The following is a 56701-nucleotide window of genomic DNA, read 5'->3' as shown; positions in this document are numbered from 1 at the left end:
TCCGGCGGAACTGCGCAGCCTCGTCGGGGCTGGCTGTGGAGACGCCGCGCACGCGTGCAATCGCCTCTTCGCGGGCCATGACCCAGTTGTTGAACAGGACCGGATGGTTGACGATATAGGGCGCCATGCCCAGACCGGTGGAATTGCCGATGCCCATCCGCCGCGCCAGCGCCGGGTCCAGATCGACCGCGCCTTCGCCGCCCTTGGCCCGCGCCATATGCTGCACCAGATCGCGCACGAAAACACGGGTCAGATAGACCGACAGCATCTCGGCCTGAAACGGCACCTGCATCTCGGGGCGGTCGGCAATCTGCTCACGATCCGCCGCGCCCAGTTTGCCCGAACCATAGACGGCGGTGGTGCGCATCAGATAGCCCACCTTGTCGATTTCGGCGCGGTCGGGCTGCTGTCCGCTCGCCAGCGCATCGACCACATGCGCCCAGAGCCGCACCGACCGGTTGGCCCGGCTGACCGAGATCTCGCGCTCGCTGACCCGGCCCGCCTCTTGCAGCGGCACGTTCTGCGACAGCCGGTTGATATCATCCTCGGTCGGGATGCCATCGAACAGGGTGAATGTCGCATCCCATGCGGTGGCGATCACCCGGTCCGAACGCATCTCGGGAGGCAGGTCATGGGCAAATGCCACCAGCGAATAGGCGCGGTCGGGTCCCTGCGCGGTATAGACCGCATGGCCCACGCCCGCCGCGTCGATGCCGAACACGGGGCGCGAAAAGCTCCAGTTCTCGCGCGCCATGCGCCGGGTCAGGATGCGCATGAAGCTGAGGCGGCATTGATGCAGCGACCCCAGGCGTGACAGCCGCATGACTGTCGCCGGATCCCTGCGCTGGATTTGCCTGTTCGGGGCGGTGTCCATCTCTCTCATCCTTGCGAGACGAAGTTCTGGGCAAAGAACCTGTACCAGTTCCCGCCCATGATCCCGGCCACTTCGTCCTTGCTCAGGCCGGTCGCGCGTAACCCGTTCTCGATATTTCCAAAATCGCGATTGTCCTGGAACCAGTGCGGCATCGGGGGGAAGCCCGGCGCGCTGGCGGACCCCTCGCCAAAGTCGACCTCCTTGGACCAGCGGCCAGTGCGCATCCATTCCACCACGCTGTCGGGCTGGTCCTGACACAGGTCGGTGCCGATCCCCAGATGCTCGACGCCGTACCGCTCGGCGGTGCGCGCGATCATCTCGCAGAAGCTGTCCCGCGTGCAGTCGGACTTGTCCTTCAGGTGATGGGGGTAGACCGAAAAGCCCAGCATCCCGCCGTTTTCCGTCACCGCCCGGATCACGTCGTCATGCTTGTTGCGCAGGGCCGGGGCCCAGTCATGCGGGTTGGCATGGGTGATCGCGATGGGGCGCTCCGAGATCTCGGCGGCCTCGATGGTCGAGCGGTCGGCGGAATGGCTCATGTCCACCACCAGCCCCACCCGGTTCATCTCCTTGATGACCTGACGGCCCATCCGGGTGATGCCGGCATCCTCGGCCTCGTAACAGCCGGTCGCTAGCAGCGACTGGTTGTTGTACGTCAACTGCATGAAGCGCGCGCCCAGCGTATGCAGGATCTCGACCAGGCCGATATCGTCCTCGATCGGGCTGGGGTTCTGAAATCCGAAAAAGATCGCGGTGCGCCCGGTCTCGCGCGCGATGTCGATATCCCCGGCCCATTGCCCCTTCATGATCAGGTCGGGGTATTGTTCGAACCAGCGGTTCCATTTCTCGAAATTCAGGACCGTCTCACGAAAGCTCTCGTGATAGGCGATGGTGACATGCACCGCATCGACATTGCCCGCGCGCAACTGGCGAAAGATCTTTTCCGACCAGTTGGCATATTGCAGGCCGTCGATGCGATAGCTCATTGTGGCGCCCCCGCGCTGATGTAAGCGGTCTTGACCGTGGTATAGAACTCGGCCGCGGCCTTGCCCTGTTCGCGCGGCCCGTAAGAGCTGTCGCCGCGGCCACCAAACGGCACATGGTAATCGGTGCCAGCCGTGGGCAGGTTCACCGTCACCACCCCGGTGCGCGCGTTGCGGCGGAAATGGGTGGCACGCGCCAGCGACTGGGTGACGATCCCCGAGGTCAGGCCGAAATTGGTATCATTCACCACGCTCAGCGCCTCGTCATAGCTGCCGACCTTGATCACGCTGGTGAGCGGCGCGAACATCTCTTCGCGGTTGATGCGCATGGTGTTGGTGGTGTTCAGGAACACACCGGGCGACATGTAATAGCCGTCCTGCGGCATATCGAGCCGCTGGCCGCCGCAGGCCAGTTCGGCGCCCTCGGATTTGCCCAGATCGACATAGGCAAGGTTCTCGGCCAGTTGCTGCTGGCTCACCACCGGCCCCATCTGGGTGCCCTCGGCCAGCGCATGACCCACCTTCATCACCTGTGTGCCTGCCACCAGCTTCTCGACAAAGGCGTCGTGGATGGCGGCATGGACCACCAACCGTGAGCTTGCGGTGCATTTCTGCCCGGTGCCTCCAAAGGCCCCGCCCAACGCCAGCGTCACGGCCAGATCCAGATCGGCATCATCCATCACCGCCAGCGCGTTCTTGGACCCCATTTCCATCTGCACCTTGGTCAGGTTCTGGATCGCGGCCGATGCGATGCCCTTGCCCACCGGCACCGAACCGGTGAAGGAAATCGCGTTGACCAGCGGGCTTTCCACCAGCCGTTGACCGATGCTGCGACCCGAGCCCATCAGCAGGCTGAACAGGCCCTTGGGGATATCCTGGCGCGCGATGATCTCGGTCAGCGCCACGGCGCTGGCGGGGGTGATATTGGCCGGTTTCCACACCACCGCGTTGCCATAGCAAAGCGCCGGCGCGATCTTCCACGAGGCGGTTGCGGTGGGAAAGTTCCATGGGCTGATCACCGCAACGACACCCACCGCCTCGCGGCGCACGTCGACCTCGACACCCGGACGCACAGAATCGGCATTCTCGCCCAGTTGGCGCAGGCATTCGGCGGCGTAATAGGTAAAGAACTGACCGGCGCGATAGACCTCGCCCTTGCCCTCGGCCAGCGGTTTGCCCTCTTCGCGGCTGAGCAATGTTCCCAGCTCCTCGGCCCGGGCCATCAGCTCGGTGCCGATGGCCATCAGCACCGCCTGCTTGCGCTCCATCCCGTAGGCGGCCCATTCCGCCTGTGCGCGCCGGGCCTGTTGCAGCGTCGCGTCAAGCTGATCGGCGCTGGCCTGTGCGAAAATGCCAACCAGATCGCTCAGGTCCGACGGGTTGCGGTTTTCGATTTCGGCTTCGCCCGCCAGCCATTCGCCCGCGATGAGATTCAGTTTTGTGTCCGACATGCCTCTGGCCCAGTTCCTCGAATGAATTGGGTCATGGTGGACTCTGCCCGCCACATCGGTCAAACTTAAACTTCTTAAGGAAATTTCAAATTTTCTGAACCCATGATCAAGATCGAGATGCTACGCTGTTTCAGCACGGTCGCGCAGACCGGCAACCTGGCCGATGCCGCCATGCGGATGGGGCGGACCCAGTCCGCCCTTTCGATGACCCTGAAACAGCTCGAGGAACATCTGGGCCAGCGCCTGTTCGAGAGCGAGCGCAAGAACCGCCTGACCCCGCTGGGGCAAGAAGTGTTCCGCTTTGCCCAACAGCAGTTGCGCCAGTTCGATGACACCGTGCAGGCGATCGAGGCGGCGGCGCGGGCGCCACAGGGGCTGCTGCGGGTGGCCTCGATCCCTTCGGCCTCGGGCCTGGCGCTGCCAGCCGCGATCGAGACGATGATGCAACGCCATCCCGCGCTCGAGTTGGAGCTGCGCGACATGGACAGCGGCCGGGTGGTTGACGCGATGCTGCAAGGGCAAGCCGATCTGGGCATTGTCTCCGGTCGGCCGGTTCTGAACGGGGTCGAAAGCGAGATCCTGTTCGAGGATGCCTTTGGCCTGCTCTGCGCACCCGGTCACCCGCTGGCGCAACAGCCGCAGCCGCCCGATATCGAAGCTATCCTTGCCTCAGGCTTCATCCGCAACAACCTGTGCGCATTGATCGAGGCGCCCGAGATAAGCGCCGCCCTGCCCCGCGCCCGGATCACCGTGCACAACACCCATTCGTTGCTGGCGATGGTGCGCACGGGGAAATGGGTGACGATCCTGCCACGCTCGGTCGCGCAGGTGCAGCCGAAAGAGCTGGCGTTCCGCCCCATCGCCGGGCTGGAGGAGCAGCGCAGCGTGTCACTCTTGATCCACACCCGGACCCAGTTTCCGCAGCTGGTCGAGGAATTCGCCGAAATCCTGCGCCACAGCCCCTGGACCGGCTGAGGCTCAGATCACCCCGATCTCGGCCAAGGCCCGGTTCAGGTCCTCGGGCAGCGCATCGTCCTGCGCGCGTCCCTTGGGCAGGTCGGGCGGCGTGTCGGCAGGGTTCAGATAGCGCCAGCCCTGGAACGGGCGTTTCTGCGTGCTGTGGGTGCGGTGCAATTCGGGGTCAAGCACCAGCGCGCAATGCCGGGTGCCATCCTGTCCGGTGACCTCGTCCATCCGCAGCACCCGCTGTCGGCACTGGATCAACCCCTTGATCACCCAATAGATCGACCCGCCATTCAGGATCTCCCCCTCGCGCTTGGGCCACATACGGGTGACATGGCGCGGCAACCCGTCCGGCGTCTGCGCCCGCCGCGTCGCCTGCCATTCGGCCAGGCTGTCGACGCTTTCCGAACCGACGCTGAGCTTGATCAAGTTGACGTAGTTATCCACAGCTTTCCCACAGAGTCGTCCCAAGGCTACCTTGATATTGTAGCTCACCCCGCTCCGGCATCAAGCTGTTGTGGCGCACCTCACATTTGGTTTAAGCTGGATACCTCTTCCAGCACGAGGGAATCATCCGATGAGCCGTTTCGCCGCCCCCATCGCCGAGCAGATTTGGGACATGAAATACCGTTTCAAACAGGCGGACGGCACCCCGATCGACCAGACGGTCGAGGACAGCTGGCGCCGGATCGCCCGCGATCTGGCGCAGGTCGAGAAGGATCCCCGGCACTGGGAACAGGAATTCTATACTGCGCTGGAGGATTTTAAATATCTTCCCGCCGGGCGCATCACCGCCGGTGCGGGCACCGCGCGGCAGGTGACGCTGTTCAACTGCTTTGTCATGGGCACGATCCCCGACAGCATGGGCGGCATCTTCGAGATGCTGAAAGAGGCGGCGCTGACCATGCAGCAGGGCGGCGGCATCGGATACGATTTCTCGACCATCCGCCCGCGCGGCGCCGATGTAAAAGGCGTCGCCGCCGATGCCTCGGGGCCGCTCAGCTTCATGGATGTCTGGGATGCCATGTGCCGCACCATCATGTCCGCCGGTTCCCGCCGCGGCGCGATGATGGCGACCATGCGCTGCGACCATCCCGATATCGAACAGTTCATCGCCGCCAAATCCGACCCCGCCCGCCTGCGCATGTTCAACATGTCGGTGCTGGTCACCGATGCCTTCATGGAGGCGGTCAAGGCCGATGGCTCGTGGGAGTTGCAATTCGACGGCAAGATCTATCACACGGTCGAGGCGCGCGCCCTGTGGAACAAGATCATGCAGGCCACCTATGATTATGCCGAACCGGGCGTGATCTTCATCGACCGCATCAACGCGGCCAACAACCTGAACTATGTCGAAACCATCGCCGCCACCAACCCCTGCGGCGAACAGCCCCTGCCCCCCTATGGCGCCTGCCTGTTGGGTTCGATCAACCTGGCGCGGCTGGTCAAGGCCCCGTTCGAGGCCGAGGCAGAGCTGGACCCCGAAGCGCTGCAAAAACTGGTCGCCACCGCCGTGCGGATGATGGACAACGTGGTCGATGCCTCGAAATTCCCGCTGCCCGAACAGGCCGCCGAAGCGCAGAACAAGCGCCGGATCGGGCTGGGCGTGACCGGGCTGGCCGATGCGCTCTTGATGCTGGGCCTGCGCTATGGCAGCGACGAGGCGGCAAGACAGACCGAGGACTGGCTGCACGCCATCGCCCGCGCCGCCTATCTCGCCTCGGTCGAACTGGCCAAGGAAAAAGGCGCCTTCCCGCTCTTCGATGCCGAGAAATACCTGGCCTCCGGCACCATGCGGGCCATGGACGAGGATGTGCGCGAGGCGATCCGCACTCACGGCATCCGCAACGCGCTTCTGACCTCGATCGCGCCCACCGGGACCATCTCGCTTTATGCCGGCAACGTCTCCAGCGGGATCGAACCGGTCTTTGCCTATGCCTATACCCGCAAGGTGCTGCAAAAGGACGGCAGCCGGACCGAGGAAGAGGTGGTCGATTACGCCGTGCAGATGTGGCGCGACAAGTTCGGCGACACACCCCTACCCGACTATTTCGTCAACGCCCAGACACTGGCGCCCGCCGATCACGTGCGGATGCAGGCGTCGGCGCAGAAATGGATCGACAGCTCGATCTCCAAAACCATCAACTGCCCCGAGGATATCTCGTTCGACGATTTCAAGGATGTCTACATGCAGGCCTGGGATCTGGGCTGCAAGGGCTGCACCACCTACCGACCCAATGATGTGACCGGGAGTGTGTTGAGCGTGGCGGAGAAGAAGAAAGACGACCTTCCAAATCTTAAGACATCTGCCGAACGTCTAAAATGGGCGCAGGAAAGGGCAGGATACACTACTCAACAAGAAGCCTCGGACGCTATCAAAGTTAGCCGCAGCCGATATTCCAATTGGGTAGCCCCCAATGGCTCGCAAGTACTTTCCAAAGAAGGAGCTGAGGCTGCGTCAAAAGTGTTTGGTGTTTCGGCCGGTTGGCTACTATTCGGTGATGGAGAGGCCCCCACCGTCGTCGCCAAATCCGATGACGAACCGATGACACCCCATGGCGACGTCATCTATATGTCCGAGCCGCTGGACCGGCCCGAACATCTCGAAGGCAACACCTACAAGATCAAGTGGCCCGACAGCGAGCATGCGCTCTATATCACCATCAACGACATCATCATCAACGGCCACCGCCGCCCGTTCGAGGTGTTCATAAATTCCAAGAACATGGAGCATTTCGCCTGGACCGTGGCACTGACCCGGATGATTTCGGCCGTGTTCCGGCGCGGCGGCGATATCAGCTTTGTTGTCGAAGAGCTGAAGGCCGTTTTCGACCCGCGCGGCGGTGCCTGGGTCAAGGGCAAATACATCCCCTCGATCCTGGCAGCCATCGGCGGCGTGATCGAACAGCACCTGATCGCCATCGGCTTTCTCGAAGGCGAGGGCATGGGCCTGAAATCGGACCCGCAGGCGCAGGTCGTGAACGGCGATGCACCGCGCGGCAAGGCCTGCCCCAGTTGCGGCCAGTTCGACATGCAGATGGTCGAAGGCTGCATGACCTGCCGCAGCTGCGGCCATTCCAAGTGCGGCTAGGATGTCATCCGGCATGCCGGAGTATTTGTGACCAGAAAGAAGCCTGATCGCGCGCGCTTCTTTCTGGTTGAATACGCTCCGGGGCCACGCCAAAGGCGGCGGGGGCAGCGCCCCCTATTGCGACAACCGCTGCAATAACTGGTCGAGTGCGCTCTTTTCGACCGCGTCCATCGGTGCCACCCGGCTGCGCCAGAGCGTCGCCTGGCTGCGCAGGATCAACCCGTCACTGAGAATCTTCAGGTGGTTGGCGCGCAAGGTCTCGCCGGTTGAAGTGATATCGGCAATCGCCTCGGCGGTCTCGTTCTTGACCGTGCCCTCGGTCGCGCCCTGGCTGTCGACCAGCGTATAATCGGCTACCCCCGCGCCGGTCAGGAATTCGCGCACCAGCCGGTGATACTTGGTGGCGATGCGCAGACGGTGACCATGCCGCGCCCGGAACCCCGCAGCCGCCGCGTCGAGATCATCGAGCGTGTCCACATCCGCCCAGCAGGCGGGTACCGCGATGATCAGGTCGGCCTGGCCAAACCCCAGCGGCGCCACCTCCTCCAGTTGCTGATCCCAGAGCGGCAGTTTCTCATGCACCAGATCGGTGCCGGTAACGCCCAGATGGATGCGCCCCGCCGCCAGTTCACGTGGGATTTCCCCCGCCGAGAGCAGCACCAGCGACACGCCCTCGATCCCATCGACGCGACCGGCATATTCGCGGTCCGACCCGGTGCGGCTGAGCGTGATGCCGCGCTTGTCGAACCAGGCAAAGGTCTTTTCCATCAGCCGCCCCTTGGACGGCACCCCAAGCTTCAGGCTCATGTCTCGGCCTCCGCAAGCAGCAGCATCAAGCCCGGGCGCAGCACGCCGCCCACGGCGGGGATCTCGGCGCCGTTGCCCAATCGCCGGGTCAGCGCGTCATAGCGCCCACCGGTGGCGATAGGCGGCAGGTCGGGCCGCCGCTCGGCATAGAAACCAAAGACGAAGCCGTCATAATATTCCATCGAGGTCCGCCCATAGGAGGCCTCGAAATCGAGCCGGTCCACGTCGATCCCGCGCGCCCGCAGGGCGGCGATGCGCGCCTCCAGCCGGTCGAGCGCCGGGGTGATCTGCGGCAGGTCCACCGCGATATCGCGCAGATGCTCCAGCGCATAGGGCATCGTCTCGCGCACCGATAACAGCGCGTCGAGCCCGGCCATTTCATTGTCCGAAATGGGTGCGGCGGCGGCATCCGAACGCAACACCGCGATCCGCGCCTCGACATCGGCGCGGTCGCGTTTGCCGATCTCGGGGGCGCCGCCGGCCAGCGGATCAGCGGCCTTGAGCAGCGCGGCACGCGCGGGTGGCACCGGCGCGCGACCAGCGTAGCGGTCGAGCAGCGCCCGAAACCGGCGCGGGCGCCAGATATGACGCATCAACGCCGCCTTGCGCGGTTCGGTCGTTTTCAGCCCGGCCACGGCGGCCATCAGGATGCCGATATCGCCGGTGGCCGCCCGTAGCGCCAGGCCGTCGAGCGCCTGGGCGATCAAAGCGAACACCTCGGCATCGGCGGCGGCGGGATTTGTACGGTCGAACACCTCGTACCCCACCTGAATGTACTCATTGGCACGGTCCGGGTCGTGTTCCTGCCGTCGGAAAACCTCGCCCGCATAGGTGTAGCGGGCGGGTTCGGCGCCGTGTTCCATGTGCTTTTGTACAACTGGTACAGTGAAGTCGGGGCGCAGCATCTGCTCGCCCCTCAGCGCGTCCGAGGTGATATAGGCGCGGGCACGGATATCCTCGCCATAAAGGTCGAGCAGGGTTTCGGCCGGTTGCAGGATCGGCGTTTCCACCGTCTGCGCGCCTGCCGCCTCGAACCGAGCGCGCAGCTGCGCGGCCTGCTCCAGAATACTGGCGCGGGTGATCATCCCGCCTGCCCCGCCAAAATCTCGCGCACCTTGGCCACCAGATCGCCGCGCGCCACCTCGTATTGGCTGGGGCGTTCCTTCCACTCTTCCAGCGTCGCATTGGCGGCGATCTGCGCGCCAAGGATCAGGTCCTTGATCTGCACCACGCCATTGGCTTTCTCATCGCCACCTTCGATCACCGCAACGGGCGAGTTACGCTTGTCTGCATATTTGAGCTGGTTGCCGAAGTTCTTCGGATTGCCGAGGTAAACCTCGGCCCGGATGCCTGCATTGCGCAGCTCGGCCACCATCGCCTGGTAATCCGCCATGCGATCGCGATCCATCACCGTCACTACGACGGGGCCATGTTCCACGGCCTGAATGCGGCCCTTTTCGCGCAGGGCCGCCAGCAGACGGTCAACGCCGATGGAGATGCCGGTTGCCGGGACTTCCTGGCCGGTAAACCGCTTGACCAGGTCGTCATAACGGCCGCCGCCCGAGACAGAGCCGAACTGCCGCTTGCGGCCTTTTTCGTCAAATATTTCAAAGGTTAGCTCGGCCTCGTAAACCGGCCCGGTGTAATACCCAAGACCGCGCACGACCGAAGGGTCGATGACGATGCGATCAGGGCCGTAGCCGCCCGCCGCCAGCAGATCGCCGATCTGGTCCAGTTCATCGATGCCCTGTACCCCGATCTGGGATGCGCCCACCGCCGCGCGCAGGTTGGCCAAGGTGGCGGCTGAATCCGCACCTTTCGAGGTCAGGAAAGCCAGCACCGGCCCGGCCTGATCGTCGCTCAGACCGACACCGTCGATGAACGCGCCCGAGGCGTCGAGCCGTCCTTTGCCCAACAACTCGCGCACGCCGTCGGCGCCGACCTTGTCGAACTTGTCGATGGTCCGCAGCACTGCGTCGCGTTGACTTTCGTCAGCCAGACCCATGGTTTCCAACACGCCGTTCAGAACCTTGCGGTTGTTCACCCGCACCACATAGTCGCCGCGCGGGATGCCGACGGTTTCCAGCGTGTCGCTGAGCATGGCGCAGATCTCGGCATCGGCGGCCATGGAGGCGCTGCCCACCGTATCCGCATCGCATTGATAAAACTGGCGATATCGGCCCGGGCCGGGTTTCTCGTTGCGCCACACGGGCCCCATCGCGTAGCGGCGATAGGGCGTCGGCAGGTCGTTGCGGTGCTGGGCATAGACGCGCGCCAGCGGTGCCGTCAGGTCATAGCGCAGCGCCATCCAGTCGCCCGCGCCGTCCTCCTCGGATTCCTGCCAGGCAAAGACGCCCTCGTTGGGGCGGTCGACATCGGGCAGGAACTTGCCCAGCGCCTCGACCGTCTCGACCGCGCTGCTTTCCAGCGCCTCGAAGCCGTAGCGATGATAGACCCCCGCGATGGTGCGCAGCATCTCGGTCCGCTGCGTCACCTCGGCGCCGAAATAGTCGCGGAAGCCTTTGGGCGTTTCGGCCTTGGGGCGGGGCGTTTTCTTGGGCTTGGCCATGGTGGGAGTCCTTGGGCGTTCTGTTCCGCGCGCGGTCTAGCCCATGGCCCGCCCCGGGGCAAGGCGCAGTACAGCCGCAGGCGAAAAAACCCATGTTTTTAAGCTGTTTTCAGATATCGGCAAAGCTGCCCGAGCGGCCCTTGCCGGCAGCGAAGCGGGCGGCGCCGCTGCGGCCTTCGGCGGCAAAGGTGGCGGTAGAGCGCCATTCGCGACGCAGCGCTGTGGCCAGCGCGGCGGGATCCATGCGCGAAGACAGGTGATCGGCCAGCATGCAGGCCTGCGGGAACCGGGTCAGGTCGCGGGCGAGATCGCGGGCGGTGTCCAGTGCCGCGCCCTGCGGGCAGGTGCGGTTGGCAAAGCCCAGGGCCAGCGCCTCGTCCGCCTCGACCGCGCGGCCGGTTAGGATCAGGTCGCTTGCCCGCCCCTGCCCCAGAATACGCGGCAGGCGCACGGTGCCGCCGTCGATCAGCGGCACGCCCCAGCGGCGGCAGAACACGCCGGTGACCGCACCCTGGGCCATCACCCGCAGATCGCACCAGGCGGCCAGTTCCATGCCGCCTGCGACCGCTGGACCTTCGATCGCGGCGATCACCGGTTTCGACAGCATCAGCCGGGATGGCCCCATCGGGCCGGGCCGGGGATCGGTCACCGGATCGGACCAGCCCTCGGGAATATCAAGCGATCCCAACCAGTTATCCGCATCCCCGGACCCCGCTGCCTTGAGGTCGAACCCGGCGCAGAAATAGCCCCCGGCCCCAGTCAGGATGGCGACGCGCTGCTTCGCGTCAGCCTCGAAATCGAGAAACGCCTGATAGAGCGCGCGCGCGATGGCGGGGTCCACAGCATTGCGCGCCTGTGGCCGGTTGACGGTTATGGTGGTGATACCGTCGGTATGGTCGATGGTGATGGTCATGGATGATCCTCCCCGGTCAGAGTGCGGCCGCGCCCATGGGGCTGGCAAGACTGACGTTGCGCCTGTATGGGGGGAGAGAGGCCGCGGAAGGACAGAAAAACATGCAGCATCTCGAAGAGCGTATCGCGCATCTGACCCGCACGGTGGACGAGTTGAGTGATATCGTGGCGCGGCAGCACGACGAGATCGACCGGTTGGCGCGGCGGGTCGAAATGCTGATGCGGCGCGAGGCCGAAAGGGTCGCCGAAGGTAGTGGCGGGGTCATCCTGGGCGATGAGCGCCCGCCGCATTACTGAGGCGTTTGGTACGTCGAATTGACCGTTTTGTACCCGCTCTCGGGGACGGTTTGACCGTTTTGTACAGGTGTGCGGGCGCGGGTACCGCGCCGCTCAGGCCATTAATTCCGGACTGGCGTTACGGGTCAGCAACTCCTGCACCAGCGGGTTCGGGAACCGCCGCCGCTGGGTGACGGCGAAGAAGGTCTCGCGGATGCGCGGGTGCGCCCGCGCCTCGACCAGACGACCCGAGGTGAGCTCGTCCCGGACCACGATGGGGGCGACCAGCGCCAGCCCGATATCCTCGCGTGCCAGCAGGCGCATCATCGCCATGTCATCGACCTCGGCCACCACCTGTGGCCGCACCCCCATCCGGCTGGCCATGGCGTCGAAGGCGGTGCGCAGGGTGCTGTCGGTGGTGGGCAGGATGAAGGGTTGTTCCGCCAGCAGCGCCTTGATCGGGCGGTCGGGGTCCAGCCGGTCGGGCGTGCCGACGATGCTGACCGCCTGTTCGGCGACATGGTGGGTCTCGTAAGGCGTCAGGCTGTCATCGGGCGGTTCACGGTTCATCAGCACCATGTCGAGGTTCAGGGTGCCCAGACCTTCGAGCAGTTCGGTGGGGCTGCCGGAGCGGAGGATGACCTCGACATCCTCGCGTCCGAGGATGGGGCGCAGAAAGCCGATCTGGAAGTTGCGCGACAGCGTGGCCTGTGCGCCCACGCGCAGCGCCCGCCGGGTGCGGCCGGTTTCCTGAAGCGTCGCCACCAGTTCCTGCCCGGTGGCGAAGATCGCATCGGCATGGTCGAGCGCGATGCGCCCGGCCTCGGTCAGGTGCAGCTGGCGACCGCGCCGCTCGAACAGGGCGTGGCCCAGGCGGTCTTCGAGCTGCTTGATCTGCACCGAGAGAGCCGATTGCGACAGGTTCAGACGCTCGGCCGTGCGAGTCAGGTTGCCGTCATGGGCGACGGCCCAGAAATAGCGCAGGTGATGATAGTTCAACGGCATATCGTTCTGTTTAGATGAACGTTTTCGTGCAAACAATGAATTTTTATTAAAGGCACTGATAACCTAGGTCCAGTGCAAAGGGCTGTGCCCGCAAGGATCGAAGGGAATTGCCATGTGGTATCTGTATCTGCCTCTCTTGAGTCCGCTGCTGTTGCTGGCGGTTGTTGTTCAAGCGCGCCGCACGCCGGGCCTGCGCCCGGGACGCTTGCCGAAACTGGCCGAGAGCGCGGCGCTGGCCGGATTTGCGGTGGCCGTTGTCGCGGCGCTGTTTCTGGTTTTGAACGGGCCGGGCACTTCAGGCCTGATCGGGATCTGGGGGATCGGGCTGTCGGTGCAGCTGGATGCGGTCAGCGCCACGATGCTGGTTCTGGTCAGCTTCATCGGCTGGATCGTCCTGCGCTATAGCGCCACCTACATGGATGGCGAGGCGCGGCAGGGCGCCTTTACCGGCGGGATGGCGGCCATTCTGGCCGCGGTCCTGCTGCTGGTTATGTCCGGCAACCTGGTGCAGATGCTGGCGGCCTGGACGGCGACCAGCCTGGTGCTGGGCCGGCTCTTGCTGTTCTATCCCGAGCGCACCACCGCCCGGCGCGCGGCACGCAAGAAAGCTGTCGTTGCACGGCTGAGCGAGGTGGCGCTGGCGGGTGCGGTGGTGCTGTTGATCGCGGCCTATGGCACGACGGATATCGCCACGATCCTGGACGCGGCCACGCCCGGCTGGGCAACGCTGGCGGCAGCGGCGCTGCTGGCGCTGGCGGCGGCTCTCGCCTCGGCCCAGTTCCCGGTACATGGCTGGCTGACCGAGGTGATGGAGGCGCCGACGCCGGTCTCGGCCCTGCTGCATGCGGGTGTGATCAATGCCGGGGGGTTCCTGCTGATCCGGATGGCCGATGTGATGCTGACGGCACCGGGCGTGATGGCGGTGCTGGTGATGCTGGGCGGGCTGACGGCGCTGTTTGGCGGGCTGGTGATGCTGACGCAACCGGCGGTCAAGACCTCGCTGGCGTGGTCGACCATCGCGCAGATGGCCTTCATGATCATGCAATGCGGTCTGGCGCTGTTCCCGCTGGCGCTGCTGCATATCGTGGCGCATTCGCTGTACAAGGCGCATGCCTTTTTGAGCGCGGGCGAAGCGGTGCGCAACGTGGCCGCGATCCGTCGGCCCGGCCCGGTGGCGGTGCCAAGTGCGCGCAACGTGGTGCAGGCCTTTGTCATCGGGATCGCGATCTACGGGCTGGTAGGGCTGGTCTTTGGCTTTGACGGCAAGTCGGTGCAGGCCATTGCGCTGGGGGTAATCCTGATCTTTGGCGTGGCCTATCTGCTGGCGCAGGGGTTTGCCGATGCGGCGCCCGGCGCCCTGACCCGGCGGATGGTGATCTATGCCTCGGTCACCTCGGTCAGCTACTTCGTTCTGCAACTTGTAGCGCTGCATCTGACCGCCGGGACACTGCCGCCGGTGCCCGCACCGGGGCCGCTGGAATGGGCGCTGATCGTGCTGGCGCTGATCAGTTTCGGCGTGGTTGCGGTGGCGCAAGCGACCTTCCCGCTCTGGGCCATGCATCCGGCGGCCGCCGGTATCCGGGTGCACCTGTCGAACGGACTTTATGCCAATGCGATCTTTGACCGGCTGCTGGACGGCTGGTCGAAGCGGACCCCTGCCTGACCTGGAGACGAGAGAGATGTTTGCAAAGCTTGAAACCATGCCCGCCCCGCTTCTGGAACTGGTGTCCGAGGCCAATGGCGCCGCGCGCGCGATCCCGCCGCTGTTCCCGCTGTCGGCGAGCGTCGCGGTCAACCCCTTTCTGGGCCAGTCGGACGAGCCGCTGGCGGTGAGCGCCGCGCGGCTGGCGCGGGTGTCCGGGACCCTGATCATGCCCGAGCGGTCGGTCTGGGCCGAGAAGTTCTCGGCAGGCGAGATATTGGAGAGCGATCTGGCGGCGGCGCTGCGGTCGGCCCGGTTCGGGCGGCTGACGCTGGCCGAGGTGGTGGCGGCGGTGGAGACGCAGGCCGCGCAGCCCGAGGCGCTGCCCACGGTGGCCGATCTGGCCGCCGAGGTGTCGGGCGTCGACTGGCCCGGTCTGATCGAGGACCGGATCGGGGTCTGGGCGGCCAGCCATTTCGATGAAGGACAGGCGCTGTGGCAGCCGGGGCGGACCGGCGGGGCGTTCAGTGCATGGCGCGAGTTTGCCAGCCGTGACCTGACGCCCGAGATTCACGGGCTGACTGGGTTCGGTGCCTTTGTCGCGGCGACCAACCGGTCGCATTGGCGGGCAATCGGACGGGCGAGCGAGGCGCTGGGGCTGAGCACAGCGGCCTCTGACACAGCCTTTCACCGCTGGTTGATGACGCTGGGCGGTTGGGCGCAATATGCCCGCTACCTGCTGTGGCAGGCCGAGCTGGAAGGGGCGACCGACAACACGGTGACCGAGCTGCTGGCGATCCGGATGGTGTTCGACGAGGCGTTGATGGGGCTTTACGGCGCTCAGATCGCGGATCGCTGGGCCAAGGCGGTGGCCGCGCATGAGGCGCCGGTGACGCCCACGCGGGACATGGCCATCGACGCGGTCTGGCAGGAGGCCAGTGAGCGGGCGGCGCAGCGCAGGCTGGCCGAGACGCTGGAGGGCGGCGCGGCAGCGATCCGGCAGGAACGGCCTGCGGTGCAGGCCGCGTTCTGCATCGACGTGCGGTCCGAAGTGTTCCGCCGGGCGCTGGAGGCACAGGACGCAGGCATAGAGACCATCGGCTTTGCCGGGTTCTTTGGCCTGGCCAGTGCGCACCGGGCGGCCGGGTCGGACGTGGTCGAGACGCGGGGGCCGGTGCTGCTGAGGCCTGGGGTGCAGTCGCAGGCGGTGGAACCCGGCGAGGTGGACCTGGGGCGCCGGTACACTGCGCGGGCCGGGCGGGCCTGGGGCCGGTTCAAGCTGGCGGCGGTGTCGTCCTTTGCCTTTGTCGAGGCGACGGGGCCGGTCTATGCCGGCAAGCTGGTGCGCGATGCACTGGGGCTGGGCAAGGTGGCCAAGGCCGATCCGGCGCCGCAGCTCGACCCAGCGATTGGCCCCGAGGCACGGGTTGCCATGGCACGGACTGTGCTGGGCGCGATGTCGCTGACAAGCGGGTTCGCGCGGGTGGTGATGGTTGCGGGTCATGGCGCCGATGTCACCAACAACCCGCATGAAAGCGCTTTGCAGTGCGGGGCCTGCGGCGGTTATGCGGGCGATGTGAACGCGCGGCTGCTGGCCGGGCTGCTGAACGACGCGGGCGTGCGCGAGGGGCTGCGGGCGGAGGGGGTCGAGATCCCCGCCGACACGGTGTTCCTGGCCGCGCTGCACCATACGACAACCGACCGGGTGACGCTGTTCGATCAGGACCTGCCGTCAGGCGATTGGGCGGCGGATATCGCGCGGCTCAGGGCCTGGCTGGAGCAGGCCGGGCAACTGGCACGCGCCGAGCGCGCCGCCCGGCTGCCGCGTGCCAAGGGCGGGGCGGATATTGCCCGGCGGGCGCAGGACTGGGCAGAATTGCGCCCCGAATGGGGGCTGGCGGGCTGCCGTGCCTTTGTCGCCGCCCCCCGGCACCGGACCGAAGGCACCGGGCTGGCGGGACAGGCGTTTCTCCACAACTATGACTGGCGCCGCGACGAAGGCTTTGGCGTGCTGGAACTGATCCTGACCGCGCCGGTGGTGGTCGCAAGCTGGATCAGCCTGCAATATTACGGCTCGACCGTGGCCCCTGCCCTGTTCGGCGGCGGCAACAAGCTGCTTCATAACGTGGTGGGCGGTATCGGCGTGCTGGAGGGCAACGGCGGCGCGCCGCGCCCGGGCCTGCCGTGGCAGTCGGTGCATGACGGCGAAGGGTTCCAGCACGAGCCGCTGCGCCTGTCGGTGGTGATCGAGGCGCCGCGCGCGGCGATGACCGACGTATTGCGGCGGCACCCCGGGGTCAGGGCGCTCTTTGACAATGGCTGGCTGCACCTGATCGCGATGGACGATACGGGCAAGCTGGCCTGGCGTTATGACGGTGATCTGACCTGGGTGCCCTTTGCACCTGAGGCACAAGTGGATCGGGCAATCGCCGCCGAATGAGGCGGCCAATTGCCCCCGCGCGGCGGCAAGTCCCCCGCCGCTGCGCGTCTGGCCGTTACAGCCCCAGCGTGGATTTCACCGCCGTATCGACCACCCCGCCCAAAAGCGCGTTCTGGTCTGACTGGCATCCTTCGCCCAGCGCGGCGACGAAGGCTTCGCGCAGGCGGGTCTTGTCCTCCTCCGAGGTGGAGTAGGCGGTGATGTCGATCTCGCGGTTGTAGAGCGACAGCGCCACCATCTTCGACACCACGTCGAGGACATAGGCCTCGTCCCCGTCGGCCTCGTCGATGACCGACTGGCAGGTGTGGTACATCACGTCGAGCGCGTCCTGCACCATCTTCTCGGCCTCTTCATCCGCCCGCGCGGCGGTGGTGAACAGGCAGGTCGCGGCAAGTGCGGCGATCCAATGTCTTGTGTCAAACATCCCGGCCTCCCGACTGGATATCGCGTGGGTGTGTCACTTCTTGTTGGCGCCGACGATGGCGCCGACAACCGCGCCCGCGGCGGCGGTCTTGCTGTCGCCGACCAGTGCCCCGACCCCGGCGCCGATCAGGGCCCCCTTTATGGCACGGTCGGTTTTCTTGTCGGCAAGCGCCGCGCCGGGCGCGATCGCGGCAAGGCCCAGGGCAAATGCCAGCGCGGCGGTCAGGTGAAAACGAGGGTTTACTGTCATGTCTGTCCTCCCTTCAAGGGTTCTGACGAAAAACGGAGACAGGGGAAGTATCGTCTCAGATCTCCTCGACGTCCAGCACCCCGTCAAGCGACTTGATCGCGCCCTTGATCTGGGGATTGAGGGGGAAATCCTGGCCCAGGTCCATCTCGACCTCGCCGGGCAGGCCGGGATCCATCAGGCAGAGCTGGATCGGGCCGCGGGCGGCATTGCGGGCGGCCTGCGCCGCCTCGGCCAGGATATGGGCGACGGTGGCCACGGCGCTGGCATCGTCCATGAAGACGCGCAGGCCGGTGGCGCCCGCCTCGGCCACCACGGTATCGGCGGGACCGACCGAGCGGGCCAGTAGTTTGAGCTGGTCGGCCTCCATCGTCGCCTCGGCGGTCAGCACCACATGGGAACCGGTTTCGAGATAGTCGCGGCTTTTCTCCAGCACTTCGGAGAAGAGCGTCACCTCGAACGCGCCGGTGGGGTCGGACATCTGGGCAAAGGCGAAGCGGTTGCCCCGGGCGGATTTGCGCTCCTGCCGCCCGGCGACAACGCCCGCCATCTTGGCAAGAACCGGGCCTGAGCGGGCCTGTTCGGTGACCTCGTCCAGCGTCAGCACGCCCCGGCGTTTCAGCGCGGGCATATAGTCGTCGAGCGGGTGGCCCGAGAGGTAGAAGCCGATCGCCTTGAACTCCTCCGAGAGGCGTTCGGCAGGCAGCCAGTCGGGCACGGCGGCCAGACGCGGTTCGGGCAGGTCGTCGCCCGCCTCGCCAAAGAGCGAGACCTGGTTCGAGGCTTTCTGGTCGTGGATGGCGGCGGAATAGGCGCTGAGCGCCTCGATGCTTTCAAACACCCGGCGGCGGTTGGGGTCGAGCTGGTCAAAGGCCCCGGCGCGCGCGAGCATTTCCAGCGGACGTTTGCCGACCTTTTTCAGATCGACCCGGCGGGCCAGGTCGAAAAGGTTGACGAAGGGTTTGTTGCCGCGCCCCTCGACCACCAGGCGCATCGCCTCGACGCCCACGTTCTTGAGCGCGCCCAGCGCATAGACGAGCTCTCCGTTCACCACGTCGAAGGTGGCCTGGGAGCGGTTCACGCAGGGCGGCACGTAAGGCAGGCCCAGCCCCTTGCGGACCTCTTCGAAATAGACCGCCAGCTTGTCGGTCAGGTGGATATCGCAGTTCATGACGCCCGCCATGAACTCGACCGGGTGGTTGGCCTTGAGCCAGGCGGTCTGGTAGCTGACCACGGCATAGGCGGCGGCGTGGGATTTGTTGAAGCCGTAATTGGCGAATTTTTCCAGCAGGTCGAAGACCTCGCCCGCCTTTTCCTTGGTCACGCCGTTGGCGGTGGCCCCTTCGATGAACTTGGGGCGTTCCTTGGCCATTTCCTCGGCGATCTTCTTGCCCATGGCGCGGCGCAAGAGGTCGGCGCCGCCAAGGCTGTAGCCCGCCATCACCTGGGCGATCTGCATCACCTGTTCCTGATAGACGATGATGCCCTGGGTTTCTTCGAGGATGAAGTCGATCGAGGGGTGGATCGAAGCCAGATCGCGGACGCCGTTCTTGACCTCGCAATAGACCGGGATGTTCTCCATGGGCCCGGGGCGGTAGAGCGCCACAAGGGCCACGATATCCTCGATACAGGTGGGTTTCATGCGCTTGAGCGCATCCATCATGCCCGAACTTTCCACCTGGAACACGGCGACGGTCTTGGCGGCGGAATAGAGTTTATAGGTGGGCTCGTCATCCAGCGGGATGGCGTTGATCTGGTTCTGGGCCCCTTCCGCCGGGTCGTAGAGCTGGCGCCCGTCTGCGGCCACATGCAGCGGGCGGCCCGATTTGAAGATCAGATCCATCGCGTTCTGGATCACGGTCAGGGTCTTGAGACCCAGAAAGTCGAATTTCACCAGCCCCGCCTGTTCCACCCATTTCATGTTGAACTGGGTGGCCGGCATGTCCGAGCGCGGATCCTGGTAGAGCGGCACCAGCGCATCAAGCGGGCGGTCGCCGATCACCACGCCCGCCGCATGGGTCGAGGCATTCCGGAGCAGCCCTTCGACCTGCTGGCCATAGGTCAACAGGCGGTCGACCACCTCTTCCTCGCGCGCGGCATCGCGCAGGCGCGGCTCGTCGGCCAACGCCTTTTCGATGCTGACGGGTTTCACGCCTTCGACCGGGATCATCTTGGAGAGGCGATCCACCTGGCCATAGGGCATCTGCAACACCCGGCCGATGTCGCGCACGGCGGCCTTGGACAGAAGCGCACCGAAGGTGATGATCTGCCCCACCTTGTCGCGGCCGTACTTCTCCTGCACGTAGCGGATCACCTCTTCGCGCCGGTCCATGCAGAAGTCGATGTCGAAGTCGGGCATCGAGACCCGCTCGGGGTTCAGGAAGCGTTCGAAGAGCAGGCTGTAACGCAGCGGGTCGAGGTCGGTGATGGTCAGCGCATAGGCCACCAGCGAGCCCGCGCCCGAGCCCCGCCCCGGCCCCACCGGGATGTCATGATCCTTGGCCCATTTGATGAAATCGGCCACGATCAGGAAGTAACCGGGAAAGCCCATCCCTTCGATGATGTCGAGCTCGAAATCGAGCCGTTTCTGGTAATCCTCGGCGCTGACCGCATGCGGGATAACCGCAAGACGGGCCTGCAAGCCCGCGTTGGCCTGGCGGCGCAGTTCCTGCACCTCGTCATCGGCGAACTTCGGCAGGATCGGCGCGCGCTTGTAGGCCATGAAGGCGCAGCGGCGGGCGATCTCGACGGTATTCTCGACCGCCTCGGGCAGATCGGCAAAGAGCGTCGCCATCTCCTGCGGCGATTTTAGGTAATGCTGCGCGGTCAGGCGGCGGCGGCCCTGCTGCTGATCGACATAGGCGCCCTCGGCGATGCAGATCAGCGCATCATGCGCCTCGTACATGTCGGAGCTGGGGAAATAGACATCGTTGGTGGCCACCAGCGGCAGGCCCTTGGCATAGGCCATCTCGACATGGCCGCGTTCCGTCAGGCGCTCGGCCTCGGGCGCGCCACCCTCGCCCGGGTGGCGTTGCAGCTCGATATAAAGCCGGTCGGGGAACATGCCCGCCAGCTGGTCCACCAACGTCTCGGCCGCCGGGCGCTGACCCTGCTGCAAAAGCCGCCCCACCGGCCCGTCGGGCCCGCCGCTGAGACAGATCAGCCCTTCGGAATGGGCGGCAAGCTCGTCCAGCGTGACCTGCGGCAGCTGCCCGCCCTTGTCGATGTAAAGGCAGCTGTTGAGCTTCATCAGGTTCTCGTACCCCGCCTCGGACTGGGCCAGCAGAACGATCCCGGCAGGCGGCTTCGGCTTTTCCCCCGGCATCGGCGTGACATAGGCCAGCGAGACCTGGCAGCCGATGATCGGCTGGATGCCCGCGCCGCTGGCCGAAACCGAGAATTCCAGCGCAGCAAACAGGTTGTTGGTATCGGTGACCGCCACCGCCGGCATGCCCATCTTCTCGCAAAGCGCGGGCAGTTTCTTGAGCCGGATCGCGCCTTCGAGAAGCGAGTATTCGGTATGCAGGCGGAGGTGGATGAATCGGGGGTTACTGCTCATGCCAGAGACGATAGGCGATCCGGATCAGGGGCGCCACGGGGGATGTGACGACCCCGGCGAAAACCCCGATTGCGGGACGCCCGGGAATAGCTTAGCGAGATGGCAACCAGGCTCTTTTCCCCCGAGTCGCCCTTGGACCTGTTCCTGACCTTTGCCCTTGTGGGCTTTACCGCGCAGCTTGCAGACAGTGCCCTGGGCATGGGGTTCGGTGTCATCTCGGCCTCGGTCCTTTTGGCCCAAGGTGTGCCGCCGCCGCTGGTGTCCGCCAGTGTCAACGCGGCCAAGGTGCCGACCGGCATCGTGGCGGGGATTTCCCATGCGCTCAACGGCAATATCGACAAGGCGCTGTTTGGGCGCCTGGCGCTGGCCGGGGCCGCGGGGGGTATCATCGGCGCGCTGATTCTGGGCGAGCTGAAACGGCCGGTGCTGACGGTGATCATCGGCGGATACCTCTTGCTGATCGGCGGGCTGATCCTGTGGCGCGGGCTGTCTGGGCGGGCGCCGCGCCTGTTGGCGACCGGACGGATCTCGGCGCTGGGCGCCACCGGCGGGCTGATCGAGGGGATCGGCGGCAGCTGGGGGCCGGTGGTGACCAGCGGGCTGATCGGCGCGGGCCACGAGCCGCGCCGCGCCATCGGATCCTCGGCGCTGGCCGAACTGGTGGTGAGCCTGACGGTGTTCCTGGCGCTGATGGCCGGGTACCATCTGGGCCGGTGGGGCACCGGGCGCGACCTGCACGAGGTGTTGCTGCCCGTGGCTGGACTGGTGGCCGGCGGCGTGCCTGCGGCGCTGGTGGGCGGCCGGCTGGCGCCATCGCGCCGCGGCGGCCCCTGACGTTGGCGGTGGGATTGCTGGCGATCGGGATCGGCCTGCAACGGCTGGCCTCGCTGCTCTGAGGCGACAGGACGGGCCACAGACTACCACCCGTTCGCCAAAAGGCCGCTTGCGATTATTCGTTAAAACCTGAAGGTCTTTCAAACCCACGTCCGGGCCGCAGGGGCAGACCGTTGATTCAGTTGGAGTATTTTTCAGGCATCTTTTCAAACCCGCCACGGACAACGCAAAAATGTTGCAGCGCAGAATGAGTTTTTCTTGCCAGATGGCCGCTCGCGTTTCTAACCTTTTGCCATAACACAGCCCGCCTCTTCTTCTACGTCGCATCGAAGGAGGGCACCGATGGGCCAACAGGGTAAGGCGACGGGTTTCACAGTATGAAGATCACGTTTCTTCTGAACGGAGAGACAGTGGAGCTGGTGGAGGCCGACCCCACCGCGACGCTGCTCGACTGGCTGCGCGAGGATCGCGGTCTGACCGGCACCAAGGAAGGCTGCAACGAGGGCGATTGCGGCGCCTGCACCGTGGCCGTCAGCGATGCCGATGGCACCCGCGCCCTGAACGCCTGCATCCTGTTCTTGCCGCAGCTTCACGGCAAGGCGGTGCGCACGGTCGAGGGGCTGGGCGGCAGCCATCCGGTGCAACAGGCCATGGTGACCCATCACGGCAGCCAGTGCGGCTTCTGCACGCCGGGCTTCGTGATGTCGATGGTCGCGGGCCATGCCGAGGGCGCCACCGACCACGACACCCAACTGGCCGGCAATCTCTGCCGCTGCACTGGCTATGCCCCGATCATCCGTGCCGCCCGCGCGGTCGAAAGCGCGCCGAAACCCGACTGGCTCGCCACCGATCGCGCCTTCATTTCGCCGGAAATACTCCGGGGGGAGGCCGCAGGCCGGGGGGCAGAGCCCCCCTCTTCCAGTGCGCCAGTTGCCCAAGAGGCAATGGCGGGTGGGGCAAAGCCCCCCTCTTCCCCAGCATCCTCCGATGAACTCGCGGCACTCTATGCCGCCCACCCCGACGCCACGCTGGTCGCCGGGGCGACCGATGTGGGCCTCTGGGTCACCAAGCAGTTGCGCGGCCTGCCCAAGGTCATTTTCCTTTCCGGCTGCGCCGATCTGAAGGAGATCGAGGTCACCGATACCCAAGTGCGCCTCGGTGCCATGGTCGACATGAACCGGATGCGCGACACTGTCGCCCCCCTGCACCCGTCCTATGGCGAAATGATCCGCCGCTATGCCAGCGTACAGGTGCGCAATGCCGCCACTGTCGGCGGCAACATCGCCAATGGCTCGCCCATCGGTGACAACCCGCCCGCGCTGATCGCGCTGGGGGCCACCCTGCAACTGCGCCGGGGCGATACCCGCCGCGACCTGCCGCTCGAGGCGTTCTTCCTCGACTATGGCAAGCAGGACCGCGCGCCTGGCGAGTTTGTCGAGGCGGTGAGTTTTCCGCGCCAGCCCGACCGGCTGAAATGCTACAAGCTGTCGAAGCGTTTCGATCAGGATATCTCGGCCGTCTGCGGCTGTTTCAACATCACGGTCGAGGGCGGCAGCGTCACCGCCGCCCGCATCGCCTTTGGCGGTATGGCGGGCATCCCGAAACGCGCCCGCGCGGTCGAGGCGGCGCTGACCGGACAGCCCTGGACACAAGAGGTTGTTAACGCGGCCCTGCCAGAGTTCGAGTCCGATTTCACCCCGATGTCGGACATGCGCGCCTCGGCCGCTTACCGGATGGAGACCGCCAAGGCGATGCTGCGCCGCTATTTCGCCGAGGATCAGGGCCTGTTGGCCAATGTGCTGGAGGTACGGGCATGAGCGTCGCCAAACCCCTGCCGCATGACGCGGCGCCGCTGCATGTGGCAGGCACTGCCCGTTATGTCGATGACATCCCCACCCCGCGCGACACGCTGCATCTGGCCTTTGGCCTGAGCACGATTGCCAAGGGGCGGATCACCGCGATGAACCTCGAAGAGGTGAAGCGCGCGCCCGGCGTGGTCCGGGTGATGGTGGCCGATGACCTGCCCTTTGCCAATGACGTCTCGCCCTCGGCCCATGACGAGCCGCTTTTGTCGGACGGCACCGTTCACTATGTGGGCCAGCCGCTGTTCGTGGTGGTGGCCACCAGCCACCTGGCCGCGCGCAAGGCGGTACGGCGGGCGCGGATCGACTATGCCGAGGAACCCGCGATCCTGACCATCGAACAGGCGTTGGCGGCCGACAGCCGCTTCGAGGACGGGCCGCGCATCTACGAGAAAGGCGATGCCGAGGCGGCGATTGCCGGGGCGGCCCATGTCATCGAAGGCACGTTCGAGCTGGGCGGGCAGGAGCATTTCTATCTCGAAGGTCAGGCCGCGCTGGCCCTGCCTGGCGAGGGCGGCGACATGCTGGTGCACAGTTCCACCCAGCACCCGACCGAGATCCAGCACAAGGTGGCCGAGGCCTTGGGCGTGCCGATGCACGCCGTCCGGGTCGAGACCCGCCGCATGGGCGGCGGCTTTGGCGGCAAGGAAAGCCAGGGCAACGCGCTGGCGGTGGCCTGCGCCGTGGCGGCGCGCGCCACCGGGCGCGCCTGCAAGATGCGCTATGACCGCGACGACGACATGGTGATCACCGGCAAGCGCCATGCTTTTCGCATCGCCTATCGCGCCGGATTCGACACCGAGGGCCGGATTCAGGGCGTCTCCTTCCTGCATCACGCGATCTGCGGCTGGGCGCAGGACCTGTCGCTGCCGGTGGCAGACCGGGCGATGCTGCATGCGGATAATGCCTATCTACTGCCCAATGCGCGGATCGAAAGCCACCGGCTGAAGACCAATACCCAATCCGCCACCGCCTATCGCGGCTTTGGCGGGCCGCAGGGGATGGTCGGGATCGAGCGGGTCATGGATCATGCCGCGCATGTGCTGGGGATCGACCCGGTCGAGTTGAGGCAGCGCAATTACTATGCGGCGCCAGAGGGGGGCTCTGCCCCCCGGCCTTCGGCCTCCCCCCGGAGTATTTCCAGCGGAATGAAGGAGAATACCACGCCCTATGGGCAGGTGGTCGAGGATTTCGAGCTGCACGGGATGACCGAGGCGCTGCTGGCGTCTTCGGACTACGCCGCGCGAAAGGCAGCGGTGGCGGCGTGGAACGCGGCCAATCCGATCGTCAAGCGGGGCATCGCCTTTTCGCCGGTGAAATTCGGGATTTCGTTCACCCTGACCCATCTGAACCAGGCGGGCGCGCTGGTGCATGTCTATCAGGATGGCTCCGTGCATCTGAACCATGGCGGCACCGAGATGGGCCAGGGCCTGTTCCAGAAAGTGGCGCAGGTGGCGGCAAGCCGGTTCGGCATTCCGCTGGAGATGGTCAAGATCACCGCCACCGATACAGCCAAGGTGCCCAATACTTCGGCCACGGCGGCCTCGTCGGGGTCGGACCTGAATGGCATGGCGGTCAAGGCCGCCTGCGACACCATCCGCGACCGGATGGCGGCCTCTCTGGCCGAGCGGCATCAGGCGGAGGTCGCCTCGGTCCGGTTCGGGAATGGGCAGGTCGAGGTGGGCGAGGCGCGCTACAGCTTTGCCGAAGCGGCGGCGCTGGCCTATCAGGGGCGGATCAGCCTGTCGGCGACCGGGTTCTACAAGACGCCCAAGATCGAATGGGACCGGATCCAGGGACGCGGGCGGCCGTTTTACTACTTTGCCTATGGCGCCTCGGTGACCGAGGTGGCGGTGGACACGCTGACCGGCGAATACCGCATCCTGCGCGCGGACATCCTGCATGATGCCGGTGCCTCGCTGAACCCCGATCTGGATATCGGCCAGGTCGAGGGCGGCTATGTGCAGGGTGCGGGCTGGCTGACCACCGAGGAGCTGGTCTGGGACGATCACGGACGGCTGAGGACGCATGCGCCTTCGACCTACAAGATCCCGGCCTGTTCGGACCGGCCCGAGGTGTTCAACGTGGCGCTATGGGACGGGCAGAACCGTGAGGACACGATCTACCGGTCGAAGGCCGTGGGCGAGCCGCCGTTCATGCTGGGCATCTCGGCCTGGCTGGCTTTGTCTGATGCTGTGGCGTCCTGTGGCGATGCCTATCCGGCGCTGAACGCGCCGGCGACGGCGGAGGAGGTCTGGAAAGGCATCCGGAGGCATGGCGATGGCATTTGATCTGGAGGGGCTGCGCGCGGCGGTGGCCGACCATGGGGTGGTGACCCGGGTGGTGATCGCGGCGATCAGGGGATCGTCCCCGCGCGAGGTGGGCGCGGCGATGCTTGTCTGGAAGAACGGCCAGTCTGGCACTATCGGCGGCGGTGCCTTGGAGTTTCAGGCGGCAGAGGCGGCGCGGGCCGGGCGGCTGGGGCTGAGCCGGCATGCGCTGGGGCCGGAGCTGGGCCAGTGCTGCGGCGGGGCGGTGACGCTGTTGACGGAAGTCTGGGATGCGGCGCGGCTGGAGGCGATTGACGGCGAGGTTGTCGCGCGGGCGGCGAGCGGCGCGGCACCTGCCCCGCTGGCGGTCAAGCGCCTGCTGGCGCGGGCGCGCGGACAGGGAGTACTCCCCGAGGCGCAGCTGGTCGGCGACTGGATGGTCGAGCCTGTGTTGAGACCGGCGCGGCAGCTCTGGATCTGGGGCGCGGGCCATGTGGGCCGCGCGCTGGTCGATGTGCTGTCGCCGCTGCCCGAGATCGCCATCACCTGGGTCGATACCGGGGTGGAGCGGTTTCCCGAATCCATCCCTGCCGGGGTGACGCCGCTACCCGCGGCGCGGCCCGCCGATCTGGTTGCCTATGCGCCGCGCACGGCCGAGCACCTGATCCTGACCTATTCGCATGAATTGGACCTGGAACTGTGCAACCGGTTGCTGCGGCACGATTTTGCCTTTGCCGGGCTGATTGGCTCGGCTACCAAATGGGCGCGATTCCGGTCGCGGCTGGCCGCTCTTGGTCACACGCCGCAGCAGATCGATCGCATCACCTGTCCCATCGGCGATCCCGCCCTGGGCAAACATCCCGCCAGCATCGCCATTGGCGTTGCCGCCCGGCTGCTGAGCCCGGCGCATAGCGAAACGACAAGGAAGGAGCTGAGCGCGTGAGCACACCACTTCTGAGCATCAAGGGGCTGACCAAGGCCTATCCCGGCGTGGTCGCCAACGACAATGTCAGTTTCGACATTGGCGAGGGCGAGGTGCATGCCCTCTTGGGCGAGAACGGCGCGGGCAAGTCCACGCTGGTCAAGATGATCTATGGGCTGGTCAAGCCCGACAGCGGCACCATGTCCCTGCGCGGCGCGCCCTATGCGCCGCCCGAGCCGCGCGCGGCGCGGGCTGACGGGATTGCCATGGTGTTCCAGCATTTCTCGCTGTTCGACGCGCTGAACGTGGCCGAGAACATCGCGCTGGGGATGGAGAACCCGCCCGCGATGGGCGATCTGGCCGCGCGCATCCGCGAGGTTAGCGAGACCTATGGCCTGCCTCTGGATCCGTTCCGCACCGTCGGTGATCTGAGCGCGGGCGAGCGGCAGCGGGTCGAGATCATCCGCTGCCTGTTGCAGGACCCCAAGCTGTTGATCATGGACGAGCCGACCAGCGTGCTGACGCCGCAGGAGGTGGAGATCCTGTTCCAGACGCTGCAAAAGCTGCGCTCCGAAGGGACGTCGATCCTCTATATCAGCCACAAGCTGGAGGAGATCCGCACACTTTGCGATCATGCCACCATCCTGCGGCTGGGCAAGAACGTGGGCGAATGCACCCCGGCCGACACCTCGGCCCGGGACATGGCCGAGATGATGGTGGGCACGGCGCTGAAGACGCCGGAACGGTCGGGCCGGGAGTTCGGCGAGATCGCGCTGGATATCTCGGGCCTGTCGGTGCCCTCGCCCAGCGAATTCGGCACCTCGCTGAAGAATGTGCATATGACGGTGCGCAAGGGCGAGGTTCTGGGCATCGGCGGGGTTGCGGGCAACGGGCAGGACGAACTCTTGGCCGTCTTGTCGGGCGAGATCCTGACGGCGGCGGACGCGGTCAAGAAGGATGGCCAGCCGGTGGGCCGGATGGGTCCGACGGCGCGGCGGCGGCTGGGCCTGCTGACGGCGCCCGAAGAACGGCTGGGCCATGCAGCGGCGCCCAACATGAGCCTTACGGAAAACGCGCTGCTCACCGGATCGGTGCGCGAGGGGCTGGAAAGCAACGGGTTCCTGAAATGGGCCGAAACGCAGGCGTTCGCCGAGCGGATCATCAAGGAATTCGACGTGCGCACGCCGGGGCCGGAAAACGCGGCGCGGTCGCTGTCGGGCGGCAACCTGCAAAAATTCGTCATCGGGCGCGAGGTGTTGCAGAACCCTGACGTGCTGGTGGTGAACCAGCCCACCTGGGGCGTGGATGCATCGGCGGCGGCCGCGATCCGGCAGGCGCTGCTGGATCTGGCGGCCAAGGGCACGGCGGTGGTCTGCATCAGCCAGGACCTGGACGAGCTGATGGAGATCTCGGACACGTTCGCGGCGCTGAACGAGGGGCGGCTGAGCGCACCGCGCACCACCACCGGGCTGACCGTGGACGAGATCGGCCTGATGATGGGCGGCGCCCACGGGATGGAGGTGGCGCATGTCTGACCTCATCCTGAAACAGACTGACAACAAGAACACCGTGATTGGGGGGACGCGCGGATGATCGTTCTGGAGAAACGGCCGCAGCCTTCGCGGGCCTGGTCGATGGCGACGCCGCTGGTGGCGGTGCTGGCCACCATGTTTTTCGGCGGGCTGCTGTTTGCGGCGCTGGGCAAGAACCCGGTCGAGGCGATCGGCACCATCTTTTGGGAGCCGCTGTTCGGGGAATATGCGTTCTACTATCGTCCGCAACTGTTGGTGAAAGGGGCGCCGCTGGTGCTGATCGCCATCGGCCTTTCCCTGGGGTTCCGCGCGGGCATCTGGAACATCGGGGCCGAGGGGCAGTACATCATGGGCGCCATCGTGGGCGCCGGTGTGGGGCTGGCCTTTTACCCGATGGAGGCGTTCTACATCTTTCCGTTGATGGTGATCGCGGGGGCACTGGGCGGATGGGCATGGGCCATGGTGCCCGCCTTCCTCAAGGTGCGGTTCGGCACCAACGAGATCCTGGTGTCGCTGATGATGGTCTATGTGGCCGAGCAGCTCTTGGCCTCGATGTCGCTTGGGTTGTTGAAGAACCCCGAAGGCTTCGGCTTTCCCGGTTCGCGCAACCTGCAATCCTATGCCAGCGCACATAATGCCGAGCTGATCGAAGGAACGGGGATGCATTGGGGCGTGGTGGCGGCGCTGATCGCGGTGATCTTTGCCTATGTTCTCTTGAACCGGCACATGACCGGGTTCCACATCCGCCTGACCGGCGAGGCGCCGCGCGCGGCGCGGTTTGCCGGGGTGAAACCAGCCCGGCTGATCCTGTTCTGCCTAGGCGTCTCGGGCGCGCTGGCGGGGCTGGCGGGGCTGTTCGAGGTCTCGGGCCCATCGGGCCAGATCAGCATCGATTTTAACGTGGGCTATGGCTTTACCGCGATCATCGTGGCCTTTCTGGGCCGGTTGCATCCGGTGGGCATCCTGCTGGCCGGAGGGCTGATGGCGCTGACCTATATCGGTGGCGAGATCGCACAGGGCAGCCTGGGCCTGCCTGCCGCCGCGATCCAGGTGTTCCAGGGGATGCTGCTCTTTTTCCTGCTGGCGCTGGATCTGTTGACCAACTACCGCATCCGTGCGGCCCGCAAAGAGGTGGCGTGAACCATGGACCTGTCTGCAATCAATCCCGTCCTTCTGGTGGCCTCTCTCATGGTCGCCGCAACCCCCCTCTTGCTGGCTGCAATCGGTGAATTGGTGGTGGAGCGCGCGGGCGTTCTGAACCTGGGCGTCGAGGGGATGATGATCGTCGGTGCGATCAGCGGTTTTGCCATCGCGGTCGAAACCGGCTCGCCCTGGCTTGGGTTCATCGGCGCCGCTATCGGCGGCGCGATCCTGTCGCTCTTGTTCGTGGTGCTGACCCAGGTGGCGCTGGCCAATCAGGTGGCGAGCGGTCTGGCGCTGACGCTGTTCGGTCTGGGGCTGAGCGCGTTGATGGGCCAGTCCTATGTCGGGATCAAGCCACCCGCGATGGGCAAGCTCGACATTCCGGTGCTGAGCGATCTGCCGGTCGTGGGGCCGATCCTGTTCAGCCATGATCTGGTCCTGTACCTGGGCATCGCGCTGACGGGTGCGGTCTGGTGGATGCTGAAGTACAGCCGCGCGGGCCTGATCCTGCGCGCGGTGGGCGAGAATCACGACGCCGCCCATGCGCTGGGTTACAAGGTGATCCGCATCCGGGTCATGGCGATCATGTTCGGTGGCGCCTGTGCCGGGCTGGGCGGGGCCTATATCAGCCTCATTCGCGTGCCGCAGTGGACCGAGGGCATGACCGCCGGTGTCGGCTGGATCGCGCTGGCGCTGGTGGTGTTCGCAAGCTGGAAGCCCTGGCGGGCGCTGCTTGGTGCCTATCTCTTTGGCGGCGTCACGGTCGTTCAGCTTAATCTGCAAGCAGCGGGCGTTGCCATTCCGGTCGAGTATCTGGCAATGTCGCCCTACATCATCACCATCCTTGTTCTTGTCATCCTTTCGGCGGACAAGAGCAGCGCACCGGCCTCGCTGGGCCGCACCTTCCACGCCTCTCACTGACGAGAGCAAACTAACAACCAAACAGGGGAGTTCCTAAATGAAATTCACGTCTCTTCTCGCAACCGCCGCGATGGCGCTGGGTCTGGCGACCGGCGCGATGGCGCAGGACAAGACCAAGGTCGGTTTTGTCTATGTCGGCCCCGTGGGCGACGGCGGCTGGACCTATGAGCATAACAAGGGCCGTCTGGCCGTCGAGGAGCATTTCGGCGACAAGGTCGAGACCGTCTTCGTCGAAAGCGTGCCCGAGGGCCCGGATGCCGAGCGGGTGATGACCCAGATGGCGCTGGAAGGCGCCGACCTGATCTTTACCACCTCGTTTGGCTACATGGATCCGACGATCAACGTGGCCAAGAAGTTCCCGAAGGTGAAGTTCGAGCATGCCACCGGCTACAAGACCGCGCCAAACGTGTCGGTCTATTCGGCCCGTTTCTATGAGGGCCGCGCCGTGCAGGGCACCATTGCCGGGCGCATGACCAAGTCGAACGTGGTGGGCTATATCGGCTCTTACCCGATCCCCGAAGTGATCCGGGGCATCAACTCGGCCTTTATCCACGCCCGCAAGGTGAACCCGGACGTTCAGTTCAAGATCGTCTGGGCCTATACCTGGTTCGACCCGGCGAAAGAGGCCGATGCGGCCAAGGTGCTGATCGAACAGGGTGCCGACGTGATCCTGCAACACACCGATTCGACCGCACCGCAGGCCGCCGCGCAGGCCGCAGGCAACGTCATCACCTTTGGCCAGGCCTCGGACATGAGCGAATATGCCCCGATGCCGCGCGTCAGCTCGATCATCGACAACTGGGCGCCCTACTATATCGCGCGCACCCAGGCGGTGATGGACGGCAGCTGGGCCACCGTGAACACCTGGGACGGCATCGGCGCCGGAATGGTGGGCATCGGCGAGATCTCGGACGCAGTTCCGGCCGAGGTGAAGGCCGAGGCGCTGGCGCTGAAGGACGCGATCGCAAGCGGCTCCTACCACCCGTTCACCGGCCCGCTGAAGAAGCAGGACGGTTCGGACTGGCTGGCCGAGGGCGAAACCGCCGATGACGGCACGCTGGCGGGCATGAACTTCTATGTCGAAGGTATCGAAGGCGATATCCCGAACTGATCCCCGGTCTGAAACCTGGATCCAAGGCCCCGCTTCGGCGGGGCCTTTTTCACTTCGCCCACGCCTCTGGACCGGGGCGAATCGGCGGAGTTTGGCCTATGCGTGCAACGGGGTTCGGTATTCCCGCATAGGATGCTGACTGGCCATCATGTATCCTGTTCCTGCCCCGCACGTATTTTCAGGGGCGGCACTTTTCATCAAGGAGACTGACATGGCACGTTTTGTTGTCGATACTGGCGATCTGGAAATGGACCGGAACTCGGAGCTGGAGCTTCAGGCGGACATCCAGAAGATGGTTCTGGGCCATATCGCCCGCACCGGGTTCGAGAAACCCTGGGTCACCAAGTTCCCGCGCGAATGGTACGGGATCATCCTGCATCCCGAACTGGGCCCGCTGCTGGAGCGGGAAAAGGAACTGGGCGGCATGCTCGCCCGTATGGGGTGATCACGATGTCCGCCCCGGACAAGACCTGCCCGAGCGCGCGCTGCGCGCCGGGCAACCAGCTGTTGGGTGTCAAGGGGTCGGACGGGCATCTGCGCCATCTGCGCAGTTCGATGACCATCGACGCGGATTTTGTCGAGACCGCCTCTGCCCGTGGCAAGCCCGAGGCGCGCATGCGCTTCTCCTCCCCCTGTGCGACCTCGGGCTGCGCGCAATGGACCGGCAGCCGCTGCGGCGTGATCGACCATGTGCTGGAACATCTGGACCAGGCCCGGGTGCCGCTGGCGGACCATCTGCCCCCCTGCCCGATCCGCGCCAGCTGCCGCTGGTTCGACCAGACCGGCGAGACCGCCTGTCGCGCGTGCAGCATGGTGATCACCGACCAGTCGGCCATTGCCGCCGAATAGGAAAGGGGCCGGAAACGGCCCCTTTCATTGTGCTTGTGTCGGATCAGTGCCCGCCGCTGAGCACCAGCGTCTTGACCGGCATCAGCAGCGTCTGGATACGCAGCAGGATCGCATGCACCAGCCCCACGGTGTCGACCACATGCAGGAACAGCCAGCGGCCGGTGCTGAGGTCTTCGTTCTGCAAGATGTCGTGGTTGTTGGTATAGGCATTGGCCAGACAGTTCGAGCCCGCGGGGATGCCATCGGCCTGACCGGGATAGACCGGCTCCATATACACGGTCACGGTGCCCGGGCGGGCGTTGTCCTGCGGGTCGACCAGCAGGTCGGTCGGCCGGATCTGGCCCGAGGGGACCACATCCTGAATACCGACGACCACCATCGGAATCACGGTAAAGGGTTTCGACAGGCAGGTCATTTCCGCATACATGCCGGGCTTGATCACCCCCGCCGCGATCTGGTGGAACCCGGCGACGTAGCGGTGCTGGTCCACGAAATCTTCGGGAACGAGAATACCGGCGGGGCGCAGGATCGGGTTGATGTAGTCGCCGACCTGAAGACCGAACTGTTCCACCGTGCCCGCGACCCCGGCATGGACGCTGGTCTTGGCCAGTTCGGTTTCGGCCTGTTCCAGCGCCGCCTGGGCGCTGGCCCGCTGTGCTGGGATCAGCACGCGGATCTGTTCCTCGACTGCCTGCTGCTGGGCGCGGGCGGCGGCAAGTTCGCCCTCGCGGATGCCGACCTCGTTGGTGAAGCGGTCCAGTTCGGCCTGACGGGCCGCGCTGGAACCGCGATTGATCAGCTCCTGTTCGCGGGCCAGATCCTCTTGCGACTGGTTCAGCGCCGCTTCAGCGCGGGTCACGCTGCCCAGTGCCGCGGCCAGGTTCGCCTCGGCCACGACCAGCGAGGCCTCGACCTCTTCGACCCGGCGTTCGGCGGTTTCGACTGCGGCACGCTGGCTGGCGTCGTCGAGCCGGAACAGCAACTCGCCCGCCGCGACCTGCTGGTTATTGGCCACATGCACCTCGGACACCCGGCCGCCGGTTTCCGGCAGGATGGTGACGGTGCGGAAGAAGGAGCGCACGTTCGAGGTCGCGGGGTGATAGAAGAACACCAGCGTGATCAGCGAGATGGTGAGCATGGCGCAGAGCGTGATGCCATGGCGCAGCTCGTACCACATGGTGAAAAAGGTGATCTCGTGCCCCCAGCGCTTGCCCTGACGGTAGCGGCGGTAGAGGTAGTCGGGCACGATGGTGACCAGCGAACAGATCAGAAGCTCAAACATCGCGGGGCGCCTCCGGTTCGACCGGCGCGGCGGGCGGTGGTGCGTCGGATGGAGCGGACATCCGGCTGAGGATACCGCTGAGCGAGCCTGCCATCGACTGGAGCGGGGTCAGGAAATCCGGCATCCGGAAGGCGGCAAGCAGCAGGGCGGCCACCCAGAAGATATTGTTATGGGTAAAGAGCGCGATCAGCGCAAGAATGCCGATCACCTGGAACTGGGTGTGATTGCCGTGATGGGCCATGCGTTCCGGCAGGGCGTGCAGCGTGAAGTACATCGCGCCGATGAACACGATGAGCGCTATGGTAAAGGTCGCAACCCCGATGAACAGCGGGTCGCTGCCATCGGCCCCAGGCAGATAGCCGGGCAAATGCGCCGTGGCCATAGGATGCATTTCAGATGTGTTCATTCCCTCTTCCTGTCCATGCCTTTGATTTCCCGCCCGACTATGCGGTCCAGCGGGTTTTCAGGCAAGTCGCTGCGCGTGCCTGTTTGCCCTTTTCGGCCAGCGCGGGGCATGTCATGGTCTGCGGCATGACACGTATTCTGACCACACTCGATGGCACCGACGCGCGTGGATTTGCCTTTGGCACCATGCAGTTCGGGGGCCGTGCCGACGCGGCGGCAAGCCGCCAGATGTACGAGGCCTGCCGGGCGGCGGGCATCACCCATTTCGATACTGCGCATGTCTATACCGGCGGACAGTCCGAGACCCTGCTGGGCGCGATGATCGCGGCCGAGCGCGAGCGGCTCTTGATCGCCACCAAGGTAGGGAACACTGGCGGCGCAGGAGCCGCCAACATGCGGGCGCAGCTTGATGTTTCCTTGTCGCGGCTGGGGCTCGACATGGTCGATGCACTGTATCTGCACCGGTTCGACCCCGAGACCGACCTGAACGAGACGATGGAATGCTTCGCGCGGCTGCGCGACGAGGGGAAGATCCGCTATGTCGGCCTGTCGAATTTCGCCGCCTGGCAGGTGATGAAGGCGGTTTCCATTGCGGCGCGGTTCGATCTGACGATCGACCTGATGCAGCCGATGTACAACCTGGTCAAACGTCAGGCCGAGGTCGAGATCCTGCCGATGTGCGCCGATCAGGAGATCAATGTAGCGGCCTATTCGCCACTGGGCGGCGGCCTGTTGACCGGCAAGTATTCAGGCGGCGGTGCGGGAAGGCTGACCGAGGACGACAGCTATGCCAAACGCTACGGGCCGGACTGGATGCCGCGCACGGCCGAGGCGCTGATGCAGATCGGAACCGAACTGGGCGTCGACCCGGCGACGCTGGCGGTGGCCTGGGTCGCGGCCGGCCCGTTGAGCGCGCAGCCCATCATCTCGGCCCGCTCGGCCGAGCAGTTGCGCCCCTCGCTGGCGGCGATGACGTTTGAGATGTCGCCAGAGCTTTATGCGCGGCTCACGGCGCTGAGCCCGACGCCGCCCCCGGCGACCGACAGGATCGAGGAACAGGCATGATCGACTTTCTGGTAATCGGCGGCGGTATCGCCGGGCTGAGCGCGGGCGCGCGCCTGTCGGCGCATGGCAAGGTGACCGTGCTGGAGGCCGAAGAGGCGCTGGGGTACCACGCCTCGGGCCGTTCGGCGGCGCTGTTCGAGGCGGCCTATGGCAAGCCTGCGGTGGTGGCGCTGAACCGGGCCAGTGCCGACTATCACCACACCGCCAATGGCGGCTACCTGACCCCGCGCGGGCTGATGCTGTTGGGACGGTCGGATCAGGTGGCCGAATACAATGCGGATGTGGCCGACATGGACATGACGCCGATTTCGGTGGACGAGGCGCGCGCCATGGTGCCGATCCTGAACCCAGAGACGGTGGCGCTGGCCGCCCATCACCACGAGGCCTGGGATATCGACACCGACCGGCTGATGCAGGATTTCGCGCGTGTCATTCGCGCCAATGGCGGCGCGGTGCTGACCCGGCGGCGGGTAACCCGGATCTCGCGCGGCGCAGTCTGGCAGGCCGAGGCGGGTGACGTGTTCGAGGCGCGCAACATCGTCAACGCCGCCGGGGCCTGGGCCGATCAGGTGGCGGTGATGGCCGGGGTCTCGCCCATTGGATTGCAACCCTATCGCCGGTCCATGGCGCGGATCCCCGCGCCGGGCGACCATGACGTGAGCGGCTGGCCGATGCTGATGGGTGTCGGCGAGACCTGGTACGCCAAGCCCGATGCGGGCAAGCTGATCGTCTCGCCCGCCGATGCCGACCCGGTGGAGCCGCAGGACGCCTGGGCCGATGACATGGTGCTGGCCGAGGGGCTGGCGCGCTATCAGGAAATGGTGACCGAGGAGGTGACCCGGATGGACAGCAACTGGGCGGGCTTGCGCAGTTTTGCCCCCGACCGGGTGCTGGTGCTGGGGCCGGACCCGGATCAGCGCGATTTCATCTGGTGCGCGGGTCAGGGCGGCTATGGGTTCCAGACCTCGCCCGCCGCCTCGCAGCTGCTGTGCGATGTGGTGACAGGCGCCGCGCCCGAGATCGAGGCCGGGGTGGTGGCGCAGTTGCGGCCGGAGCGGCTGAGATGAGCCGCAAACCGCCCTCGGTCGCCAGTATCGCCACGCAGGGAGACGGCCCACGCATGGTGGCACCTGCCGCGGAACGCAATATGGCCGTGCTCTGCGATCTGCTGGAGCAGGTGGCCCCGCATAAGGGCCGCGCACTGGAACTGGCCAGCGGCACCGGCCAGCATGTCAGCGCCTTTGCCGCGTGGCTGCCGGGGCTCAGCTGGCAGCCGACCGAGGTGGACGCCCGGCGCCGCGCCAGTATCGACTCCTATTGTGCAGGCCTGGACAATGTCGCGCCAGTGCAGGAGCTGAACGCGACGCGCCCCGGCTGGGGCGCGGACTGGGCGGGGCAGGATCTGGTGGTTCTGATCAACCTGCTGCACCTGATTTCCGAGGGGGAGGCGGCGACCCTGATCGCCGAGGCCGCCACCGCGCTGGCGCCCGGCGGGAGGCTGGTGATCTATGGCCCGTTCATGCGGGCGGGCGAATTGACCAGCGCGGGCGACGCGCGGTTCCATGCCGCGCTGACGTCCGAAGATCCCGAGATCGGCTACAAGGACGATTTCGACACGATGGACCTGATGCAGGGCGCCGGGCTGGAGATGGCCGAGGTCGTCGAGATGCCCGCCAACAATCTGGCCCTGATCGCCGAAAAGCCACGCATCTGATCCAGATCAAGGCCGCTGTCGCCACCGCCCCTACATATGCCGACGAACAGATATTTAGGGGACATTCCAATGAGCTGGAACGACAAGCTGGCAGCCACCCGCGCGGGACTGCGCAATCTGCATGGGGCCATTCCTGACACTGCCCGCGCCTTTGGCGCCCTGGGCAAGACGGTGAAGGAAGGCGGCACGCTGGATTTCAAGACCAAGGAATTCGTGGCGCTTGGCATCTCGATCGCGTCGCGCTGCGAGCCCTGCATCTCGCTGCATGTCGAGGCGCTGGTCAAGGCCGGTGCCAGCCGCGAGGAATTGTCCGATGTGCTGGCGATGTCGATCCAGATGGGCGGCGGGCCGTCGATGATGTATGCCGCCAAGGCGCTGGAGTGTTTCGACGAACTGGTCGGGTAACGAGCGGTCCGGGGCGCGGACGAAGCGCGCGCTCCGCCGACTTTCTGTTCATTCGTAGATATTGCCACCCAGGTATTTGCCACCGTTGTCACAGCAGAAGGTGACGACGCGTTTGCCTGGGCCGATCTCTTGCGCCTGCTGTATGGCGGCAACCACGTTCAGGCCGGTCGATCCGCCGCCGAATACGCCTGTTTCGCGTGCCAGTTTGCGGCACATCTCGAACCCCTCCTCCTGGTCGATGGCGCGAATCTCTGACAGCCGCGTGCGGTCGAGAAAGGGCGGCTCAAAGCCGACACCCACCCCTTCGACCCGGTGCGCGCCACCCCTGCCGGTGGTGAGCAGAGGCGACTGCAACGGTTCAACCGCAACCACAAGCGGCCTGATTCCCGTCGCGGCCAGACCATCGGCCGCACCCATCAGCGCCGCCCCGGTGCCGACCGCCGAGACCAGGACATCGACCTGCCCGCGCAGCGCCTCCGCAATCTCGTGCCCCATCGGCGCGTACCCCGCGCGCACGTCGGGTGATCCGAACTGATCGGCATAATAGCTGCCCGGTTCCCCGGCCAGCGCAAGGGCCCGCGCCTTCATCCGCTGGATAAGGTCGGGCGTGATGCCCCGACCATGGCTCTCCTCGACCAGAACCTCGGCGCCGAAAGCCGCCATCGCCTGCCGCTTGCTGGCCGAGAAGGCATCGGAGAACACCGCCGTAAAGCGCAGCCCCAGCACCGCCGAGACAAAGGCCAGCGCGGTGCCGGTGCTGCCGCCGGTGTATTCGACCACCCGGTCACCCGGGTGCAGGTCGCCGCGCCGCATGGCACCGCCCAAGACCGATATCGCCATCCTGTCCTTGTAGGACCCGGTCGGGTTACCGCCTTCAAGCTTGATCCAGATCTCAGCGCCGCCTTCCGGCTCCAGCGCGCGGAGGCGGACCAGCGGTGTGTTGCCGACTGCCGTCAATGTGTCGTCACCACACATCCCGCTAACCATTCGACGTCAACAGGCAATCCCATTCGCGGCCGTCCGGGTCCGGGTCGCGATAAATGGCATTGTCGCCCTTGGTCCAGATCGAGCGGCCAAAGCTGCCCTCGTATCGTGAACCCGATCCGGTCGGCACCAGCACGCCGGTATCAATGCTGTCGCCGCGTTCGAAGCGGACGCTGGGCAGTTCGGTGGCATAGAAATAGGTCACGACCTCGTTGGCCGGATTGCCGCCGCAGGCCCAGAAGGCGATACCCGTAGCCTCCTCCAGCATCCATCGGGCCACCAGTTCACCTTCGCGCCGCAGGTAGCTGTCGGCGACGCAAGTGCGCAGGTCTTCGGCTTTCCAGCACTCGTCACGCCCCTTGATCCAGCCGCGCTGTTCGGCGCGCAAGGTCTGTCTTGCCTGCTCGGCGCCGGTGTCCAAGCTGTCGATCACGGCAAGCGCCGCGGCGTAGCGCCCTGCGACCAGCCGGTCGAGCCGGGCCAGATCGGCGTCCTGGCAGATCAGCGTTTCGGCGCTGCTCTGTGCCTTGGAACAGTCGAAGGAGGGGCCTTCCTGAGCGAACGCCGGGGCGGCCAGAAGAAGACAGGCGGTGAAACAGGCGCGCATGGCGTCTCTCCTGAGGGGTGAACTGAAGCTGATCATCAGTCTAGCACGCCACCGCCACAGGCCAAGACCGTCAGCGCCCGCCGCGCAGTTTGCGCAGGCCGGTGATGACGGTTTCGATCTGGGCCAGACCCGGATTGTCGCGCAGGTGGATGGCGCGGCAGGCAAGCCGCATCTCGGGCGCGCCGCGCACCGCGTGGAGCCGACCGCGCCGCAGCGGGCCGTTGACCATCGTGTCCGGGAAATACCCCACCCCGCCCCGCCGCATCAGATAGCGCAGCCCCATCGCCGCATTGCCCAGAACGATATGCTGACGGCTGCCGGGCGGCATCACCTGTTGCCAGAGCCGGTCGTATTCGGCGCAGAACTCCAGGTTGATGAAGAGCGGCATCTCGTCCGATCCAAGGGTCAGCGGCGCGTCGGAAACCAGCGTCAGCCGCTCATCGGGCAGGTCGGTTACCTCGATCCCCGGCTGCGTCGGGCGGTCATGCACCAACGCGAGGTCGACAAGACGTTCGGCCACCGCCGCGCCCATGTCGAGCGCGTGGTCATAGTTCAGGGTGAAGGGGACAACCCCCTGCTCCTGTTCCAGCCAGACCGCCATATCGACCAGGAGCGCATCCCAGAGCGACAGTTGCGCGCCCAGCCGCAAGGCGCCGCGCGCGCCGGGGCCAGCGGCCATCTCGGCGGTGACAAAGCTCCAGGTCCGCGACATCTGTTCGGCATGGGGGCGAAAGCGCTGGCCCGCGAGGCTGAGCCTCGTGCCTGCGGGCCCGCGCTCAAACAGCGCGACGCCAAGCGCGGTTTCCAGCGCCTTGATGCGGGCGCTGACCGCGGTCTGGGTGACGTTGAGCGCGCGGGCGGCGGCGTGGAAACTGCCGGTCTCGGCAATGGCGAGGAAAGTCTCTAACGCGGCGATCTGCATGAGTGAAATATTTTTCATATCAATCTGAGCAAATCAATTCGTTTTCCTGCTCAGATCCGCTTTGCTACCTTTACCCCAAGCAGACACGAAGGGAATGCGCCATGCTGGACAAGTCACAAAAGCCCACCTGGACCAGTTTCGAAGAAGCCACCCAGGCCGATTGGGACGCGGTGATGGAATATGAAGAGGCCTATAACGCCGCCCTGCCCGAGCGGATACTGGATGCGATCCGCTCGTTGGACGAGGCCTGGACCCCCTACCCGATCAACCGCTATCAGCACTCGCTTCAGGCCGCGACGCGCGCCCATGCCGATGGCGCCGAGGACGAGATCGTGGTGGCGGCGCTGGTGCATGATGTGGGCGATATCCTGTCGCCCTACAATCACGGCGAACTGGCTGCGGCGATGATGAAACCCTATGTCAGCGAGAAATGTCACTGGATCCTGCAACATCACTGCGTGTTCCAGGGATATTACTACAACCACTACTGGGGCGGCGACCGCAACGCGCGCGACAAGTATCGCGACAGCCCCTATTGGGAGGATGCGCGTTACTTTTGCCATGAATACGACCAATGCGCCTTTGACCCGGACTATCCGACCAAACCGCTGGAATTCTTCGAGCCGATCCTGCGGCGGGTGCTGTCGCGCGGCGGCGGTCACATGGAGTTGAACGAGACTGCCGCCGACTGAGGCGACGGAAAACCGCTCCCCTGCCGTTAAGAAACCGGAAAACCGGCAGGGAGCGCGTTCATGAAAACCGCGATACTGGTGGCCGCGATGGCGATGGCTGCGGTCCTGGAACACCTGAAGCTGGAGGGATCCGGCCTGTTCTGAGCGTCGCCACGCGCAGCGTGGCGCCCGGCCCAACCGGGGGTCGCGCATCTGTGATGCGCGGCCGCCGGGCGGGAGCGCCCCTGCGGCGAAATGGCCCAACGGAAATCGGCCCGCCCTGCGTTCAGTCTCCAGGTGCATGTCTCAAGGAGATTCCAGAATGCGACTGCTTGTCTTGTCTTCCGCCTTTGCCCTGACCGCAACGGCAACCCTGGCCCAGGGCGTCCCCGGCGCCCATTTCATCGAGAACTGGGACATGGATGGCGACGGCCGGATCACGCCCGCCGAAATCAGCGAGAAACGCGCAGAGATCTTTACCATGTTCGATCAGGACGAGAACGGCCTGCTGGACGCGGCCGAATACGATCTCTTCGACGAAACCCGCCGCGCCGATATGGAGGCCAGTGGCGGCGGGCTGAAAGGGCCGATGGCCATTGTCGACAAGGCGATGGATCGCGGCTTCAACGATGGTGATGGCGACGGCACGGTCTCGGCAGATGAATTTGCCGCGCGGGACGTGGAGTTTTTCAAGATGCTTGATCGCGACGGCGACGGCGCCATCGCCCCGGCCGATTTCAAGCGCGGCGGCTAGGCAGGATCGCGCCCCCGGCAACGGCGCCGGGCCCAACGGGCGGGAGCGCCCGCTCAGCCGCCTTCGGGGCGGTGCGCGAAAAAGCGGGTCAGGATGAAGAGCGCGCCCGCCAGCAGGGCGGGCAGCACGAAGATCTTGAACACGAACACCGCCAGAAGCGCCACGTAGCTGCCGACCAGGTCATCGGCGCGGGTCCAGAGGTTTTGCGCCAGGTCCTGGTAGCGCCCCGCCTCTCCCAATGTGTCGCGCATCGTGTCCCACCAGCCGCCTGCCTGTTCCGGCACCGGCGCGCCGACCGAGGCGGTGATTTCGGCGATAATGGCCTGATGCCGCTCCAGCACATCTGCCGTCAGCCAGTCCGCCAGCCAGGCCGACATCACGAAGGCCAGAGGCAGTGCCAGCAGGAAGAACCCGCCATACCAGGCCAGCCGCCGCGACAGCACCGACACCACATCGCGCGGTCCCAGCACCCTGTCCATGATCCAGAGCAGCGACGCCGCCGCGATCATGCCGCCGCCCACCGCGCCCACCGGCCCCATGGCCACGGCGAGGATGCCGGTCGCCAGCATCAGGTTGAACACCACAGCGGCGATCCGTTCCACCGTGTCATCCACCGGCTCCAGCACCCGGAGCGGTTGCGCCGTGCCCGAAACCACCAGCGCGCTGCCCGAGACCTCGACCTCTTGCGCGGTCGAGAGCACCGCGTTCAGCGTTCTCAGCGTGACATAGGTCGCGGCACTCGCCGTGGCGACCGAAGTGGCATAGCGCTGTGCCGCGTTGGCCAGCGGATTCTGCTTGTAAAAAAACGCCGCGCCCAATGAGAGCGCGGCGATCAGGATCAGCCAGATCAAAGAGATCCGGCGCGGTTCAGCCGTCCTTGCGGATGGTCTCGTTCTTCGGGTCGTAGGGGCTGTCGCAGGTGACGATTGCATCCCAGAGCTTGTCCAACATCTTGACCTGGAGCTTGGTGCCCTCGACGGCCAGTTCGGGACGAACGTAGCCCATGCCGATGGACTTGCCAAACGCCACCGAATAGCCGCCAGAGGTCAGGCGCCCGACGCGCTCGCCCTCGGGGGTATAGAGCGCCTCGCGGCCCCAAGGGTCGGCATCCGCCGGGCCGTCGATCAGCAGCGTGCAGCATTTGGCGCGCACGCCGGTCTCGACCAGTTTCGCCTTGCCGTGGAACTCCTTGTCGAGATCGACAAAACGCGGCAGGTCAGCTTCGAGCGGGGTCGCGTCGCGGCCCAGTTCGGTGCCGAAGGCGCGATAGCTCTTCTCCTGGCGCAGCCAGTTCTGGGCGCGGGCGCCCACCAGCTTCATCCCGTGCTTTTCACCGGCGGCATTCAGCAGGTCCCACAGGTAGTTCTGCATCTCGATCGGATGGTGCAACTCCCATCCGAGCTCGCCGGTATAGGCGACGCGGATCGCGTTCACGGGGCACATGCCCAGTTCGATCTGACGGGCGGAAAGCCAGGGGAAGCGCTTGTTCGAGAGCGCGGTGTCGGGATCGGCGTCCTTGATCACCTCTTTCAGCACATCGCGCGACTTGGGCCCCGCGATGGCAAAGACGCCCCACTGGGTGGTGACATCCTGGATCTCGATATAGCCGAACTCCTCCATCTTGTCCTCAGCCGCCTTGCGCAGGAAGTCGGCGTCGTACTCGGACCAAGCACCGGCCGAGACGAGATAATAGTTGTTCTCGCCATTGCGGACGATGGTGTATTCGGTGCGGGTGGTGCCAAGGGTGGTCAGCGCGTAGGTCAGGTTGATCCGGCCCACTTTCGGCAGTTTGTTGCAGGTGAACCAGTCAAGGAACTGGGTGGCGCCGGGGCCCTTGACCACATGCTTGGTAAAGGCGGTGGCGTCGATCAGGCCAACGCCTTCGCGGATCGCCTTGGCCTCTTCGACGGCATGTTGCCACCAGCCGCCACGGCGGAAGCTGCGGGCGTCATGGTCGAAATTCTCGGGCGCATCGAGCGGGCCGTAATAGTTGGGGCGTTCCCAGCCGTTGACGAAACCGAACTGCGCGCCACGCGCTTTCTGCCGGTCATAGGCGGGCGCGGTGCGCAGCGGGCGGCAGGCTTCGCGCTCTTCATCCGGGTGGTGCAGAATATAGACGTGGCTGTAGCATTCCTCGTTCTTGCGCGCGGCGAACTCGGTGGTCATCCAGTTCGAGCTGTAGCGCTTGGGGTCAAGGCTGGCCATGTCGATCTCGGCCTCGCCATCGACCATCATCTGCGCGAGATAGTATCCGGTGCCGCCCGCGGCGGTGATGCCGAAGGAGAAGCCCTCGGCCAGCCACATGTTTCTGAGACCCGGCGCCGGGCCGACCAGCGGGTTGCCGTCGGGGGTATAGCAGATCGGGCCGTTGAAATCGTCCTTGAGGCCAGAGTCGGCACAGGAGGGCACGCGTTCGGCCATTGCCATGTACTGATCGGCGATCCGGTCGAGATCGAGCGGGAAGAGGTCCGCCCGGAAACTGTCGGGCACGCCATATTCGAAGCGTGCAGGCGCGCCGTGTTCGTAGATACCCAGGATCCAGCCGCCGCGCTCCTCGCGGGCATAGGATTCGTTGTCGGCGTCGCGTACCACGGGGTGCTCGGGGTTGCCCGCCTCGCGCCATTTGACCAGCTCGGGGTCCTTGTCCATCACGATGAAGGTATGCTCGACCGGAATCGCGGGCATCTTGATGCCCAGGAGCTTCGCAGTGCGCTGCGCATGGTTGCCCGATGCGGTCACTACATGCTCGGCGGTGATCACCACCTGTTCGTCGGAGGGCACCAGATTGCCGCCCTGCTCCACCATCTTGGTGCAGGTGACTTCCCAATGGGTGCCGGTCCAGTGGAAGGCGTCGGCCTGCAACTTGCGCACGATGTCGACGCCGCGCTGGCGCGCACCCTTGGCCATGGCCTGGGTCACGTCGGCGGGGTTAATATAGCCGTCCTCGGTGTGATAGAGCGCGCCCTTCAGATCGTCGGTGCGGATCAGCGGCCAGCGTTCCTTGATCTGGTCGGGGCTCAGCCATTCGTATTTCACGCCGCAAGTCTCGGCGGTCGAGGCATAGAGCATGAACTCGTCCATGCGGTCCTGGGTCTGCGCCATGCGCAGGTTGCCGACCACGGCAAACCCGGCGTTCAGTCCGGTCTCCTCTTCCAGCGTCTTGTAGAAATCGACCGAGTACTTGTGGATATGGGTGGTCGCATAGGACATGTTGAACAGCGGCAACAGGCCCGCCGCGTGCCAGGTCGAGCCGGAGGTCAGCTCGTCCCGCTCGATCAGCATGACATCGTCCCAGCCCGCCTTGGCCAGGTGATAGGCGATCGAGGTACCGACGGCACCGCCGCCGACGACCAGTGCTTTGACTTGGGTTTTCATTGGACCGCTCTCCGGGTTGAGTCTCTTTGGCTTGGTTTATGCCGAAGCCGCGCGTGTTACGCCAAGTTCATCCGACGCAAAAACGCGCAAAACCGACCTCTGCCCAGACAACGCCCGGCACGCTGGGCCGGGACGTCGGTGCATTTGAGTATTTTGGGCGAGATGAAGGGACATCCGGTCTTCATTTCGCGCCAAATACTCCCCCCGGAGGGTGGGGTGCTGTTGCGATGCGATCAGAGAATCTTGCCCGGATTCATGATGCCTAGCGGATCGAGCGCGGCCTTGATCGCGGTCATATAGCGGGTGGTCGCGCCAAGTTCCCGGCCGAGATAGGCGCGTTTGCCCTGACCGATCCCGTGCTCGCCCGTGCAGGTGCCGTCCATCGAGATGGCAAGCTCGGCCAGCCAGGCGGTAAAGTCCTCGGTCTTTGCCACCTCGTCCGGGTTATCCTTGTCGATCAGCGGCGAGATGTGGAAATTGCCGTCGCCCACATGGCCCACCAGCGGCGCGAAAAGGCCCAGTTCCTCGGCCTTGGCGGTGGCGGCGTTGACGCAATCGGCCAGCCGCGAGATTGGCACGCAGACATCGGTGGCCAGCGCCGTGCAACCCGGGCGCAATTGCAGCGAGGCCCAGTAAAACTCGTGCCGCGCCTTCCACAGCCGGTTGCGTTCTTCGGTCGAGGTGGTCCAGGCAAACCCGCTGCCTTCGTTTTCTTCGGCGATGCTGCCGAAGAGTTCGGCCTGTTCGGCGACGCCCGCCTCGGAGCCGTGGAACTCCAGCAGCAAGAGCGGCGTTTCCGGCAGGTCGAGCCTGGAATAGGCGTTGACCGCCTGCACCGCGATCACGTCCAGCAACTCCATCCGCGCCACCGGGATGCCAAACTGGATCGTGGTCATCACCGCCTGACAGGCGGCATCGACCGTCGGGAAGGAGCAGCGGGCGGCCGAGATCGCCTCGGGGATGCCCTGGAGCTTCAGGGTGATTTCGGTGATGATGCCCAGCGTGCCCTCGGCCCCGATCATCAGCCGGGTCAGGTCATAGCCTGCCGAGGTCTTCTTGGCGCGCTGCGCGGTGCGGATGATCTCGCCGTCTGGCATCACCACTTCGAGCGCCAGCACGTTGTCCTTCATCGTGCCATAGCGCACCGCGTTGGTGCCGCTGGCCCGGGTCGAAGCCATGCCGCCCAGCGAGGCGTTGGCACCGGGGTCGATGGGAAAGAACAGGCCCTGGTCGCGCAGGTGGGTGTTGAGTTGTTCGCGGGTGACGCCGGGCTGGACCACGCAATCCAGATCGCCCGCGTGCACGGCGACGATATTGTTCATCTGCATCAGATCGACCGAGATGCCGCCGGCTGGGGCGTTCACGTGCCCCTCGAGCGAGGTGCCGGTGCCAAAGGGGATCACCGGCACCTTGTGCTCGGCGCAGGTTTTCACGATCTCGGACACTTCGGCGGTGGTGGCGGGAAAGACCACCGCGTCGGGCGGCTGGTTCTGGATCCAGGTGGTGGTGTGGCCATGCTGTTCACGGATCGCCTGGCCGGTCTGTACCCGGTCGCCGAAGCGCTGTTTCAGGATACCGATCACGGTTTCGATGCCGGTATCGTTGCGCGGCAATGCGGTGATCTGAGCCATGTCTGTCCCCCCAAGGCCCCGGCAGGCCAACCCCGCCAAGGTTCATGTGTTAAGTAGAGAGCCGGGGGCTTGCGGGTCAATACCCACAAACCCCGACCGGCTCATTCGCCCATGGCGATGCCTTCGCGGCGGGTATCGGCAGCCCCCTTGAGGGTTTCACCGATCTCGATGGCGTGCAGGCCCGAAGTCAGCGCCCGCACCGAGACCTTGTAGCCGAGGCCGGTCAGCGCCTCTTCCATCCCGGCCGCACCGGTGCCCTCTTCCAGATCATAGGTGCCGAAGCGGTTGACCAGATGCGGCGCGTTCAGCGCCTGTTGCACGTTCATGCCCCAATCGGCCCAGGCGATGATCGCGCGGGCGACATAACCGATGATGCGGCTGCCCCCGGGAGAGCCGATGGCCAGCACCGGCTTGCCATCCTGCATGACGATGGTGGGCGCCATCGAGGAACGCGGGCGCTTGCCCGGCTCCAGCCGGTTGGCGATGGGAACGCCATCGGCATGGGTCTTGAACGAGAAATCGGTCAGCTCGTTGTTGAGCAGGAACCCGTTCGTCATCAGCCGCGAGCCGAAGCCGTTTTCGATGGTGGTGGTCATCGACAAGACGTTGCCATAGCGGTCCACGATCGAGATATGCGAGGTCGAGGGCAGCTCGATGGAAATGTCATCGGCCCAGTTCGAGGCATGGTCGAACTCCGGGTTGCCGGGTTCTGCGCTCTCCAGCGCGTTGGGGCCGGCGAGCAGCTCGCTGCGCGAGTTCAGATAGGCGGGGTCGACCAGCCCCTTGGTGGGCATCGGGACAAAATCGCTGTCGGCCATGTAGCGGCCCCGGTCGGCGAAGGCGAGGCGCGAGGCATCGCCGATCAGCCGCCAGCTTTCGGGGTTTTCAGCCCCCAGCGCCGCCAGGTCGTGGGGTTCGAGCAGCCCGAGGATCTGGCCCACAGTCAGAGCGCCCGACGAGGGCGGCCCCATGCCGCACACCTCGTAGGCGCGGTAGCTGGCACAGACCGGTTCGCGTTCGATCACCTGGTAAAGCGCCAGATCGGCGCCCGAGAGAACACCTGGATTGCCCTCGGCGTTGCGGACGGTGCGCACGATATCGGCGGCGATGGGGCCTCCGTAAAAGGCGGCCGATCCTTCGGCGGCCAGCGCCCGCAGGGTGGCGGCATAAGCGGGGTTCTTCAGCGTGTCACCGGCCTTGATGGCCTCGCCACCAGGCAGGAAATAGGCAGCCGTTTCGGGAAAGCGGCCGAGCCTTTCGGCGTCTTCCTCGACCAGACCGGCGAGGCGGGGCGATACGGTGAAACCGTTTTCGGCCAGCCAGATTGCATCACCAAACAGCGAGCCCCAATTGGCCTGACCCCAACGGCGGTGCGCCTCTTCCAGCAAGGCGGGCGTGCCCGGCGTGCCGACAGAGAGGCCACCAACCACGGCGTCAAAGAATTTCAACGGTGCGCCGGTGTCGTCTTGAAACAGGGTCGGCGTCGCTTCGCGCGGGGCAGTTTCGCGGGCGTCGAGCGTGGTCATCTGGCCGATGTTGCCGTCGTACCAGACCAGGAACGCCCCACCGCCGAGACCCGAGCTTTGCGGCTCGACCAGACCCAGCACGGTCTGCACGGCAACCATTGCATCGGCAGCGGTACCGCCGTGGCGCAGCACATTGCCCCCGGCCATCACCGCCAGCGGGTTGGCGGCCGCGACCATCCAGTTCTGCGCCTCGACCGGCTGACCTGCGTCCTTGGCCGCCTGCGCAGCCTCGACCACGGCAGAGAACGGCCTGACCTGACCAATTGCCGCCCCTTCGGGGGCCACCGTGTCAGCCTCTTGCTGCGCCAGTGCGGCCCCTGCCGCAAGCGTCGAAAGCCAGAGACCCGCCATCATACCCGTTCGCATCGTCACTCTCCCTGCTGTCGCGTTAACGCGTTCATCCTGACAGCGATACGGGGACGATACAATCTAGGGCTGTTCAACTCTTTCCGCCCGGCGGATCAGAGCATCGCCGGCACAACCTGATCGGGCGGACGGTGACCGTCGGCGAAGGTCTTGATGTTGATGATCACCTTCTCGCCCATCTCGATCCGGCCTTCGAGCGTGGCCGAGCCCATATGCGGCAGCAGCACGACATTGGGCAATTCGCGCAGGCGCGGGTTCACCTGGGTGCCGTGTTCGTAGACGTCGAGTCCCGCCCCCGCGATCTCGCCCGAACGAATCATCCGGGTCAGCGCATTTTCGTCGATCACCTCGCCGCGCGAGGTGTTGACGAGAACGCCCGAGGGTTTCATCAGCTTGAGCCGCCGCGCGTTCATCAGGTGAAAGGTCGAAGGTGTCGAAGGGCAGTTGACCGAGATCACGTCCATCCGCGCGATCATCTGGTCGAGGCTTTCCCAATAGGTCGCCTCCAGCGATTCCTCGATCTCGGGGCGCAGGCGGCGGCGGTTGTGATAGTGGATCTGCATGCCAAAGGCGCTGGCGCGGCGGGCCACGGCCTGACCGATGCGGCCCATGCCGAGAATGCCCAATCGGCGCCCACCGACGCGACCGCCCAGGAGCGCGGTGGGCGCCCAGCCGGTCCATTCGTTCTTTTGCATCACCGCCAGTCCCTCGGGGATGCGGCGGGTGACGGCGAGAATCAGCGCCATGGTCATGTCGGCGGTGTCATCGGTCAACACGCCGGGCGTGTTCGACACCAGCACCCCGCGCTGGCGTGCGGTGGCCACGTCGATATGATCGACGCCCGCACCGTAGTTGGCAATCAGCCGCAGCCGCTCTCCGGCCTGGGCCAGCAGACCGGCGTCGATCTTGTCAGTCAGAGTCGGCACCAGCACGTCACACGTGCGCATGGCCGCGGCCAGCTCGTCGCGGGTCATCGGTGTATCGTCATCGCGCAGACGGACATCGAAAAGCTCGCTGAGGCGGGTTTCGACCACCTCGGGCAACCGTCGCGTTACGACAACACTTAGACGTTCTCTTGGCACTTGAGCCCTCCCACAGCTTTCAAACGGTCACGCGCCATGGCATCGTGGCGCAGGAGAAGGCGGGGCACAAGAACCCCATGCGCAAATGACGCAGCCTTTTTTCGAGAGACAGGCAAACATACTGGCAGGCAAGCAGTGACAGGTTCATTCAGTTTCAGACGCCCGATGGCGGCGGCAATTTTTTCGGTTTCGCTCGTACTGTCCCAGGGCGCGCGGGCCGAAGAGGAAAAGCGTGGGGCGGTGACCAACCTCCCCGTGCCGCGTTATGTTTCGATGAAGACGTCCGAGGGCAACGTGCGGCGCGGACCGTCACTGACCCATCGGGTCGACTGGGTGTTCAAACGCCGCGACATGCCGTTGCAGATCACCGCCGAATACGGCCACTGGCGCAAGGTGCAGGACCGCGAAGGCGCTGGCGGCTGGGTGCATTACGCGCTTCTGTCGGGCGCGCGCACGGTGCTGGTGGAAAAGGACATGATGCCGGTCTACGACCGCCCCGACACCAATTCGCAGATCGCCGCCCATTTCGAATTGGGCGTCGTAGCGCGGCTGGGCAGTTGCACGGCGGACTGGTGCCGGATCACGGCGGGCGGCTATCGCGGCTGGGCGCTGAAATCGAACCTCTGGGGCGTGGACACGGACGAGATCCGGGACTGAGCCCCGGTCAGCCGGTGCGGGCGATAAAATAGAGCGTGTGGCGAACAAGATCGTCGCCCACGTCCTCTTGCAGGAAGTGACCCGCAGCAGGCAACACCGCGTGCGGTTGACCGGTAGCCCCGGGGCAAAGTTTCTGGAACACCCGGTCGATCCCGGCCATGACCTTGTCCTCGGCCCCGAAGAGGGTCAGCACCGGAGTGTCCAAAGTGCGGATCACCTGCCAGGCGGCGCGGTTGGCGGGGGCCTCGGGGTTGTCAGGGCCATCAGGCACCAGCATCGGGAATTGACGCGCGCCCGCCTTGTAGGTCTCGTCCGGGAAAGGCGCGTCATAAGCGGCGACCTCCTCCTCGGTCAGTTTGCTGACAGTGCCGCCATATACGATGCGCCCGGCACTGAAATCAGGGACCGACTGGCTGAACTCGCGCCAGGCGCGGAAAGCATCGTTCATCGGCTGATCGCCGGTTGGCAGCGCGGTATTGGCGATCACGATCCGGGCAAACCGGTCGGGCATCGCGGCCCAGAGCCGGAGCCCGATCAGCCCGCCCCAATCCTGGCAAATCAGTGTGATGCCGTGCAGGTCGACCCGGGTCAGCCAATCGCTCATCCAGGCGACGTGGCGGGCATAGGTGTAATTCGATCGTTCTGCCGGCTTGTCGGATTTGCCAAAGCCGATCAGGTCAGGCGCCACCGCGCGGAACCCTGCCGCCGCGAACTGAGGGACCATGTGGCGATAGAGATAGGACCAGGTCGGCTCGCCATGCAGCATCAGGACTGGAGCGGCGTCGCGCGGCCCCGCGTCCACGTAGTGCAGCCGTAGATGACCGCCCTCGGTATCGTCGATCTCTACGTAATGCGGGGCAAAGGCGTAATCCTTCAGACCGTCGAAGCGGTGCTCTGGTGTGCGCAAGATCTGCATCTGTCGTCCTCCCTGTCCCGGAGCCTAGCCTTTGCTGCGGATCCCGCTAGGGTAAACGTGACGGAAAAAACGGGAACTCGACCATGAAAGCCATCACTTATCGCAACTTTGGACCGGCCGCCGAGGTACTGACACTCGAAGAGATGGAGCCGCCCCGCCCCGGCGCGGGCGAGGTGCTGGTAGATGTGGCACTGTCGGGGGTGAACCCGTCGGACGTGAAGGCGCGCGCCGGGGCGCGGGCCGGGGTGACCGAGCTGCCCTATCCGGTGATCGTGCCGCATAGCGACGGGTCGGGCGTGATCTCAGCCGTGGGCGAAGGGGTCGATCCGGCGCGGATCGGCCAGCGAGTGTGGCTGTGGAACGGGCAATGGCGGCGGGCCATGGGCACCTGTGCCGAACAGATCGCCCTGCCCTCGGACCAGGCGGTGCTACTGCCGGAGGGTGTGAGCCTGGAGACGGGCGCGGTGCTGGGCATTCCCGGCCTGACCGCATCGCATGTGGTGTTTTCGGGCGGGCCGGTCGCGGGTCAGACGGTGCTGGTGCATGGCGGAGCGGGAACGGTCGGGTACCTGGCGGTGCAACTGGCGAAATGGGGCGGCGCACGGGTGATCGCCACCGCCGGTGGTGGCGCGGCGGATCGGGTGCGCGAAGCAGGTGCTGACGCGGTGCTGGACTATGCCGACCCAGACCTGGCGGCGACGATCCTGAACGCCAACAAGGGACAGCCGGTGAATCGCATCGTCGAGGTGGAGTTTGGCGTGAACGCCGCCACCGATGCCGCCGTGATCGCCGAGAACGGGCGCATCAATGCCTATGGGTCTGCCAAGGCGATGGCGCCCGAACTGCCCTTTTACCCGCTCATGTTCAAGGCGGTGACCCTGGAGATGGCGCTGGTCTATCTGCTAACCTCGTCCCAGCGCGCGGCGGCCATAGGCCAGCTGCATGCGGCATTAGCGGCCGGGGCGCTGCGGATTCCCGTGCAGAAAACCTATACACTTGACCAAAGCGCCGCCGCGCATGTGGCCGTCGAAAAGGGTGGGCGCCACGGCGCGATCCTGGTGCAAACAGCGACCTGAAAACGGGCATCAAAAAAGTGGCCGGGAGGCGGACATTTTTCACCGCCGCCCCTTGCGTTGCCGAAACAGGTTGCGTAGATAGCCGCTCACCGTTGGGGTGTAGCCAAGTGGTAAGGCAACGGTTTTTGGTACCGCGTACCGTAGGTTCGAATCCTACCACCCCAGCCACGCACTTCCCAAAATTCAGGCGCTGAGAGTTTGCCGGGCACTTCCGGCGTATATTCCGACGCTTGTCGTGGCGCCTTTCTCGGAGAGACGCGAACCAGAGTGCATATCCGGCCGATTTCAGCCCGCAGTCTCCGTTTGCGATTCCGGCGGTACGAGTTTGGGAGATGTGTCGAGTTTTTGGGTTACAGCTGCGCGAACGTTTCGCGCTGTTTTGACCAGTCAGCCGAAACGCCCGACTTGATCAGATAGTCGGAGGTCAGACCTTCGGGCGCCTCACCAGCCGCAATTGCGTCGAGCACGTCAGGTGCGAGCATCGCCAGATCGATCACAGCCTGGACCCGCCGCTTTGACGTCCCCTCCCCTTCGGGGATCTCAGCAAAGGTCTTGCCATCAAGGATCATCGCCATCCAGCGCCGGGCCTTGACAATGTTCTGAACGAGCGTCCGGTCGATCTCGGACGGCGCATCCCCTAGATGGAGTTTCAGTTCCACACCCCGTCGGCGCATCCGGAACGGGGCGCTGAGGATGAGCTGCTCTGGATTGAGCCTCTCCGGGTCGCAATCGACGAGGTTGGCGAGAGCGTCCTGATTGAAGCGAACCGTGATGTTACCTGGGCTCAGGTCAGCCCGATCGACGAGCGCCAGACAGTCGCTTGTCTTCTCGACCGCATGCAGTCTGGCGGATGTCGCGGCAACCTCTGAGGCGGCAATATCCTGGATGAGCAGCATTGCGATCCCGGTCTTCTTCAGGTGCGCCCTGACAAGTTCGGCGATCAGTGCTTCCACCTGTTTTGCGGGCAGGCGCCAGGCATCCGGATGCTTCTGGCTGCGGTCTGTGACCAGCCTGTGGGAGATGTAATAGCGCAGCCGTTTGCCATTCTTCCCACTGTGACTGGGCGTCAGACGATCACCAGCTTCATCAAAGAGCTTGCCTGCGAGCGGCGATCGCGGCGCCATGTGCCTTGTTCCGCGCGCTTTTCCGCACCCGTCTTCCAGCATCTGCTGCACCCGCTCCCAGATCGCTGGCTCAATGATGGCGGGATGCTGCCCATCATAGACCTGACCCTTGTGGCGGATGCGACCCGCGTTGATCGGGTTACTCAGAATGTGATGGATGTGACCCCGGTCGAATGCCTTGCCTCCGGAGATGCGCCCTGCCCCGCGCAGGCGTCGACGTGATCGGAGGCCCAACGCGTCCGCCTGTTCCTTCACCACGCGGACGACGCCATGCTCCAGGTACCAGTCGCAGAGGCATCTGATCGTGGCAGCTTCTTCCTGGTCTATCCTCAGTGTCCGGCCATCGGCCTGGTAGCCGAGCGGCACATTCCCTCGCATCCAAAGGCCCTTTCGCTTAGAAGCTGCGATCTTGTCGCGAATACGCTCTGCCGTGACCTCCCGCTCGAACTGGGCAAAACTCAGAAGCACATTCAGGGTCAGACGCCCCATGCTGGTCGCCGTGTTGAAGCTCTGCGTTACCGACACAAACGATGCCTCGGCCGCATCCAGCCGTTCCACCAGTTTGGCAAAGTCGGCAAGCGACCGGGTCAGGCGGTCAATCTTGTAGACAACGATCTGGTCCACGCGTTTCTCGTCCACCGCCTGCATGAGCCTTTTCAAGGATGGGCGCTCAAGATGGCCGCCGGAGATGCCACCATCGTCGTAGCGATCCGGGAGCAACTCCCAGCCCTCGTGTTTTTGGCTGGCAATGTAGGCCTCACGCGCCTCCCGCTGGGCGTCGAGCGAGTCGAAGTCCTGCTCGAGCCCGTCTTCGGAACTCTTCCGCGTGTAGATCGCGCAGCGGATCCGGCGCATCACTGAACACCGAAGAAGCGCGGGCCGGACCAGCGCGCGCCCGTTATATGTCTCGCAAGGGCCGACAGGGACCGCCAGGTTTTGCCATCCATGACGTATCCGTCTTCCACCACCTCGACCTGGTATGTCCGCCCGTTCCATTCCCGGACCAGATGTGACCCTGCCTTTGCGGTCGATTGTACGGGTCTGCCAGCAGCAATCTGGTTCAGGCGGCGGGTGGTTCTAGGCGACACCGCGCCAAGTGCCCTGTTCTGCGCCTCCCAGATCAGCACCCGCCTGAGGAACTGCGGTGACAGGTACTTTGGCGGCGGCCGACCAAAGACCTCCCGCCACCGCTTGAGGCAAGCGGCGCGATCCATGGCCTCGATTTCCGCGATCCGGAAGGCGAGCTCAGTCAGATGATCCGCACTCACTGGCTGCTCCCCTCCTCGACAATCCGATAGACTGACCCCTTGGCGCTATCGCTGCGGGTGATCACTGACCCGGCCTTGCGCTGAGCCGAAATCGCTGCCCGGGCGGTATGAGGCTGCCAGCCGAATGCCTTCCCAATCTGCGCGATCGAGGCGCCGGATTTCCGGGTCAGCAACCTGCGCAGCTGATCGCCGCGCGTCGCTTTCGCGCGCACCGTTTTAGTTGTTCCGAGCCCTGTCTTTTGTTCAGATTCAGTCGCCATCTCAGTTCTCCACTCTGCGGGCAATGGCCAATCCCTCGCCCTGTACTGAGTGGAGCCCGGGCATCCCGGGCGACGCGGCTACACCGTCAGTACCGCTCTGCCGCGCTCAGAAGTCCAGCCCTTTGTCTCGGAAGGAACTGAATGAACCACCGATCCCACCCGGCCCCGCGGTACCCAGGTGTCGGACCGATCACTACGGCCAGACTCATGACGTGGCAGCGAGATGGGCTATTGAAGCCGGAAAGACAGACCAAACGGCGGCATTAGACCGTGGAAACCAACTGGCCGACCCGCCCCGTGACCAACGCGACCGCCGATCCGTTCCTCGACTGACGCACCGGTAAAGCACAATCCCCATAGCTGCGACAGCCGCCCGCGCTTTCCTCCTTGTCAGATTTGTCGCCGCTGCAGCTCCGCTGACAGCAGCAACAAACCTTGGACTTTCCGGACATCTGACGGAATGACTCAGATGTCTCAGAAGAGCCCTTCTCAGACCTTGGTGTCCGGCGCAGCATTCGACGGGATGGGCGGACACCGGCTATTCTCTGCGACCGCGAGAAACCCGAGTCGAAACGGCGAAAGCTGCCGTTCAGTCCGGGCTTCAAGATCATTTTCTGAACCGGACCTTCGCTGCGCCGGTTTCGAGCGTCTCACATGCGGACGAAGCACCCGTTCGCTGCGCTGCGGCGCTCTCTACCTCGGTGAACGAACGCCATTCGGACAAGGTCGCCAACTATTTGTAACTATACGTCGTGAGGTTCTGAACCTTGCACGGACGACACGTCTTTATCCTCAGTACCGGCCTCGCAGAATTTTTGCGCAACGTGGAATGTTGTGTAACCTGACGTCGCACCTAATGTGAGGATTCTGACGATGGCCGGAGATGGCAAACATGAAAATGAGAGCATTTGGGATTCAGCCGCTCCGGGCTGGGCAAAATGGGAATCCGCTTTAATGGGAGCCGCCGCCGAAGCTACGGAACAAATGCTGGATGCGGCCAACGTAGAAATGGGAATGAAAGTGTTGGACCTCGCCTGTGGCGCAGGCAGCCAGACGATTCAAGCCGCGAAGCGTGTTGGGCCGACTGGCCAGGTTGTCGCAAACGACATCGCAAAAAGAATGTTGACCTTTGCGAAATCAAACGCCGCCGACGCGGGACTGACCAATGTCGAAACACTGCACGGACCAGCGGAAGATCTCTCCGAAAGTGGGCTGCGCGTCGATGCGGCAACCTGCCGACTCGGCCTGATGCTGTTCCAGTCGCCTCAAGACGCGCTCGCGGCCGTGCGAAGCGTCTTGGTGGAGAACGGGCGCCTCGCTGTTCTTGTGGTGGCCTCGCCGCAGGACAACCTGCTGTTTTCAAAAACCATGATGATAGCACTAAAACATGCCGGGAAGACCCCGCCGCCGCCGGGTTCACCAGGGCTGTTTGCATTGTCAGACCCTGCGAGACTAGAGAACTTATTTCAAGCGGCCGGGTATATCGACACTAGGGTCGAGCAGGTTGTCGCCCGGATGTCCATCGCATCGGTCGGGGGCGCGCTAACCATGATGCAGGAGGCATTTGGTGCCTATCGCGCAGTGTTGGCGGATCTAGACGACGAAAAACGCGATGTGGCTTGGGGCGAAATCAGGGACTGCATTGGACAGTTTTCGAGCCAAGGCGGTGTTAATGCGGATATGACCTTCCTTCTGGCTTCCGGGACCAACCCGCCAAACTAAAAACAGATCAAGGATGCCGTTCGAGATGCCTATCTGGATGGCGAAGTCGACGGCCCGCGCTCATATGTAGCGACAGCGTAGGTTGCGGCCGGGCGACGATAAAGGTGGATCTTTGTGGTCTGCATTGGGCTCTGAGCCCGTATTCGCGGTGTTTGACATTAACGTCGCCTGCCGAAGCGTGAATGTCTCGGGTGCCACGGGCA

50 protein-coding genes and 1 tRNA gene (1 of these 51 cut by a window edge) are annotated in these 56701 nt (G+C 65.1%); 25 read left to right on the top strand and 26 right to left on the bottom strand.

The window, feature by feature from the left end:
- The 3 genes in view from OEZ49_RS13485 to OEZ49_RS13475 are tightly spaced (at most 5 nt apart) and all read right to left on the bottom strand, a layout consistent with a single transcriptional unit that may run on beyond the window.
- Positions 1–874: the 5' portion of a hypothetical protein gene (locus OEZ49_RS13485; protein ID WP_263388798.1), read on the bottom strand. It extends 815 nt beyond the left edge of the window; 874 of the gene's 1689 nt are visible here — the first part of the coding sequence; its start codon is at positions 872–874; its stop codon lies off the left edge, out of view.
- 5 nt (positions 875–879) lie between these two features.
- Complete coding sequence (locus OEZ49_RS13480; protein WP_263388797.1) at positions 880–1860, bottom strand: dipeptidase; 981 nt, start codon at positions 1858–1860, stop codon at positions 880–882.
- Complete coding sequence (locus OEZ49_RS13475; RefSeq protein WP_263388796.1) at positions 1857–3308, bottom strand: aldehyde dehydrogenase family protein; 1452 nt, start codon at positions 3306–3308, stop codon at positions 1857–1859. The genes OEZ49_RS13480 and OEZ49_RS13475 overlap by 4 nt, the downstream gene beginning before the upstream one ends.
- Positions 3309–3410: 102 nt before the next feature.
- Here OEZ49_RS13475 and OEZ49_RS13470 point away from each other — a divergent pair, with 102 nt between their 5' ends.
- Positions 3411–4283: a LysR family transcriptional regulator gene (locus OEZ49_RS13470; RefSeq protein WP_263388795.1), complete on the top strand. Its 873-nt coding sequence runs from the start codon at positions 3411–3413 to the stop codon at positions 4281–4283.
- A gap of 3 nt (positions 4284–4286) precedes the next feature.
- On the opposite strand, the gene OEZ49_RS13465 is transcribed toward OEZ49_RS13470, so the two are convergent.
- Positions 4287–4718, bottom strand: a complete 432-nt coding sequence (locus OEZ49_RS13465; protein ID WP_263388794.1) for a DUF1489 family protein — start codon at positions 4716–4718, stop codon at positions 4287–4289.
- 130 nt (positions 4719–4848) lie between these two features.
- Between OEZ49_RS13465 and OEZ49_RS13460 the strand changes: the two genes are divergently transcribed.
- Entirely contained in the window at positions 4849–7362 is a 2514-nt protein-coding gene (locus OEZ49_RS13460) for an adenosylcobalamin-dependent ribonucleoside-diphosphate reductase (protein ID WP_263388793.1), read from the top strand.
- Positions 7363–7476: 114 nt separating this feature from the next.
- On the opposite strand, the gene hisG is transcribed toward OEZ49_RS13460, so the two are convergent.
- From hisG to OEZ49_RS13440, 4 genes are all read right to left on the bottom strand, one after another.
- A complete protein-coding gene (gene hisG / locus OEZ49_RS13455) occupies positions 7477–8169 on the bottom strand; it encodes an ATP phosphoribosyltransferase (protein WP_263388792.1) in 693 nt (230 codons plus the stop codon).
- Positions 8166–9254 (bottom strand): ATP phosphoribosyltransferase regulatory subunit, encoded by a 1089-nt coding sequence (locus OEZ49_RS13450; protein ID WP_263388791.1) that lies wholly within the window; start codon positions 9252–9254, stop codon positions 8166–8168. Before OEZ49_RS13450 ends, hisG begins: the two co-directional genes overlap by 4 nt.
- Positions 9251–10738, bottom strand: coding sequence for a histidine--tRNA ligase (gene hisS, locus OEZ49_RS13445; protein ID WP_263388790.1), 1488 nt, complete (start codon positions 10736–10738; stop codon positions 9251–9253). The genes OEZ49_RS13450 and hisS overlap by 4 nt, the downstream gene beginning before the upstream one ends.
- Positions 10739–10847: 109 nt before the next feature.
- Positions 10848–11651 carry a crotonase/enoyl-CoA hydratase family protein gene (locus OEZ49_RS13440; protein WP_263388789.1) on the bottom strand — a complete coding sequence of 268 codons (804 nt, stop codon included), beginning with the start codon at positions 11649–11651 and terminating at the stop codon, positions 10848–10850.
- A gap of 101 nt (positions 11652–11752) precedes the next feature.
- Between OEZ49_RS13440 and OEZ49_RS13435 the strand changes: the two genes are divergently transcribed.
- Entirely contained in the window at positions 11753–11947 is a 195-nt protein-coding gene (locus OEZ49_RS13435) for a SlyX family protein (RefSeq protein ID WP_164133066.1), read from the top strand.
- A gap of 93 nt (positions 11948–12040) precedes the next feature.
- Here OEZ49_RS13435 and OEZ49_RS13430 read toward each other — a convergent pair whose 3' ends face one another.
- Positions 12041–12931, bottom strand: coding sequence for a LysR family transcriptional regulator (locus OEZ49_RS13430; protein WP_164133067.1), 891 nt, complete (start codon positions 12929–12931; stop codon positions 12041–12043).
- 112 nt (positions 12932–13043) lie between these two features.
- On the opposite strand from OEZ49_RS13430, the gene OEZ49_RS13425 reads away from it, so the two are divergent.
- Positions 13044–14594 (top strand): proton-conducting transporter transmembrane domain-containing protein, encoded by a 1551-nt coding sequence (locus OEZ49_RS13425; RefSeq protein ID WP_263388788.1) that lies wholly within the window; start codon positions 13044–13046, stop codon positions 14592–14594.
- Between the two features lie 16 nt (positions 14595–14610).
- Entirely contained in the window at positions 14611–17013 is a 2403-nt protein-coding gene (locus OEZ49_RS13420; RefSeq protein WP_263388787.1) for a YbcC family protein, read from the top strand.
- 55 nt (positions 17014–17068) lie between these two features.
- On the opposite strand, the gene OEZ49_RS13415 is transcribed toward OEZ49_RS13420, so the two are convergent.
- From OEZ49_RS13415 to dnaE, 3 genes are read right to left on the bottom strand one after another with little or no spacing between them, the layout of a single operon-like run.
- Complete coding sequence (locus OEZ49_RS13415) at positions 17069–17437, bottom strand: hypothetical protein (protein WP_164133070.1); 369 nt, start codon at positions 17435–17437, stop codon at positions 17069–17071.
- 33 nt (positions 17438–17470) lie between these two features.
- The gene (locus tag OEZ49_RS13410) at positions 17471–17686 is read right to left on the bottom strand and encodes a hypothetical protein (RefSeq protein ID WP_263388786.1); all 216 of its coding nucleotides are present in this window, start codon (positions 17684–17686) and stop codon (positions 17471–17473) included.
- A gap of 55 nt (positions 17687–17741) precedes the next feature.
- On the bottom strand, positions 17742–21242 hold the full coding sequence (dnaE, locus tag OEZ49_RS13405) for a DNA polymerase III subunit alpha (protein ID WP_263388785.1): 3501 nt from the start codon (positions 21240–21242) through the stop codon (positions 17742–17744).
- Between the two features lie 99 nt (positions 21243–21341).
- Between dnaE and OEZ49_RS13400 the strand changes: the two genes are divergently transcribed.
- From OEZ49_RS13400 to OEZ49_RS13355, 10 genes are all read left to right on the top strand, one after another.
- Complete coding sequence (locus tag OEZ49_RS13400) at positions 21342–22076, top strand: sulfite exporter TauE/SafE family protein (RefSeq protein WP_263388784.1); 735 nt, start codon at positions 21342–21344, stop codon at positions 22074–22076.
- Between the two features lie 377 nt (positions 22077–22453).
- Positions 22454–23893: a xanthine dehydrogenase small subunit gene (gene xdhA / locus OEZ49_RS13395; protein ID WP_263388783.1), complete on the top strand. Its 1440-nt coding sequence runs from the start codon at positions 22454–22456 to the stop codon at positions 23891–23893.
- On the top strand, positions 23890–26229 hold the full coding sequence (gene xdhB / locus OEZ49_RS13390) for a xanthine dehydrogenase molybdopterin binding subunit (RefSeq protein WP_263388782.1): 2340 nt from the start codon (positions 23890–23892) through the stop codon (positions 26227–26229). The genes xdhA and xdhB overlap by 4 nt, the downstream gene beginning before the upstream one ends.
- Positions 26219–27151, top strand: a complete 933-nt coding sequence (xdhC, locus tag OEZ49_RS13385; RefSeq protein ID WP_263388781.1) for a xanthine dehydrogenase accessory protein XdhC — start codon at positions 26219–26221, stop codon at positions 27149–27151. The genes xdhB and xdhC overlap by 11 nt, the downstream gene beginning before the upstream one ends.
- A complete protein-coding gene (locus tag OEZ49_RS13380; protein ID WP_263388780.1) occupies positions 27148–28665 on the top strand; it encodes an ABC transporter ATP-binding protein in 1518 nt (505 codons plus the stop codon). The genes xdhC and OEZ49_RS13380 overlap by 4 nt, the downstream gene beginning before the upstream one ends.
- Positions 28666–28719: 54 nt before the next feature.
- A complete protein-coding gene (locus OEZ49_RS13375) occupies positions 28720–29802 on the top strand; it encodes an ABC transporter permease (protein ID WP_263388779.1) in 1083 nt (360 codons plus the stop codon).
- 3 nt (positions 29803–29805) lie between these two features.
- Complete coding sequence (locus OEZ49_RS13370; RefSeq protein ID WP_263388778.1) at positions 29806–30726, top strand: ABC transporter permease; 921 nt, start codon at positions 29806–29808, stop codon at positions 30724–30726.
- A 37-nt stretch (positions 30727–30763) separates the two neighbouring features.
- Positions 30764–31837 carry a BMP family ABC transporter substrate-binding protein gene (locus tag OEZ49_RS13365; RefSeq protein ID WP_164133081.1) on the top strand — a complete coding sequence of 358 codons (1074 nt, stop codon included), beginning with the start codon at positions 30764–30766 and terminating at the stop codon, positions 31835–31837.
- Between the two features lie 211 nt (positions 31838–32048).
- Positions 32049–32282, top strand: a complete 234-nt coding sequence (locus OEZ49_RS13360; RefSeq protein WP_164133082.1) for a hypothetical protein — start codon at positions 32049–32051, stop codon at positions 32280–32282.
- A 5-nt stretch (positions 32283–32287) separates the two neighbouring features.
- Positions 32288–32686 (top strand): hypothetical protein, encoded by a 399-nt coding sequence (locus OEZ49_RS13355; protein ID WP_263388777.1) that lies wholly within the window; start codon positions 32288–32290, stop codon positions 32684–32686.
- Between the two features lie 43 nt (positions 32687–32729).
- Here OEZ49_RS13355 and OEZ49_RS13350 read toward each other — a convergent pair whose 3' ends face one another.
- Both OEZ49_RS13350 and OEZ49_RS13345 read right to left on the bottom strand, forming a co-directional pair.
- Positions 32730–33968 (bottom strand): HlyD family secretion protein, encoded by a 1239-nt coding sequence (locus tag OEZ49_RS13350; RefSeq protein WP_263388776.1) that lies wholly within the window; start codon positions 33966–33968, stop codon positions 32730–32732.
- Complete coding sequence (locus OEZ49_RS13345; protein WP_263388775.1) at positions 33961–34374, bottom strand: hypothetical protein; 414 nt, start codon at positions 34372–34374, stop codon at positions 33961–33963. The genes OEZ49_RS13350 and OEZ49_RS13345 overlap by 8 nt, the downstream gene beginning before the upstream one ends.
- Before the next feature lie 125 nt (positions 34375–34499).
- Here OEZ49_RS13345 and OEZ49_RS13340 point away from each other — a divergent pair, with 125 nt between their 5' ends.
- From OEZ49_RS13340 to OEZ49_RS13325, 4 genes are all read left to right on the top strand, one after another.
- On the top strand, positions 34500–35438 hold the full coding sequence (locus tag OEZ49_RS13340) for an aldo/keto reductase (RefSeq protein WP_263388774.1): 939 nt from the start codon (positions 34500–34502) through the stop codon (positions 35436–35438).
- Positions 35435–36505, top strand: coding sequence for an NAD(P)/FAD-dependent oxidoreductase (locus OEZ49_RS13335; RefSeq protein ID WP_263388773.1), 1071 nt, complete (start codon positions 35435–35437; stop codon positions 36503–36505). The genes OEZ49_RS13340 and OEZ49_RS13335 overlap by 4 nt, the downstream gene beginning before the upstream one ends.
- Positions 36502–37152 (top strand): class I SAM-dependent methyltransferase, encoded by a 651-nt coding sequence (locus OEZ49_RS13330; RefSeq protein WP_263388772.1) that lies wholly within the window; start codon positions 36502–36504, stop codon positions 37150–37152. Before OEZ49_RS13335 ends, OEZ49_RS13330 begins: the two co-directional genes overlap by 4 nt.
- 69 nt (positions 37153–37221) lie before the next feature.
- On the top strand, positions 37222–37557 hold the full coding sequence (locus OEZ49_RS13325; protein WP_263388771.1) for a carboxymuconolactone decarboxylase family protein: 336 nt from the start codon (positions 37222–37224) through the stop codon (positions 37555–37557).
- Positions 37558–37605: 48 nt separating this feature from the next.
- Here the strand turns inward: OEZ49_RS13325 and OEZ49_RS13320 are convergent, their stop codons facing one another.
- The 3 genes from OEZ49_RS13320 to OEZ49_RS13310 all read right to left on the bottom strand — a co-directional run bounded on the left by OEZ49_RS13320 (position 37606) and on the right by OEZ49_RS13310 (position 40088).
- On the bottom strand, positions 37606–38532 hold the full coding sequence (locus OEZ49_RS13320) for a PLP-dependent cysteine synthase family protein (protein WP_263388770.1): 927 nt from the start codon (positions 38530–38532) through the stop codon (positions 37606–37608).
- A 4-nt stretch (positions 38533–38536) separates the two neighbouring features.
- Entirely contained in the window at positions 38537–39148 is a 612-nt protein-coding gene (locus OEZ49_RS13315; RefSeq protein ID WP_263388769.1) for a lysozyme inhibitor LprI family protein, read from the bottom strand.
- A 70-nt stretch (positions 39149–39218) separates the two neighbouring features.
- The gene (locus tag OEZ49_RS13310; RefSeq protein ID WP_263388768.1) at positions 39219–40088 is read right to left on the bottom strand and encodes a LysR family transcriptional regulator; all 870 of its coding nucleotides are present in this window, start codon (positions 40086–40088) and stop codon (positions 39219–39221) included.
- Positions 40089–40171: 83 nt separating this feature from the next.
- Here OEZ49_RS13310 and OEZ49_RS13305 point away from each other — a divergent pair, with 83 nt between their 5' ends.
- The gene (locus OEZ49_RS13305; RefSeq protein WP_263388767.1) at positions 40172–40762 is read left to right on the top strand and encodes an HD domain-containing protein; all 591 of its coding nucleotides are present in this window, start codon (positions 40172–40174) and stop codon (positions 40760–40762) included.
- Between the two features lie 301 nt (positions 40763–41063).
- Positions 41064–41495, top strand: a complete 432-nt coding sequence (locus OEZ49_RS13300) for an EF-hand domain-containing protein (protein ID WP_263388766.1) — start codon at positions 41064–41066, stop codon at positions 41493–41495.
- Between the two features lie 53 nt (positions 41496–41548).
- On the opposite strand, the gene OEZ49_RS13295 is transcribed toward OEZ49_RS13300, so the two are convergent.
- The 5 genes from OEZ49_RS13295 to OEZ49_RS13275 form a co-directional block, all read right to left on the bottom strand.
- Positions 41549–42346, bottom strand: a complete 798-nt coding sequence (locus tag OEZ49_RS13295) for a hypothetical protein (RefSeq protein WP_263388765.1) — start codon at positions 42344–42346, stop codon at positions 41549–41551.
- A 16-nt stretch (positions 42347–42362) separates the two neighbouring features.
- Positions 42363–44870 (bottom strand): GcvT family protein, encoded by a 2508-nt coding sequence (locus tag OEZ49_RS13290; RefSeq protein WP_263388764.1) that lies wholly within the window; start codon positions 44868–44870, stop codon positions 42363–42365.
- Positions 44871–45103: 233 nt separating this feature from the next.
- The gene (locus OEZ49_RS13285) at positions 45104–46501 is read right to left on the bottom strand and encodes an FAD-binding oxidoreductase (protein WP_263388763.1); all 1398 of its coding nucleotides are present in this window, start codon (positions 46499–46501) and stop codon (positions 45104–45106) included.
- A 101-nt stretch (positions 46502–46602) separates the two neighbouring features.
- On the bottom strand, positions 46603–48393 hold the full coding sequence (gene ggt, locus OEZ49_RS13280) for a gamma-glutamyltransferase (protein ID WP_263388762.1): 1791 nt from the start codon (positions 48391–48393) through the stop codon (positions 46603–46605).
- Between the two features lie 95 nt (positions 48394–48488).
- Positions 48489–49475, bottom strand: a complete 987-nt coding sequence (locus tag OEZ49_RS13275; RefSeq protein ID WP_164133097.1) for a 2-hydroxyacid dehydrogenase — start codon at positions 49473–49475, stop codon at positions 48489–48491.
- A 165-nt stretch (positions 49476–49640) separates the two neighbouring features.
- Between OEZ49_RS13275 and OEZ49_RS13270 the strand changes: the two genes are divergently transcribed.
- Positions 49641–50132, top strand: a complete 492-nt coding sequence (locus OEZ49_RS13270; protein ID WP_263388761.1) for an SH3 domain-containing protein — start codon at positions 49641–49643, stop codon at positions 50130–50132.
- A 7-nt stretch (positions 50133–50139) separates the two neighbouring features.
- Here OEZ49_RS13270 and OEZ49_RS13265 read toward each other — a convergent pair whose 3' ends face one another.
- Entirely contained in the window at positions 50140–51048 is a 909-nt protein-coding gene (locus OEZ49_RS13265) for a haloalkane dehalogenase (RefSeq protein WP_263388760.1), read from the bottom strand.
- Positions 51049–51131: 83 nt separating this feature from the next.
- On the opposite strand from OEZ49_RS13265, the gene OEZ49_RS13260 reads away from it, so the two are divergent.
- Both OEZ49_RS13260 and OEZ49_RS13255 read left to right on the top strand, forming a co-directional pair.
- On the top strand, positions 51132–52124 hold the full coding sequence (locus OEZ49_RS13260) for an NADPH:quinone reductase (RefSeq protein ID WP_263388759.1): 993 nt from the start codon (positions 51132–51134) through the stop codon (positions 52122–52124).
- A 93-nt stretch (positions 52125–52217) separates the two neighbouring features.
- Positions 52218–52292, top strand: a tRNA-Gln gene (locus OEZ49_RS13255).
- A 182-nt stretch (positions 52293–52474) separates the two neighbouring features.
- On the opposite strand, the gene OEZ49_RS13250 is transcribed toward OEZ49_RS13255, so the two are convergent.
- From OEZ49_RS13250 to OEZ49_RS13240, 3 genes are read right to left on the bottom strand one after another with little or no spacing between them, the layout of a single operon-like run.
- Positions 52475–54103, bottom strand: coding sequence for a recombinase family protein (locus OEZ49_RS13250; RefSeq protein ID WP_263388758.1), 1629 nt, complete (start codon positions 54101–54103; stop codon positions 52475–52477).
- On the bottom strand, positions 54103–54516 hold the full coding sequence (locus OEZ49_RS13245) for a DUF2924 domain-containing protein (protein ID WP_263388757.1): 414 nt from the start codon (positions 54514–54516) through the stop codon (positions 54103–54105). The genes OEZ49_RS13250 and OEZ49_RS13245 overlap by 1 nt, the downstream gene beginning before the upstream one ends.
- Positions 54513–54776: a DUF3489 domain-containing protein gene (locus tag OEZ49_RS13240; RefSeq protein WP_263388756.1), complete on the bottom strand. Its 264-nt coding sequence runs from the start codon at positions 54774–54776 to the stop codon at positions 54513–54515. Before OEZ49_RS13240 ends, OEZ49_RS13245 begins: the two co-directional genes overlap by 4 nt.
- Before the next feature lie 873 nt (positions 54777–55649).
- On the opposite strand from OEZ49_RS13240, the gene OEZ49_RS13235 reads away from it, so the two are divergent.
- Positions 55650–56498: a class I SAM-dependent methyltransferase gene (locus OEZ49_RS13235; RefSeq protein WP_263388755.1), complete on the top strand. Its 849-nt coding sequence runs from the start codon at positions 55650–55652 to the stop codon at positions 56496–56498.
- The last annotated feature ends 203 nt before the right edge of the window (positions 56499–56701 follow it).

The organism is Ruegeria marisflavi, assembly GCF_025673445.1.
Lineage (GTDB): Bacteria > Pseudomonadota > Alphaproteobacteria > Rhodobacterales > Rhodobacteraceae > Ruegeria_B > Ruegeria_B marisflavi.
The sequence above is the reverse complement of the archived record's forward strand: the minus strand, read 5'-3'. Positions and strand labels throughout refer to the sequence as shown.

Bases quoted from the DNA above. Each gene is read 5' to 3' on its own strand.
- OEZ49_RS13480 (WP_263388797.1), bottom strand. From the start codon at position 1,860: ATGAGCTATCGCATCGACGGCCTGCAATATGCCAACTGGTCGGAAAAG.
- OEZ49_RS13475 (WP_263388796.1), bottom strand. From the start codon at position 3,308: ATGTCGGACACAAAACTGAATCTCATCGCGGGCGAATGGCTGGCGGGC.
- OEZ49_RS13470 (WP_263388795.1), top strand. From the start codon at position 3,411: ATGATCAAGATCGAGATGCTACGCTGTTTCAGCACGGTCGCGCAGACC.
- OEZ49_RS13460 (WP_263388793.1), top strand. From the start codon at position 4,849: ATGAGCCGTTTCGCCGCCCCCATCGCCGAGCAGATTTGGGACATGAAA.
- hisG (WP_263388792.1), bottom strand. From the start codon at position 8,169: ATGAGCCTGAAGCTTGGGGTGCCGTCCAAGGGGCGGCTGATGGAAAAG.
- OEZ49_RS13450 (WP_263388791.1), bottom strand. From the start codon at position 9,254: ATGATCACCCGCGCCAGTATTCTGGAGCAGGCCGCGCAGCTGCGCGCT.
- hisS (WP_263388790.1), bottom strand. From the start codon at position 10,738: ATGGCCAAGCCCAAGAAAACGCCCCGCCCCAAGGCCGAAACGCCCAAA.
- OEZ49_RS13440 (WP_263388789.1), bottom strand. From the start codon at position 11,651: ATGACCATCACCATCGACCATACCGACGGTATCACCACCATAACCGTC.
- OEZ49_RS13435 (WP_164133066.1), top strand. From the start codon at position 11,753: ATGCAGCATCTCGAAGAGCGTATCGCGCATCTGACCCGCACGGTGGAC.
- OEZ49_RS13430 (WP_164133067.1), bottom strand. From the start codon at position 12,931: ATGCCGTTGAACTATCATCACCTGCGCTATTTCTGGGCCGTCGCCCAT.
- OEZ49_RS13425 (WP_263388788.1), top strand. From the start codon at position 13,044: ATGTGGTATCTGTATCTGCCTCTCTTGAGTCCGCTGCTGTTGCTGGCG.
- OEZ49_RS13420 (WP_263388787.1), top strand. From the start codon at position 14,611: ATGTTTGCAAAGCTTGAAACCATGCCCGCCCCGCTTCTGGAACTGGTG.
- OEZ49_RS13415 (WP_164133070.1), bottom strand. From the start codon at position 17,437: ATGTTTGACACAAGACATTGGATCGCCGCACTTGCCGCGACCTGCCTG.
- OEZ49_RS13410 (WP_263388786.1), bottom strand. From the start codon at position 17,686: ATGACAGTAAACCCTCGTTTTCACCTGACCGCCGCGCTGGCATTTGCC.
- dnaE (WP_263388785.1), bottom strand. From the start codon at position 21,242: ATGAGCAGTAACCCCCGATTCATCCACCTCCGCCTGCATACCGAATAC.
- OEZ49_RS13400 (WP_263388784.1), top strand. From the start codon at position 21,342: ATGGCAACCAGGCTCTTTTCCCCCGAGTCGCCCTTGGACCTGTTCCTG.
- xdhA (WP_263388783.1), top strand. From the start codon at position 22,454: ATGAAGATCACGTTTCTTCTGAACGGAGAGACAGTGGAGCTGGTGGAG.
- xdhB (WP_263388782.1), top strand. From the start codon at position 23,890: ATGAGCGTCGCCAAACCCCTGCCGCATGACGCGGCGCCGCTGCATGTG.
- xdhC (WP_263388781.1), top strand. From the start codon at position 26,219: ATGGCATTTGATCTGGAGGGGCTGCGCGCGGCGGTGGCCGACCATGGG.
- OEZ49_RS13375 (WP_263388779.1), top strand. From the start codon at position 28,720: ATGATCGTTCTGGAGAAACGGCCGCAGCCTTCGCGGGCCTGGTCGATG.
- OEZ49_RS13370 (WP_263388778.1), top strand. From the start codon at position 29,806: ATGGACCTGTCTGCAATCAATCCCGTCCTTCTGGTGGCCTCTCTCATG.
- OEZ49_RS13365 (WP_164133081.1), top strand. From the start codon at position 30,764: ATGAAATTCACGTCTCTTCTCGCAACCGCCGCGATGGCGCTGGGTCTG.
- OEZ49_RS13360 (WP_164133082.1), top strand. From the start codon at position 32,049: ATGGCACGTTTTGTTGTCGATACTGGCGATCTGGAAATGGACCGGAAC.
- OEZ49_RS13355 (WP_263388777.1), top strand. From the start codon at position 32,288: ATGTCCGCCCCGGACAAGACCTGCCCGAGCGCGCGCTGCGCGCCGGGC.
- OEZ49_RS13350 (WP_263388776.1), bottom strand. From the start codon at position 33,968: ATGTTTGAGCTTCTGATCTGTTCGCTGGTCACCATCGTGCCCGACTAC.
- OEZ49_RS13345 (WP_263388775.1), bottom strand. From the start codon at position 34,374: ATGAACACATCTGAAATGCATCCTATGGCCACGGCGCATTTGCCCGGC.
- OEZ49_RS13340 (WP_263388774.1), top strand. From the start codon at position 34,500: ATGACACGTATTCTGACCACACTCGATGGCACCGACGCGCGTGGATTT.
- OEZ49_RS13335 (WP_263388773.1), top strand. From the start codon at position 35,435: ATGATCGACTTTCTGGTAATCGGCGGCGGTATCGCCGGGCTGAGCGCG.
- OEZ49_RS13330 (WP_263388772.1), top strand. From the start codon at position 36,502: ATGAGCCGCAAACCGCCCTCGGTCGCCAGTATCGCCACGCAGGGAGAC.
- OEZ49_RS13325 (WP_263388771.1), top strand. From the start codon at position 37,222: ATGAGCTGGAACGACAAGCTGGCAGCCACCCGCGCGGGACTGCGCAAT.
- OEZ49_RS13320 (WP_263388770.1), bottom strand. From the start codon at position 38,532: ATGTGTGGTGACGACACATTGACGGCAGTCGGCAACACACCGCTGGTC.
- OEZ49_RS13315 (WP_263388769.1), bottom strand. From the start codon at position 39,148: ATGCGCGCCTGTTTCACCGCCTGTCTTCTTCTGGCCGCCCCGGCGTTC.
- OEZ49_RS13310 (WP_263388768.1), bottom strand. From the start codon at position 40,088: ATGAAAAATATTTCACTCATGCAGATCGCCGCGTTAGAGACTTTCCTC.
- OEZ49_RS13305 (WP_263388767.1), top strand. From the start codon at position 40,172: ATGCTGGACAAGTCACAAAAGCCCACCTGGACCAGTTTCGAAGAAGCC.
- OEZ49_RS13300 (WP_263388766.1), top strand. From the start codon at position 41,064: ATGCGACTGCTTGTCTTGTCTTCCGCCTTTGCCCTGACCGCAACGGCA.
- OEZ49_RS13290 (WP_263388764.1), bottom strand. From the start codon at position 44,870: ATGAAAACCCAAGTCAAAGCACTGGTCGTCGGCGGCGGTGCCGTCGGT.
- OEZ49_RS13285 (WP_263388763.1), bottom strand. From the start codon at position 46,501: ATGGCTCAGATCACCGCATTGCCGCGCAACGATACCGGCATCGAAACC.
- ggt (WP_263388762.1), bottom strand. From the start codon at position 48,393: ATGCGAACGGGTATGATGGCGGGTCTCTGGCTTTCGACGCTTGCGGCA.
- OEZ49_RS13270 (WP_263388761.1), top strand. From the start codon at position 49,641: ATGGCGGCGGCAATTTTTTCGGTTTCGCTCGTACTGTCCCAGGGCGCG.
- OEZ49_RS13265 (WP_263388760.1), bottom strand. From the start codon at position 51,048: ATGCAGATCTTGCGCACACCAGAGCACCGCTTCGACGGTCTGAAGGAT.
- OEZ49_RS13260 (WP_263388759.1), top strand. From the start codon at position 51,132: ATGAAAGCCATCACTTATCGCAACTTTGGACCGGCCGCCGAGGTACTG.
- OEZ49_RS13250 (WP_263388758.1), bottom strand. From the start codon at position 54,103: ATGCGCCGGATCCGCTGCGCGATCTACACGCGGAAGAGTTCCGAAGAC.
- OEZ49_RS13240 (WP_263388756.1), bottom strand. From the start codon at position 54,776: ATGGCGACTGAATCTGAACAAAAGACAGGGCTCGGAACAACTAAAACG.
- OEZ49_RS13235 (WP_263388755.1), top strand. From the start codon at position 55,650: ATGGCCGGAGATGGCAAACATGAAAATGAGAGCATTTGGGATTCAGCC.